Source organism: Rhizobium esperanzae (assembly GCF_014197615.1).
Lineage (GTDB): Bacteria > Pseudomonadota > Alphaproteobacteria > Rhizobiales > Rhizobiaceae > Rhizobium > Rhizobium esperanzae_A.
On sequence record NZ_JACIFY010000026.1, the window covers coordinates 1 to 56,528 of the forward strand.

Consider the following 56,528-nt stretch of genomic DNA (forward strand, 5'->3'; position numbering starts at 1 on the left):
GGCTCTCCCCAAATCAGAGAAAGCCGCTACTGAATCCATCAGCTCAGCAGACGCAATACTTATATGCGATTCCCCTGCCCTTGTGGGGAGGGGTTTGGGGCGGGGTCTTTGCCCGGCGCGGATCGGGTAGAAAAAACTAACGCCGCCCGGAGGCGGCGTTAATGAGCGCGGGATCAGGACCGATCAGAACTCTTCCCAGCTCTGTTCGGCCGCAGCGGCATTGCCACCGAAGGCGCGGGCGACTTTGGCGATTGCCCGGCGGGCGGGCGAGGCGACCGGCCTTTGCGGCTCGTTGCGGACAAGCGCAACGGGTGCCGGCGCATCATCCGACAGTTTGAAGCGGGAGATGAGTTGCACCAGCCCGCCGGCTTCAGCCGAAAGCCTGTGGGTGGCAGCGGAGGTCTCTTCGACCATGGCGGCATTCTGCTGGGTCACCTGATCCATCTGGTTGACGGCGGTGTTGACTTCCTTGAGGCCGGTCGACTGTTCGGTCGCGGCCGTGGCGATCGAATGGATATGATCGTTGATGGCGATGACGCGCGTGCCGATTTCGGCCAGCGCCTCGCCGGTCGCCTGCACCAGCTTGACGCCGACCTGCACCTCGTTGCCCGACTTGGTGATCAGCGCCTTGATGTCCTTGGCGGCCGTTGCCGAACGCTGGGCGAGTTCGCGCACTTCCTGGGCGACCACCGCAAAGCCCTTTCCGGCCTCGCCGGCGCGCGCCGCCTCGACGCCGGCATTCAGCGCCAGCAGGTTGGTCTGGAAGGCGATCTCGTCGATGACGTTGATGATCTGGCTGATTTCGCGCGACGCCTGCTCGATGCGGCCCATGGCCTCGACGGCATTGCCGACGACGACACCCGACGCGCCAGACTTATCCTTGGCTTCGGAGACCATGATGGTGGCTTCGTGCGCCCGCTCGGTGGAGTTCTGGACGACGGCGGTGATTTGATCGAGGGCGGCCGAGGTCTGCTCGAGAGCGGCTGCCTGCTGCTCGGTGCGCTTCGACAGGTCGTCGCTGGCATTGCGCAGCTCGGCGGTGTTGCCGTTCATCGCTTCGGTCGTCTGGCGCACTTCGCGCATCGTCGCCTGCAGGGTGACGAAGGTGTTGTTGACGTTCTGCTGCAGTTCGGCGAAGGCGCCCTGGAAGCTGCCGTTCATCGTCTGGGTGAGGTCGCCCTCGGCAAGGCTGGCGATGACGCGGCGGGTCTCGCCGATGCCGGCATCGACGCTCGACAGCAGCGTGTTGATATTGCCGGCGAACTGGTTGAGGTTGTCGTCCTGATAATCCTTGTCGATGCGGTGGCTGAAATTGCCGGCCGCAGCCGCGGCCACGACGACGGACATGCTCGACTGCAGGTCGTCGCTCTTGGCGCGCATCGCCGCTTCCTGGGCGTTCAGGCGCTTGACGGCGAGGCCGTTCTCCTTGAAGACCGCAACGGCTGCGGCCATCTCGCCGATTTCGTCCTGACGGCCGGCGAAGGGAACCTCGGCTTCGAAATTGCCGTTGGCGACCTCGTTGATCGCCCGGGTGACGCGCTTGATCGGCCGGCTCAGATGGCTGGTGCCGATATAGAAGCCCATGCCGATGCCGACCGAAATGCCGATACCGGTGATGGCAAGGACGAGCATCAGGATCCAGTTGCGGAAGCTCTCGATCTCGGCGTTGACGGCCTCGAGCGCGGCCTTGTCGGTGGCGACGACCGCATCGATCTCCGCCTGGAACGCCTTGCGGTTGGCACGGTTGGCGTCGTTGTTGCCCTGGGCGCTGGCGGCCTCGGGGCCGACCTCGGTGCCGAGGCGGGCCGTTTCGGTGCGGAAGGTGCGGAATTCGGCGGCGCGGGCCACCAGCTTGGCAAACTCGTCTTTCTCGGCTTCGGGAACGAGCGGCGCCCAGCCGGAGATGACCTTGTCGATCTCGTCGAGATCAGCCATCAGGCCCTTGGCGAAGTTCGGCGTATCCTTGATCGTCTTGGCCGCATAGATGCCGCGCGATTCCATCACCACCGCCGTGACGAAGCGGTTGAGACGCTCGCCGGCATAGGCGCGGGCGGCGGCCTCCTCGTAAGCCGTCAGGTTGCGATTGTATTCGTGCATGGCGGACAATGCCGTTGCGCCGATCAGCAGCGCCACCGCGCCCATCACGGAAACCAGCAGATTAATTTTGGCGCGGATCTTCAATGCAATGCCCCCTAGCTACACCAGTGCCTGGAAAGCAAATTCCCAGCCCATGATGCTAGATATCGGCGAAATTTATTAAAGTTCGATTTCCAATGTTTACGATTGTGGCCAGGAAAAATTATCGACGTCGATGGCGATCGCGATGCGAAAGCCCCTGAAATCCAAGCCATCGATCGTGAGCGGCGGCAAAATCACAACCACTCGGGGCAGGTCGAATTTATTAACACCAGAGTGCGAAAATACTTGCCGAAACTGCGACGCAAAGTGAAATCGTCGGGGTTAATTGACTTTACCGGGCTTCATCCGTATAAGCCGCCGCACGTCCGGTCACCCAAGCCTTTCATGGCTCCGTCCGTTCGAAAAACAACGCTCCTTGCAATATGCAAATTCAAGAAGGGCCGCACTCCGCGGTGTTTAAATAAATGAAGCGTACCTACCAACCATCCAAGCTTGTTCGCAAGCGTCGCCACGGCTTCCGTGCGCGCATGTCCACCAAGGGTGGCCGCAAGGTCATCGCCGGCCGCCGCGCGCAGGGCCGCAAGCGTCTTTCGGCTTAAGGCCGGGTTGCCCGGTAAGAGATGGCGGGCGAATTGACGACCAAAGACCAGAAACACACTGTCGGGCGGCTGAAAAGCCGCCCGCAGTTTCTTGCCGTGCGCGAAGGCGAAAAACGCCGCGGCGGCCTCTTCCTGCTCGAAGTCCTCGACCGGAAGGAACCCGACAGCCAAGCCCGCGTCGGTTTCACAGTCACCAAAAAACATGGCAACGCAGTCGAACGGAACCGCATGCGCCGCCGCCTGAAAGAGGCGGTGCGGCTTCATGCGGGGTTTGCAATGCAGCCCGGACACGACTATGTGGTTGTCGCGCGCAGGGACGTGCTTGAAGCGTCCTTCCAGGAATTGGCCGCGGAACTGAAATTTCGCGTGGAAACCAGGCCGAAACACCGGCGCTCCGGAGACGGACGCCCCAGGAACGTATGATGGAAAACAACCGCAATTACTTCATTGCGATCGCTCTCTCGGTGCTGATCGTCCTCGGCTGGCAGTTTCTCTATATGAATCCGCGCATCGAGGCCCAGCGCAAGGCGCAGGAAGCCCAGAAGGCGCAGCAGCAGACCGAACAGGTGCAGCAGCCGGCAGCCGGCGGCGCAACACCGGCCCAGACGAGCGGTGCAGCCCCTTCCGGCCAGGCGGCCGCGACGGCGACGCTTGAGCAGGCGCTGGCAAAAAGCCCGCGTGTCGTCATCGATACCGCTGCCCTTTCCGGCTCGATCAACCTTGCCGGCGCCCGTCTCGACGATCTGAAGCTCAAGGGCTATCACGAGACCGTCGACGATTCGAGCCCGATCATCACGCTGTTCAGCCCGGCCGAAACCAAGGACGGCTATTTCACCGAACTCGGCTATATCGGCAGCGATGCGACGGGCAGCGTTCCCGGCCCCACGACGCTCTGGACGGCGCCCGAGGGCGCCAAGCTCACCGAGAAGACGCCGGTGACGCTGTCCTACACCAACGACAAGGGCCTGACCTTTACCCGGACGATCTCCGTCGACGAACGCTACATGTTCACCGTCGCCGACAAGATCGTCAATTCCGGCCAGGCGCCCGCAGCACTCTCCTCCTACGGCCGCGTCATGCGTTACAACAAGCCGACGACGCCCTCCGTCTACGTGCTGCATGAAGGCTTCATCGGCGTCATCGGCGATGACGGCCTGATCGAAAGCAAATACAGCGCCGTCGAGAAGGAAGCCGTGTCGCCGGCGAAATCCACCGGCGGCTGGCTCGGCATTACCGACAAATACTGGGCCGCGACGATCGTTCCGCCGCAGAGCGCTGCCTATGAGGCGAAATTCTCCTATTTCACCGACGGCCAGCCGCGCTACCAGGCCGATTACAAGGACGATGCCTTCACCGTTGCGCCGGGCCAGTCGATCGAGCTCAAGAACCTGGTCTTCGCCGGTGCCAAGGAAGTGCCTGTGATCGACGGCTATGAAGCCAGCTATTCGATCCCGAAGTTCGACCGGCTGATCGACTGGGGCTGGTTCTATTTCATCACCAAGCCGATGTTCAAGCTGATGGACTTCTTCTTCCGCTACTTCGGCAATTTCGGCGTGGCGATCCTGTGCACCACCATCGTCGTCAAGGCGCTGTTCTTCCCGCTCGCCAGCAAGCAGTATGCCTCGATGGCGAACATGAAGCGCATGCAGCCGAAGATGGAAGAGCTGAAGGCGAAATTCGCCGACGACCGCATGGGGCTGCAGCAGGCGACGATGCAGCTCTACAAGGAAGAGAAGATCAATCCGATCGCCGGCTGCTGGCCGGTGGCGCTGCAGATCCCGATCTTCTTCTCGCTCTACAAGGTGATCTACATCACCATCGAGATGCGGCATGCGCCGTTCTTCGGCTGGATCAAGGACCTTTCGGCTCCCGATCCGACGTCGATCGTCAATCTGTTCGGCCTGCTGCCCTTCCAGGCGCCGACGCTGCTGCATCTCGGCGTCTGGCCGCTGATCATGGGCATCACCATGTTCCTGCAGATGCGCATGAACCCGACGCCGCCCGATCCGACCCAGGCGATGATCTTCAACTGGATGCCGCTGGTGTTCATGTTCATGCTGGCAAGCTTCCCGGCCGGCCTGGTCATCTACTGGGCATGGAACAACACGCTCTCGGTGATCCAGCAGTCGGTGATCATGAAACGCCACGGCGTCAAAGTCGAGCTGTTCGACAATCTCAAGGGCCTGTTCAGGCGAAAAACGGCGCCATCGAAATGATGCTCTCAAGCCCCGCTCCGGCGGGGCTTTTCATTTCCCGGGCAGCCTGCGAAGCGAGGCGCAGGCCGCCTGAAAGCTTGACATCCGCCCGTAAAACCCCGAAGCCGACAGAAGACCGAACCCGGAGATTGCCGAGACCGCATGCCCGAAACCGAAAAGCCGCTCTTCGGCCACCCCTGGATCTTCATCCGCGGCGTCCCGTCGCTCAAATTCCTGCCGCCGGAAGGGCCGCTCGAGGTGGCCTTTGCCGGGCGCTCGAATGTCGGCAAGTCGTCGCTGATCAATGCGCTGGTCGGCCAGAAGGGGCTGGCGCGCACGTCGAACACGCCGGGGCGTACGCAGGAACTCAATTATTTCGTTCCGGACGGCTATTCCGGCGAAGGCGGCGACCTGCCGCCGATGGCAATCGTCGATATGCCCGGCTATGGTTATGCGCAGGCGCCGAAGGAGCTTGTGGAAAATTGGACCAAACTGGTTTTCGACTATCTGCGTGGCCGCGCGACGCTGAAGCGCGTCTATGTGCTGATCGACAGCCGCCACGGCATCAAGAAGAACGACGAGGACGTGCTCGATCTGCTCGACAAGGCGGCCGTCTCCTATCAGATCGTGCTGACCAAGACCGACAAGATCAAGGCTCCGGCCGTGCCGAAACTGCTGGCCGAAACGGCGGAAAGGATCCGCAAACGTCCAGCCGCCTATCCTGGCGTGCTGTCCACTTCGTCTGAAAAGGGCGACGGGATGGATGAATTGCGCCAGGCAATCGCTGAAACCGTCGGCATCGCTCACTGGAAATAGAAGAGGCGCCCCGAAGAGCGCCCCCATAAACCTCTGCCGATACGAATAGATTTACATCTTCGGCAGCAGCACCTTGTCGACGACGTGGATGACGCCGTTCGACTGTTTGACGTCGGCGATCGTCACATGGGAAACGCCGCCGTTTTCGTCGGTCAGGGTGATCTTGCCCATGCTTTCCCTGGCTTTCAGCACGCAGCCGCCGACGGTCTTGATGTCATGTTCGCCGCCGTCCTCCTTGATCATCTTGGCAACGGTCTTGGCCATCGCATCGGCGGCAACGACATGGCAAGTCAGAACCTTGGTAAGCGTCGCCTTGTTTTCCGGCTTCAGCAGCGTTTCGACGGTGCCCTTCGGCAGGGCGGCGAAAGCTTCGTTGGTCGGCGCGAAGACGGTGAAGGGGCCCTTGCCCTCGAGCGTGCCGACGAGGCCGGCTGCCTTGACGGCTGCGACCAGCGTGGTGTGATCCTTGGAATTCACGGCGTTTTCGATGATGTTCTTGCTGTCGAACATCGCCGCCCCGCCGACGATCGGGTTCTTGGCGGCAGCAAAGGCGACGGCGGAGAGCGCAGTGGCGAGCGCAAAACCGCGCAATAGGGATTTGATCATGATTTTCTCCTCACCGGACAGCATCCGCGGGCCTTATGCCTGAGCGTCGTCCGGACATTTCGAACTACGGAGGTTCGCGCCGAAGAGTTTCAGACAGGAGAAAATGATTTTGGCCGGCGCCCAATCATGGCCGCGGCCGATCACGGCCGGCGCAACGGACCGCTGGCGATCACCGGACCGGTTGCCTGGCCGGTGGGCGAACCGCCGAAGGGTTCGAGGCTGACGGCAAGCGTTGCGCCATCGGCGAGATTCTTGCGCTGATCGGCCGGGATGACCAGTTCACCGCTCTCGCCCGGCTGGAAGACGCCGAGCGATTTCGGCACGCCGCTGCCGGGCACCAGCCAGAGTTCCAGCGACTTCTCCTCCGGCTTGCCGGCGGCGACCGGCACGATCTTCAGCCGGCCGCTCTGCAGCTCGTAGGAGGCGAGAAGATTGATGGCATTGTTCTGGCCGGAAAGCGAGGCCACCAGCGGTGCCGGCCCCTGCGGCTGCGGCACCAGGCCGGAGGCAAAGATGACGGCGCTGACGGCGACGACGATGCAGGCAAAACTCAGCGAACGCCAGAAACCCGCCGAATTCCACAGCCCTTGCGAAAAGGATGCGGTTTTTCCGGCATCGCCGAAAAGCCGCGCCTCGATCTGCTTGAAGGTTTCCCGGCTGGGAGCGACGGTTTCATACTCGTCATTGAAGGCGGAAAGGTTGGTTTCCCAGCGGCTGACGATGGCGGCAAAGGGCCGATCGTGGCGCATGCGCTCTTCCACCACCCGCCGGTCCTGCAGCGATAAGACGCCAAGCACATATTCGCCGGCGAGAACCTCGTCGCGGGAGCGGTCTCCCTTGCTTTTGTCGGGCGATGTCATCGTTCCATGCACTCTCTCAGTTTCAAGAGGCTGCGCCTGAGCCAGGTCCGCATCGTGTTCAGCGGGACACCAAACTGATCGGCCAGTTCCTGGTAGCTCAGCCCTTCGACATAAGCCCGTTTCACCGCGACCGCACGATCAGCTTCCAACTCTTCCATGCAGGTGTCAATCCGCCTTCCTTCATCCTTCGTCACCGTCTGCATTTCCGGGTCGGGTGCGGCATCGGCAAGGTCGTAGGCGCCGTCGATTTCGTCGGCGACGGGCTTGCGCGCCCGCAGCGCATCGATCGACCGGTTGCGGGCAATCGCCGAGAGCCATGCCGAGGACGAACCCGTGGCTGCCTGGAAGCTTCGGGCCCTCTGCCAGATGCTGATATAGACTTCCTGCAGGACCTCCTCGGCTTCCGTGCGATCCTTCAAGATACGCAGGCAGATCGCAAAAAGTTTCGGTCCGGTCTGGTTGTAGAGAGCCGTAAAGGCCGTGCGGTCGCCGAGCGCGACGCGGCCGATCAGGTCTGCAATCTCATCGCCTTGCATGCCGTTCCTCATATCATGCTCGCGTATACCGGACGGTCAGGGCCACCGGCTCCGCGCCAGATACGAAAAACTATTGCCCTCTGGATTATTCCCTCTGTCGGAAACTTGCGATAAAAGGCCGCGAACAATTCTGCGGGGTCCCCATGAACGAGTCCGAAAGCGAACTGCAGGCACGGCTTCTGGCCAAGGCGCTGCCTTTCATGCAGCGTTACGAGAACAAGACCATTGTCGTGAAATATGGCGGCCACGCCATGGGCAATCCCGAGCTCGGCAAGGCCTTTGCCAGCGATATCGCGCTTCTGAAGCAATCGGGCGTCAACCCGATCGTCGTTCACGGCGGCGGTCCGCAGATCGGCGCCATGCTGAACAAGATGGGCATCGAATCGAAATTCGAAGGCGGGCTGCGCGTCACCGACCAGAAGACGGTCGAGATCGTCGAGATGGTGCTGGCCGGCTCGATCAACAAGGAGATCGTCGCGCTCATCAACCAGACCGGCGAATGGGCGATCGGCCTTTGCGGCAAGGACGGCAACATGGTCTTCGCCGAAAAGGCGCGCAAGACCGTCAAGGATCCGGATTCCAACATCGAGCGCGTGCTTGATCTCGGCTTCGTCGGCGAAGTGGTCGAAGTCGACCGCACGCTGCTCGACCTGCTCGCCCGCTCCGAGATGATCCCGGTGATCGCGCCCGTCGCGCCCGGCCGCGACGGCGCCACCTACAATATCAACGCCGACACCTTCGCCGGCGCCATTGCCGGGGCGCTCAACGCCACCCGGCTGCTCTTCCTCACCGACGTGCCCGGCGTGCTCGACAAGAACGGCCAGCTGATCAAGGAGCTTTCCGTCGCCGAAGCGCATGCGCTGATCGCCGACGGCACGATCTCCGGCGGCATGATCCCGAAGGTCGAAACCTGCATCGATGCGATCAAGGCCGGCGTCCAGGGCGTCGTGATCCTGAACGGCAAAACCGCCCATTCCGTCCTGCTCGAGATCTTCACCGAGCACGGCATCGGAACGCTGATCGTTCCCTGATCAAGGCTGCGCCCTTCACCGGAACGAAGGGCGCATCTTTCTCACGCAGGCGCACGGGCGCAAATCTGAGCCGCTAGCAAGCTCTCAATCGTCGCGCGCCCTGTTGCAGCTTTGCCATCGGGGACGCAGGCGTCTGCCCGAACTCCCTCTTCCCAGCGTCCCTCATCTGGCGGCCAGGCCAGCATAGGATCTGCCTGACGCTCAAGGTGCCTCCTTCACGCGGGCGCGCGCCTGGCTTTCCTTCTTGATCGGCCGGCCGACCGGGCAGACCTCCTGCACGAAGCCGTTCAGCGTATTGACGAGATTGTTCTCGATCAGAGAATAATGGACGAACTGGCCCTGTTTCTCCCGCCTGATCAACCCCGCCGTTTCGAGGACTGACAGATGCTGCGAAACGGCAGGCTTGGACATGCTGAAGCGGTCGGCGATCTCGCCGGCAGTAAGGCCGGAGGCCGAGAGATAGGCAAGGATCTTCCGGCGCGGTGCACTGGAAAGCGCGTGGAACACCCGCTGGGCAGCGCCGACAGAGCTGCCTCCTGCAATGTCGAAAGTCTCGTCTTCCAAGTCTGGTCTCCGTGCTGCGGCATCATCGCGTCGATGCATCAATGAATTAAGCAATTAATGTATTGCTTAATTATTTTCATTGGCGCAAAGTAATTAGGTAATTGCTTAATTAATGAATTGGCGGGCGATGTTCAAGGACAGAATGCGCCCGACCGGAAGGAGTTTGCCATGAGCAGTATTTCCACCGGACGGATGATCGACGACAGCAGCGATTCATTGAAGGGCCAAGTCGTCTGGGTGCCGGCAAAGTCGATCTGGATCACCGCCATGACCGTGATTGCCGTTATTGGCGGGCCACTGACCTTCAGCTGGAGCGCTTTTGCCGTCTTTATCGTCTTGACTGCGATCACGATCTGCCTCGGTCATTCGGTCGGCATGCACCGGCTGCTGATCCACCGCTCCTTCAACACATCTCTCTGGATCGAGCGCTTGCTCGTCTATCTCGGTACGCTGGTCGGCATGGCCGGTCCCTTCGGCATGATCTACGCGCACGACATTCGCGACTGGGCGCAACGGCAGCGGGACTGCCATGACCTCTATGCCCATCGGAAACCTTTCTTCATGGATGCCTTTTGGCAGATGCATTGCATAGTGGCGCTGGACCATCCGCCACGTTTCGTCCTCGATGATCGCGAGCGACACGACCGCTTCTATCGCCTCCTGGAGGCGACATGGATGGGGCAGCAGATTCCCTTGGCAATCGTGCTTTTCGCGCTCGGTGGGCTGCCGTGTGTGGTCTGGGGTATTGCGGTGCGGATATCGGTCTCGCTGACCGGGCATTGGCTGGTCGGTCATTTCGCACATCGAGCCGGCCATCAGGGCTGGAGTGTCGACGATGTCGCGGTGCAAGGTTATAACCTGCCGCATTTCGGGCTGGTGACCTTCGGCGAGAGCTTCCATGGCAACCATCACGCCTTTCCAGAATCGGCCCGGCTCGGCGTCGAACCGGGGCAAGTGGACCTCGGCTGGCATTTCATCCGACTGCTGGCCGGGCTCGGCCTTGCTTCGGCGATCAAACTTCCACACATGATCGTGCCAAGGCGAGGGTTGAGGCGCGTCGCAGTCTCTGAAGACTGCTGACAACCGGCATCCGCCACAAGGTTCGATGGATACCGCCTGATGTCCGTGGCGGCATCCGGGTTGCGGCAGAAGGAGGCCGGCCCCGTCCTTTGAGGCCCCTGCGGGGGTATACACGGATGAGGATGTCAGAGGATGCCGCGGCTGATCCTCAGCGTGGTCGCAAGCCTCCCCAGCGACGATATTCGCTCCGACAGGTCGCAAAATGCACGATCTAGCCTTGGCAAGGTTTCGAATCGTGCTTTAGGTTGCGGCCCGCAATATAAACGGGTCGAGCAAAAATATGCGCCTTACAGACTGCTATAATTTCCACGATTTCCGGCGCATGGCCAAACGGCGGCTTCCCGGGCCGATCTTCGACTATATCGATGGCGCTGCCGACGACGAGGTGACCTATCGGCGCAACAGCGCGGCCTTCGAGGCTTGCGATCTGGTGCCCGACGTCTTGCGCGGGGTGGCCGAGGTCGACATGTCGGTGACCGTCATGGGGCAGAAGCTGGCGATGCCGGTCTATTGCTCGCCGACGGCGCTGCAGCGGCTTTTCCATCACCAGGGGGAGCGGGCGGTCGCGGCGGCGGCGGGAAAATACGGCACGATGTTCGGCGTCTCCTCGCTCGGCACGATCAGCCTGGAGGAAGCAAGGCAGATCAGCGCCGGGCCGCAGGTCTATCAGTTCTATTTCCACAAGGACCGCGGCCTCAACCACGAGATGATGGCGCGGGCGAAGAATGCCGGCGTACAGGCGATGATGCTGACGGTCGACAGCATCACCGGCGGCAACCGCGAGCGCGACAAGCGCACCGGCTTTGCCATTCCCTTCAAACTCAATCTCGCCGGCATGATGCAGTTTGCGATCAAGCCGTCCTGGGCGATCGACTGGATGACGCATGAGGCGTTCCGGCTGCCGCAGCTCGAAAACCACGTGAAGATGGACGGCGGCGCCCTGTCGATCAGCCGCTACTTCACCGAAATGCTCGACCCCTCCATGTCGTGGAACGACGTGGCCGAGATGGTGCAGGCCTGGGGCGGGCAATTCTGCCTGAAAGGCATCATGTCGGTCGAAGACGCCAAGCGCGCGGTCGAGATCGGCTGCACCGGCATCGTGCTGTCCAATCATGGCGGCCGCCAGCTCGACGGTTCGCGCAGCGCTTTCGACCAGTTGGCCGAGATCGTCGATGCCGTCGGCGACCGGATCGACGTAATGATGGATGGCGGCGTGCAGCGCGGAACGCATGTTCTGAAAGCGCTGTCGCTGGGGGCAAAGGCGGTCGGGCTCGGCCGCTACTATCTCTTCCCGCTTGCCGCCGCCGGACAGCCCGGCGTCGAACGGGCGCTGGAGACGATCCGCACCGAGATCGAACGCGACATGAAGCTGATGGGCTGCACCTCGGTCGACCAGCTGACGCGGCGCAATCTGCGCTTCCGCTCCTGAGCCGAGCAGGATGTCATTCAAGGGCCGCAGCCTTGCATGCGGATGCGGCCCTCTGACATAGCGACGTCAGAGCAGGCTATAAATCGCCGCCGCCTCCTGCTTCAGCTTTTCCATCATCGACCGGTAGGGCCCCGGGCCGTAGCTGATGCGGCCGACACCGAGCTTTGCCAGGGTTTTTACGTCGGGGGCACCTGCCCGCATCATGATATTGACCGGCAGCGACGATGCCGCGCAGATCTTTTCGATCAAGGCGGGCTCGATCAGGCCGGGCACGAAGAAGCCGTTGCCGCCGGCGGCCGCATAGGCCCTGCCCCGCTCGATCGCCGCGTCAACCAGGCCGGCATGTTTGGCAAGATCGCTCTCGGCCAGAAAAAGGTCGGTGCGGGCGTTGATGAAGAAGGGGATATCCCTGCCGTCGGCCATGGCGCGAATGGCGCGGATGCGGGCCGCCTGGCTCTCGACCGGATAGAGCCCCTCGCCGGCGACCACCCGATCTTCGAAATTGATGCCGATGGCGCCGACCTCCACGAGCCTGGCGACATTGGCAGCCGCTCCCTGAGGTTCGGCCGAATAGGCGCCTTCGAAATCGACCGAGAGCGGCAGGTCGACAGCATCGGTGATCGATTTCGCCGTCTCCACCAGCATCGGCATCGGCAGTTTTTCGCCATCGGCAAACCCGTGGGCGGCGGCGACGGACCAGCTTCCCGTCGCAAGCGCCCTGGCGCCGGCATCGGCAACGGCCTTTGCCGTGCCGGCATCCCAGATATTGTAGAGCACGATCGGATCGCCCTTCCGGTGAAGCGCGGCGAATGCCTTGGCCTTTTCAGTCTGGTTCATGCTGTCTCCTCCATCCTTGCTTGCGTGCTGATCTTTTCTTCATGCCGCAGCAGCCATTGCTTGCGCCAGAGCCCGCCGCCGTAACCGGTCAGAGAACCATCGGCGCCGAGGATGCGATGGCAGGGCACGATGATGGCAAACTGGTTGGCGCCGTTGGCGCGGCCGACGGCACGCACCACCTCCGGCCTTTCCATCTCCCTGGCAAGATCGCCATAGGCGCGCGTCTGACCGACAGGGATAGCCATCAGCTTTGCCCAGACATGTTTTTCGAAAGGCGAGCCGCCGAGCGCCAATGGCGTTCTGAAGATGGTGAGCCGTCCCTCGAAATAATCGCAGATCTCCGTCTCGACCTGATCGATCGCCGGGGTGCGGCCGATCGCGACGGAGGAGCGGACGCGCTTCTGCAGCGCTTCGAGTTCGCTCGACAGCGCCTTGCGATCGTGAAATTCGAGAAGATGCAGATGGGTCTTGTCGGCAACCGCGATCATCGGCCCCAGCGGCGTGTCGAACCAATCGGCAAAGAGCAGTTCGCGATTTTGCGAGAGCGCCGGCGCCTTGCCGATGAGCCGCTGGAAGGCCGCCCGGAAACCGCTCGGCGAACCGTATCCGGCATCGAGCTGCGCATCGATGACGCGCGCCCCGTCGGCGAGCTGCCGCGCCGCTTCGCCGAGCCTGATGTATCGGGCGATATCATGAAAGGTCATGCCGAGCGCCCGCTTGAAGGCGCGCCGCACGGTCGAGGGATCATGGCCGCGGCGCACGAGCTCGTCCTCGCTCCAGCGAACCTCCGGCTCGCCGTCGAGCGCGGCAAGCAACAGGTCGACGACCGGCTCCCTGCCCGGCTGCTCCAGCGGCCTGCAGCGCCGGCAGGGGCGGAAGCCGGAATGCATGCAGGCGGCGATCGTCTCGAAGAACAGCGTATTTTCCCGCTTCGGCTTGCGCGCCGGACAGGTCAGACGGCAGAAGATGCCTGTCGTCTTGACGCAAACATAGGCCTGCCCCTCATAATCGGCGCTGCGCGCGATCAGGGCATCATAGAGCGTGTCATCGTCGGGGCGTTCGAAAAGCATGATCGCTTTCTAACATCCCCTGCCTGCCGCGTCCGCCGAAAATCGGGCGTCTATTTTATTCTGCCGCGTCGAGGCTTTTCATATGGCGCTGCGGGCGCAGCATCGACTCCTCCTCGGCGTCCTGCGGCGCGCCCCAGAAAGTCTCGAGCGTCGGGCCATCCTTCAGATGGCGGCGGCGGAAAAGAAATTCGAGAATTTCATGAAACCAGACGCGGCGGCCCATCTGCGTGTACCAGCGCATGGAGTGGCGCTGTTGCCGGTCGCGATGGAAGAGGATGCGCATCAGCGCCTTTGGCCGCGCCTGGACAGCAACCTCTATGAGCTTGACGCAGGCGACGAGCACGACGGGGTTCAGGTGCCGCATCTTCAACACCTGATGCTTGTAATCCCATTTGCGGATATCAGTCTCGATCACCGGCCGGTCGCGGGCGATGCGGAAGAAGGGCGTCCAGCGATGCGGGGTGACGTAAAGTGCCTGGATCTGATCGGGATCATAGGAGAGCAGTTGCCGGAAGCCGCGCCAGAGATCGCTTAACCTTTCCTCTTCGAAGCCGACGACCCAGGTCGCCATGGAGAGGATATCGTGCTGGCGCAGAAGGCGGATTGCCTCTCTGTCGCTTGTTTTGGCTCCGCCCTTCTTGATCAGCGCCAAGGTTGCCTCGTCGGTATTTTCCATGCCGAGCAGCCAGCGCACGACGCCTGCCTTGCGATAGAGATGCAGGATATCTGCGTCGCGGACGATATCATCCGCCCGCGTCGAGCCGACGATCTGCACCGGCACATTCTCGGCGATCATCGCTTCGAGGAACGCCAGCCAGGCCTTCCGCGACGAGGTCGGGTTCTCGTCGGCCAGATTGATCAGTTCCACACCCTGTTCGCGATAAAGCCTGGCGATCTCGCGAGCAAACAGCTCCGGCGAGCGGTGGCGCCAGCGGGTCCAGAAGCCGCGCTGGCCGCAATAATTGCAAAGATGCGGACAGCCGCGGGAGAACTGCATCACGACCGCCCGCTTGCCGCCCCAATAACTATAGTCGGCGTGGTCGATCAGCTCCCAGCCGACGCGATAGGCATCGAGATCGGCGATCGCCTGTGCGGGCTGGGTTGCCTGGATTTTACCATGGCCGTCCCGATAGGCGATGCCCGGAATGCTTGCGAGCGGGCGGCCCGTCGCCAGGCAATCGGCAAGGCGCCGCATCGTTTCTTCGCCTTCGCCGCGCACGAGGATATCGAATGCCTCCGTCTCGGCCAGCACCTCGCGCCAATGGTAAGTGGGAAAGACGCCGCCATAAACGATCCGGATTGCAGGATTGCTGCGCTTGAGAGCCTCCGCAATCACTCTGGCGGTGGGATGGGCCGAGGTCGAGCCGGAATGGCCGATCAGCACCAGATCCGGATGGCTCGCCACCGCTCGGCTGACAATCTCCGCCATCGCCATCGGTCCGAACTCGGCATCGATAAGGCTGACACTGTGACCGTCGTCGATCAGCGGGCCTGCGACCGAGAGAAGGCCGAGCGGCGGAAGGTGATCATCGGGAATACGGCTGCCGATCGCCGTATGCGGCGGATTTATCAGAACGATCTTCATGCGACTTTACCCTTGCGGGTCCCCCTGTGACGCAGGCAGAAAGTCACCAGCGATCAATGGCAATATTCCGCCGAAAACCCCTTAAAGTTGTGAAAATCTGGCGGCTTTTTTGGGGTGACGACGGCAACCGGACCGCCCGAGCAAAAAGCTTTGGTTTCCCGGGGCAGCCATGCCATAAGACCGCCATGACCAAGATCGACCGCACGCCTGATAAAGCCGATTTCGAGCACGTCACAGACTGGGTCTTCGACCTCGACAACACGCTCTATCCCCATCATGTCAATCTCTTCGCACAGATCGACAAGAACATGACCTCCTATGTCGCGACGCTCTTACAGATGGAGCGGGACGAGGCGCGCAAGCTGCAGAAGCAATATTATCTCGAGCACGGCACGACGCTGCAGGGCCTGATGATCCATCACGGCGTCGACCCGAACGACTTCCTCGAAAAGGCGCATGCGATCGACTATTCGGCGCTGATGCCGCAGCCGGAACTCGGTGCAGCGATCAAGGCGTTGCCGGGGCGCAAGTTCATCTTCACCAATGGCAGCGTCAAGCACGCCGAAATGACCGCCGAAGCGCTCGGCATTCTCGAGCACTTCGACGATATTTTCGACATCGTCGCCGCCGACTACGTGCCGAAGCCGGCGCAGGCGACTTACGACAAGTTCACGGCGCTGAAGCGGGTCGAAACCGCCAAGGCCGCCATGTTCGAGGACCTGCCGCGCAATCTGACGGTGCCGAAGGCGCTCGGCATGCAGACCGTGCTATTGGTGCCGCGCAATCTGGAAGACACGGTCGTCGAATGGTGGGAAAAGACCAGCGGCGAAGAGGATCATATCGATTTCGTCACCGACGACCTCGCCGCGTTTCTCGGCCGGATTACCGCTTCGGGCTGAGTAAGCCCCGGCTGGCGGATTACCAAAGTTTCATTCAGCTTACCGATGTTTAACTGGGTCTTTGCGCCCCGTTACCTTAGCTTTCTTCGTGAGGGGACACCTCACGAAAGGCGAATATGATGTACCGCAACAAGCTGATACTGGCAGCGCTTTCCTCCGTCCTCATTTTCGGCGCTGCGGCCGGGGCAGGTTTTGCCGCGCCCGGCGACGGACCGCGTCCGCACGCCGGCAGGGATCATCCAGGCCCGGGCCGCGATGCCTTCCTCGAAATCACCTATGTCCGCATGCTCAAGCAGTTCGACACGAACAAAGATGGAAAGGTCACCAAGGAAGAGGCGAGCGCCGGCCTCGACAAGATTTTCGCTGCGATCGACACCAATAATGACGGCTCGCTGACCCCGGGCGAAATCCAAGCCTACCACAAAACACAGATGCAGGCGATGAGAGACCAGCGCAAGCAGGATGCCGGCGAAGACAAGGATGCCAATACCGCCGCCGCGACGCCTGACGCCAACGACCAGCAGCGGCCGCCGCGCGACGGTCATCACTGGATGCGCCATGGCGGCAACATCATGCGTGCTTCATTGATGATGCACCGGATCGACACCGACCAGAACGGCCAGATTTCCAAACAGGAAGCCGTCGCTGCCTTCGACAAGCTGTTTGCGCGCATGGACCGCAACAAGGACGGCGTCATCTCGATCGACGACATGCCGGACCGGCCGTTCCTGTAAGGCCGGACGAACCATAGCCTACCCTCTTTCCCCGCTCGGCGGGGAAAGAGACCGTCTCGCAATCGAGACCTAAGGCCCCTATTCGCGGTGCTCGTAGAAATCCTGAACGATCTTCCATGCTGCTTCGGCCGTGTCGACGAAGCTGATCAGCTTGACGTCGTCGGGCGCGATCGTGCCGAATTCGGCCAATGCGTCGAAATTGACGATGCTTCTCCAGAAGGTTTCGCCGAAGAGGATCAGCGGCAGGCGCTCCATGCGGCCGGTCTGGATCAGCGTCAGGCATTCGAAGAATTCGTCGAGCGTGCCAAAGCCGCCGGGAAAGACGGCGATCGCCTTGGCGCGTACCATGAAATGCATCTTGCGGATGGCGAAATAATGGAAGTTGAAACTGAGTTCCGGCGTCACATAGGCGTTCGGCGCCTGCTCGTGCGGCAGCACGATGTTGAGGCCGATCGAAGGCGCGCCTTCGTCGGCAGCACCGCGATTGCCGGCCTCCATGACGCCGGGGCCGCCGCCGGTGACGATGACATATTCTTGGAAATTCAAGCTTGCCGAATATTTCGAGCAGAGCCGGGCGAATTTGCGCGCCTCGTCATAATAGACGGAGGCTGCTTCCAGATTGGCGCGCTGGATATCGTTGCGCGCCGCCCAGGCGCTCTGGCCGGGGGCGGGAATGCGGGCGCCGCCGAACATGACGACGGTCGACTTGATGCCGCGTTCGGTCAGCATCATTTCCGGCTTCAACAGTTCCAGCTGCAGGCGGATCGGCCGCAGTTCCTCGCGGCAGAGGAAATCCTCGTCGACATAGGCAAGGCGGTAGGCCGGCGACATCGTCTGCGGCGTCTTCGGCACGGCTTCGGCGCGCTGCCTGTCGGTCGAGCTGCTCTTCAGCGGGTCCCATACGCCATCCTTGCGCCGCGAACCGCCGTTTCGTCCCTTCGCCATGTCGAAATGCCTTTCAGTATTGCCGGCCGTGAGACCGGATATGTCGCTATAACGCCTTGAATCCAGGTGAACTTGCCCGAAAATTCATTCCATTCTACGGGTGCATGCTGTAGAGCAGGACACAATCCTGCCAACCGCAATTCCGGAGACCTTGCCGTCTCCACGATAAAGATCGAAGTTTAAGGAATTCTCATGAGCGCCACCGACCTCGCATCCCTCGAAAAGACCATCGAAGCCGCCTTCGACAATCGCGACAATGTGAACACGTCGACCAAGGGTGAGGTTCGCGATGCCGTCGAAGCAGCACTCGACCTGCTCGATGCCGGCAAGGTCCGTGTGGCGACGCGCGGCGCCGACGGCGCCTGGACGGTCAATCAGTGGCTGAAGAAGGCCGTGCTCTTGTCCTTCCGTCTGAACGACATGGAGGTGGTCAAGGGCGGTTCGGGCAATTCCACCTGGTGGGACAAGGTGCCTTCGAAATTCGAGAACTGGGGCGAGAACCAGTTCCGCGCTGGCGGCTTCCGCGCCGTGCCGAACTGCGTCGTGCGCCGCTCGGCCTATATCGCTCCGAATGCGATCCTGATGCCCTCCTTCGTCAATCTCGGCGCCTATGTCGGCGAGGGCACGATGGTCGATACCTGGGCGACGGTCGGCTCCTGCGCGCAGATCGGCAAGCATGTGCATCTGTCCGGCGGCGTCGGCATCGGCGGCGTGCTGGAGCCGATGCAGGCCGGCCCGACGATCATCGAGGACAATTGCTTCATCGGCGCCCGTTCGGAAGTGGTCGAAGGCTGCATCATCCGTGAAGGCTCGGTGCTCGGCATGGGCGTCTATATCGGCAAGTCGACCAAGATCGTCGACCGCGCCACCGGCGAAGTGAGCTACGGCGAAGTGCCGCCCTATTCCGTCGTCGTCGCCGGCTCGATGCCGTCGGGCAATGCCACCATGGCCAACGGCCAGCCGGCGCCGCATCTCTACTGCGCCGTCATCGTCAAGCGCGTCGATGAAAAGACCCGCTCGAAGACCGGCATCAACGAGCTGCTCAGAGATTGATGACATCGGCAGATTGATCCGGTAAACAGACGGCGTCTTTTGCGCGAGGCGGCGCCGCCTTGCCATGTCTTTGCCATTCCCGCCGGATAGTTCCACTGCCATGACCTCTACCGATCCCGTCGCCAATCTCCAGACGCTGATTCGCTGCCCCTCCGTGACACCTGCGGAGGGCGGCGCACTGTCGGCGCTCGACGCCATGCTGGCGCCGCTTGGCTTTACCGTCGACAGAGTGAGGGCAAGCGAGGAGGGAACACCCGATATCGACAACCTCTATGCCCGCCTCGGCAAAGACGGCCCGCATCTGATGTTTGCCGGCCATACCGATGTCGTGCCGGTCGGCGACGAGGCCGCCTGGACGCATCCGCCCTTTGCCGCCGAGATTTCCAAAGGCGAGCTTTTCGGCCGTGGCGCGGTCGACATGAAGGGCGGCATCGCCTGTTTCGTCGCCGCCGTCGCCCGTCATATCGAGAAAAACGGGCCGCCGGCCGGCTCGATCTCGTTCCTGATCACCGGCGACGAAGAAGGCCCGGCAATCAACGGCACGATCAAGCTCCTGCAATGGGCGGCCGAGCGCGGCGAGCGCTGGGATGCCTGCCTGGTGGGCGAGCCGACCAATCCGGACAGGCTCGGCGACATGATCAAAATCGGCCGGCGGGGCTCGCTGTCGGGCAAGATCACCGTTCACGGCGTCCAGGGCCATGCCGCCTATCCGCATCTTGCCGACAATCCGGTGCGCGGCATGCTGCAGTTGACGCAGGCGCTGATGGACCCGCCCTTCGACGGCGGCACCGACGATTTCCAGCCGTCGAACCTCGAAGTGACCACGGTCGATGTCGGCAATCCGGCGACCAATGTCATTCCGGCCAAGGCCTCGGCAAGCTTCAACATCCGCTTCAACGACAGCTGGACGGCCGAGACGCTTCGCGCCGAAATCCTCCGGCGCCTCGATGCCGCCGCCGGCAACGGCCAGCTGCGGCCCGGCCGCGAGCCGGTGAAATACGATATCGTCTGGGCCGACCGGCCGAGCCATGTCTTCCTGACGCGCAACAATGGGCTGATCGCCTCGCTGTCATCGGCCGTCGAAAGCGTCACCGGCCAGTCGCCGAAGCTTTCGACCACCGGCGGCACATCGGATGCGCGCTTCATCAAGGATTATTGCCCGGTCGTCGAATTCGGCCTCGTCGGCCAGACGATGCACATGGTCGACGAGCGCGTTGCCGTCGCCGATCTGGAGACGCTGACGGCGATCTACGAACTCTTCATCGCCCGCTGGTTCGCCAATGCCGGGCTTTAAGGAAGTCCAGTACTATCTGGCCGGCCTCTGGCTGCTGATCCGGCTGGATCCGCGCGGCTTCCGCTACCTCGACATGTCCGAGCGCGGCGTCAACCGCTCGTTCTGGGCGATTGCCTGGTGCCTGCCGCCGATGGGCATTTCCTGGCTCTGGTGGCGACAGGTCTTTCTGCGGTCGATGCCGCCGGAAGCCGATGTCGGCTTTGCCTTCTATATCAGGCTCGGCTTCGTCGAACTCGCCAACTGGTTCGTGCCGCTGGTCTTTGCCGGGCTGCTGCTGCTTGCCTTCCGCATGGGCGAGCGTTTCGCGCCTGTGGTCGTCAGCGTCAACTGGCTCGGCGTGCCGCTCTCCTATATCAACGGGCTGCTGCTGGCGATGGTGGTCTTCCTTCCCGGCTCCGTCGGCCTCGTCTCGCTGCTGCTGCTTGCCTTCATGCTGGCGCAGGTCTTCGCGCTGGCGCGCATTCTCCGGATGATCTGCCAAGGTCACCCATTGATGGTCGGGGCAATGACGCTGGTGCTGCTGGTGCCATCGATGATCCTTTCGGAATATCTGCAGCACTTCCTCGGCATCTATCCGACCTGATCCATCGCAGCAGCAGAGGCTTTACGACAGATCGTCGTCGTGTTCGTCGATCGGCCTTCGCCGGTCGGGGATCACGTCGGGATAATCCACCTGCATGAAATAGAGCCCGTCGGGCGGCGCCACCGGGCCGCAGGCCTTTCGGTCGCGCGCCTCGAGCGCCGCATCGACATCGTCAGGCGTCCATTTGCCTTCGCCGGCGAGTTTCAGCGTGCCGGCGAAGGAACGGATCTGATTGTGCAGGAAGCTTTGCGCCGTGGCGCGGATCTCGATCAGCTCGCCATTGCGCGTCACATCCAGCCGGTCGAGCGTGCGGACCGGGCTGTTTGCCTGGCAATGGGCGGAGCGGAAGGTGGAGAAATCGTGCCGGCCGACCAGCCTCTGGGCGGCGGCGTGCATGACCTCGTGATCGAGCGCCTTTGGCACCCACCAGGCCTTGCCGGCCTCGATCGCCAGCGGCGCCCGGCGACTGACGATACGGTAGAGGTAGTGGCGCCGCAGGGCGGAGAAGCGGGCATCGAAGAATTCGGGAACGGCCTCGACGTCCAAAATGGCGACACGCGCGCCGGCGAGCCTCAGATGCGCGTTCAAGGCATTCTGCAGCTGATAGGGCGACCAGTCCTTCGAAAGATCGGCATGGATCACCTGCCCCATGGCGTGGACGCCGGAATCGGTGCGCCCGGCGCCGCGGATCGACACCGTCTCGCCGGTCAGAGACAGCACCGCCGCCTCGATGGCGCCCTGTACCGAAGGACCGTTCTCCTGCCGCTGCCAGCCGACATAGGGGCCGCCGTCATATTCGACGGTCATGCGGAAACGCGGCATCAGGAAAGCCTCGTGCCTGCGCCGAGCGGCGTGCCCCGGAGGAAATCGGCCGCCGCCAGCGGCTTGCCGCCGGCCTTCTGCAGCCTGGTCAGCCGCACCGCGCCCGACGCGCAGGCAATGACGAGATCGTCGCTCAGCAATTGCCCGGCCGGCCCCTGCCCTTCAGCCAGCTCCGAGCCCAGCACCTTGACCCGCTCCGGTTTACCGCCGATCACGAGTTCGAACCAGGCGCCCGGAAACGGCGCCAGGCCGCGGATATGGTTGTGCACATCCCTGGCATCCCTTCCGAAATCGATGCGGGCCTCGGCCTTGTCGATCTTGGCGGCATAGAGCACGCCCTCATCCGGTTGCGGCGTCAGCGGCAGGTCGTTCATCTCCAGCTTCACCATGGCCTCTGCCATCGACTTGGCGCCGACCAGCATCAGCCGGTCGTGCAGTTCGCCCGCCGTCATGTTCGGGCCGATCTCGACTTCGCGGGTCAGTGCGACGGCGCCGGTGTCGAGACCCTTGTCCATCTTCATCACCATCATGCCGGTCTTACCGTCACCGGCCATGATCGCCCGCTGGATGGGGGCAGCGCCCCGCCAGCGCGGCAAGAGCGAGGCATGGCCGTTATAGCAGCCGTCGCGAGTGCCGTTCAAAACCGCCTCCGGCAGCAGCAAGCCGTAGGCAACGACGACGGCGACATCGGCATTGAAAGCGGCAAACCGCTCGCGCTCCTGCGGGTCTTTGAAGTTGACCGGGGTGAAGACGGGAAGGCCGAGCAGTTCGGCGGCCTGATGCACCGGCGATTTCTGCAGATCGAGCCCGCGCCGGCCGCCCGGCCGCGGCGGCTGGGTGTAGACCGCAACGATACTGTGGCCGGCATCGACGAGCAGGCGCAGGGTCGGGACCGAGAACTCAGGCGTTCCCATGAAGATGATACGAAGAGACATTCTATCTCGCCAAATTGAGGTTCAGCCGTCTTCAAACGGGTTTATGAGCTTGAGATCAAGCCCTTCGAAATCTCTGGTGTTGCGGGTGGCGAGCGTCGCACCGTTTGCCAGGCAGATGGCGGCAATCATGGCATCCTTCGTTTCCACCGGCCGCCCGGCCTTTCTGCGCGCCGCAGCCAGCAGACCATACCGATTGGCAGCACTGAGCGAAAAACCGAGTATGCGGCCGGCAAATTCAGACTCGATCCGATTGAAGTCGGAAATCAAGGCCGCTTTTCGCCTGCCGTCATCGAGGAGCTCGAGCCCGTAGCGCATTTCGCCGACGGAGATCGTCGTCAGGAAAAGCGTGTCGACGTCGTAAGCGTCCAACCAGTTCAATATCCGCTCGCTATAGGTCCTTCCCTGCAATTCGGAAATCACGTTCGTGTCGAGAACAATCATCTGTCGAAACGTGGCGGTTCGCGGTCGCGTTCGTGGCGAGACGCGGCGATAGCCTCCACTTCGTCATCGCTCAGCCTTTCCACGCCCATCAGCGAGCGCAGGCGCTGTCCCGCGGGAGCTCCCGAGCGCTCCGCCGCAATCTGCCGGCGGATGATTTCAATCGCTTCTTCCGAAAGGCTGCGGCCGTTGCGCTGCGCACTTTCCTGAAGCTGCCGCTTCATTGCATCCGGAACATCGCGAATAAGCAGATCACCCATGCGGCACCTCCATCATGATATCGGTGATATCATAGTGCTTTGCCGGCGCATTTTCAACGCGTCGTCAGATCGCCTTGGATTTCGCCGCCTTGGTGAACTTCTTGATCACCATCTCCCGCTTCAGCCGCGAGATGTAATCGATGAACAGCACGCCGTTCAGATGGTCGATCTCGTGCTGCAGGCAAGTGGCGAGCAGGCCGTCGGCCTCTACCGTCTGTTCCTTGCCGTTGCGGTCGAGATATTTGACCGAGACGACCGCCGGACGCTCGACCTCGGCATAATAATCCGGGATCGACAGGCAGCCTTCCTCGTAAACCGAGCGCTCGCCGGAGGATGTGACGATCTCGGGATTGATGAAGACCTGCGGCTGCTTTTCCTCACCTTCGCGCGACACATCGATCACCAGCATGCGGCGCGGCACGCCGATCTGGATCGCGGCAAGACCGATACCCGGCGCGTCGTACATGGTCTCCAGCATATCGTCGGCCAGACGCTGCAGGTCGGCATCGACCCGCTCGATCGGCTTGGAGAGCTGGCGGAGAAGGGGGTCGGGAAGAATGATGAGTGGCTTGATGGTCATGGCGTTCCCATAACCCATCTTTTCCGACTATGGAATTATCCGGCGGGCGGGGAAGACGCTTTTTTGCATTCCCGCCCGGAATTTCGCCATATTCGCCTCATGCCGCCCGAGGGGCGCGGCGTAGCAAGACATTGATGGCCGCCAGCCTCGTTCACGTTTTGATCTATAAATTGCCATCCCTTCTGTTATGGTTGCGGCATGACCGTCAACTCCGATTCGCTCACCCTGTCTCTTGCCTCGATCAGCCCGGCCACGCTGGCGCTTGCCGGCGGGGCGCTTCTCGCCCTCGGGCTGCTGGTGATCATTCTGCTGCTGCGTGGCGCAAGCCTTCGCCGCGAACAGGCGGAGGAGGCGAGTTTTCGCGCTGGAGAAACCGAGGCGCGCATGGCCGAGCTTCTGAAGATCCAGGCGGAGATGCAGGGCCGCATCGCGGCGATGACCGAAGTCTTCGGCGCGCGCCAGAGTGAGCTCAACCAGGCGATCAGCCAACGCCTCGACGGCATGTCGCAGCGGGTCAACTCGACGATCACCGAGCAGACCAAATCGACGCATGAGAACCTGCAGCGGCTGCAGGAGCGGCTGGCGGTGATCGATGCGGCGCAGAACAATATCCAGACGCTCGCCAGGGATGTCGTCGGCCTGCAGGCCATTCTTTCCAACAAGCAGACGCGCGGCGCCTTCGGCCAGTCCAGGATGGAAACGATCGTCGCCGACGGTCTGCCGATGGGCGCCTATGCCTTCCAGCAGACGCTGTCGAACGGCTCGCGGCCGGACTGCACGATCCGCATGCCGAACGGCGCGCCGCCGCTTGTGATCGACGCGAAATTTCCGCTCGAAGCCTGGAATGCGATCCGCGACGCCGGCAGCCCCGAGGCCGGCAAGATCGCCGGCCAGCAGTTCCGCCGCGACCTGGAGGTCCATATCCGGGACATTGCCGAGAAATATCTGATCCAGGGCGAAACCCAGGAGACGGCCTTTCTCTTCGTGCCATCGGAATCGATCTTCGCCGAGATCCACGAAAATTTCGAGGCCCTGGTGCAGAAGGCGCACCGGGCGCGCATCGTCATCGTCTCGCCGTCGCTGCTGATGCTGTCGATTCAGGTCATCCAGGCCGTGCTCAAGGACCAGCGCATGCGGGCGCAGGCGCATCTGATCCAGGGCGAGGTGGCGATCCTGATGGACGATCTCGGCCGTCTCGACGAGCGGGTGCGCAAGCTGCAGGGCCATTTCGCCATGGCGCAGAAGGATATCGACATGGTGGTCACCTCGGCCGACAAGCTGACCAGGCGCGGCGCCAAGATCGAGGCTCTGGAATTCGAGGCGGGTGGCGAGGCCAAACCTGCCCGCGACAGCGAAGCCGCCGCCAAATCGGTGGAAAGCCGCACCGGCCTTCTCAAACTTCGGGTGGTTGACGAGGAGTGACCGCTTCGGGCAGTGTCGGCCCCGCATCAAATAGCAGGAGCATGATGTCGTCCGCATGCTCCAGAAGACGGGACAGCCTGATGATCACAGTTTTCGGATCCATCAACATGGATCTCATCGCCACCACCGAGCGCCTGCCGAAGCCCGGCGAGACGGTAGCCGGCAACGGTTTTGCCACCGCCGCCGGCGGCAAGGGCGCCAACCAGGCGCTGGCCGCGCGCCGCGCCGGCCGCTACGTGCATATGGCCGGCGCCGTCGGCAAGGATGCCTTCGCCGCCGATGCGCTTGCCCTGCTCGATGAGGCGGGAACCGATCTTTCTCTCGTCAGGCATGTCGACGGCCCGACAGGCACGGCGCTGATCCTGGTCGGCGGCGACGGCGAAAACATGATCGCCGTCGTTCCGGGCGCCAATGGCCTCGTCACATCAGCCGATGCCGAAGCGGCGGTCGCCCGCATGAGCGAAGGCGACATCCTGATGCTGCAGCTCGAAGTGCCGGTGGCCGCCGTCGAACGCGCCCTGTCTGCCGCCCGCGCCAAAGGCGTCACCAGCATTGTCAATCTCGCTCCGCTGATCCCCGATGCGGCCCGCCTCGGCCGGCTTGCCGATATCGTCATTGCCAACGAGACCGAGTTCGAGCGGCTGGCCGGACAGGACGGCATGGATGCGCCGGCGCGCGAGGCTGCCCTTGCCCGCCTGCATGCCGAAACCGGCCAGACGCTGATCGTGACGCTCGGCGGCGACGGCGTCGTCGCCATCCGCGACGGGGCGATCTCAAGAGCTCAGGGGCTCAAGATCGAACCCGTCGATACGGTCGGCGCCGGAGACACTTTCTGCGGCTATTTCGCTGCAAGCCTCGATGACGGCCTCGATTTTGCCTCGGCTTTGCGCCGGGCAGCGGTTGCCGGTTCGCTCGCCTGCCTCAAATCAGGGGCACAGCCTTCGATCCCCCTCAGCGGGGACGTCGCAGGCAGGATATAACTTCCGTCTCTTTGCGAAGCCGCCGGCAGACCCCCTCGATTTTTAGGGAATTCCGGCGGCTTTTCCTTGAGCAGACACTAAAGTTTCATTCAAATTTAACAGATCTCCGGCGATGTTGCTCATGGTCGACGGATAGCCAATTCCTTTGGGCTCCCGCCGATCACCGCAATTCACAGTGCTACAGCGTCCTTTGCGCGTCCGAAAAGACAAGCAGCGCTGTAGGCGGCTGCTCCATGACGGAGCGATGCCTTTGCTCCTGCGCCGGAGAATGCCCGTTCGGCGCATGCTTGCCCGAGGACCCCATGTTCATTTTTCGAATGAAATCGCTTGCGGCGAAACTCATCGTCATCACCGGCGTCGCCATCGCACTTGTTCTCATCGTTTCGAATTTCTTCCTGATCGGCCAGACCCGGGATCGCGTCCAGACGCTGACGATGGATCAGGCCAATCTCGAGGCAAAATCGATCGCCAATGAAATCGCCGCCAATGTCGGCGAACTTGCCAGCGCCGCGCGCACCATGTCCGGCGTCATCGGCCGCGGCCATGAAGGCAAATCGCTCGATCGCAAGGGCATGATCAACGTGCTGAAGGCCAATCTCGAGCAGAATGCCTTCGCCTTCGGCAGCTGGTTCTGCGAGCAGCTCGGCGCGCTCGACGGCAAGACCACCGAGATCGCCAACAATAATGACGAAGGCACCAACAAGAACGGCGCCTTCACGCCCTACTGGTCGAAGACCAAGGACGGCGGCATCCAATATTCGACCTTCGACAATGATTACACCGCCGAATGGTGGAAGCTTGCCGCCGACAGCGGCAAGGGCGCGATCACGACGCCTTACATGGCCGAGGGAACCGATGTCCCGACGCTGCTGACCTCGATCGCCTATCCGGTCATGTCCGGTGGCAAGATGATCGGCGTCGGCGGCGTCGACATCTCGCTGAAGTCGCTGACCGACAAGCTGCAGGCGTTGCATCCTTTCGGCTCCGGTCGCGTGACGCTGCTGTCGCAGGCCGGCAACTGGATCGTCGCGCCGATCCCCGACCTGATGACCAAGCAGTATGACGGCGAAGGCGCCGACGTCGTCAAGTCGGCGCTGTCGAGCAAACAGCCCGGCCTCGTTAGGAACCTGACCTATGACGGTCTCGATCCCTTCGACCGCGTCGTTTATCCCTTCGCGGTTCCCGGCGTCAACGCCACCTGGGTCGTGCTCGTCGACGTGCCGCATACGGCGATCAACGCGCCGGTACGGGACCAGACCTATCTGATGATCGTCACCGGCCTGATCGTGCTCGGCGCGGTGATGCTGGCGCTCTATTTCGCCGTCCGCTCGCTGGTGCAGCGGCCGCTCGGCGGGCTCGTTGCCAGCGTCGAAGCGCTCGGCGACGGCAAATATGACGAACCGGTCGCAGCCCAGGACCGCACCGACGAAATCGGTTCGGTCGCCAAGGCGCTGGAAGGCTTCCGCTTCACGCTCGCCGACAGCCGTCGCCTGGAAGACGAGGCCGCCCGGGAGCGGCAGGCAGCGGAGAACGAGCGCAGCCGTTCGGAAACCGATCGCCAGCAATCGGTGTCGCTGCAGCGTCATATCGTCTCGATCGTCGGCGCCGGCCTTTCCGAACTGTCGCAGGGCAATCTCGGTTACCGCATCACCGACGAATTCCCCGGCGAATACGGCAAGCTGAAGCAGGATTTCAACGCCGCCCTTGCGAGCCTCGAAGAGACCATCAACACGATGAACCTCAGCGTCGCCAATATCGGCTCGGGCACCGGCGAAATCAGCAACAGCGCTTCCGACCTCGCCAAACGCACCGAACAGCAGGCGGCGAGCCTGGAGGAGACGGCGGCTGCGCTGAACGAGCTGACCGCACAGGTCGATTCCAGCGCCGATCATGCCCGCACCGCCGCCGACAACGTCAACCTCGCCTGCCAGGATGCCGAAAAATCCGGCGAAGTGGTGCAGAAGGCGATCGCCTCGATGCAGGGGATCGAGCAGTCCTCGACGGAGGTTTCCCGGATCATCGGCGTCATCGACGAGATCGCCTTCCAGACAAACCTTTTGGCGCTCAATGCCGGTGTTGAAGCCGCCCGCGCCGGCGAGGCTGGCAAGGGCTTTGCCGTCGTCGCCCAGGAGGTGCGTGAACTGGCGCAGCGTTCGGCCAATGCCGCCAAGGAGATCAAAACGCTGATCAACACCTCGGCCGTCCAGGTCAAGGAAGGCGTCGATCTCGTCGGGCGCGCCGGCGGCACACTGCACAAGATCGCCGAACAGGTGATGAGTATCAACGATCTCATCCGGCAGATCTCGGCATCGGCGAGCGAACAGGCCGTCGGCCTGAAGGAAATCAACCAGGCCATGAACCAGATGGACCAGGTGACGCAGCAGAACGCGGCGATGGTCGAGGAAGCGACCGCCGCAAGCGTCGCGCTCAACGACGAGGCACAGACGCTGAAGGCGCTCGCTACCCGCTTCAGGGTCGCAGGCTCAGGCAATGCCGCCGTCCTCGCCTCGGTCGCGCAAAAGATGCGGGCGCCGGCTGCCGCTACCGCTTCGCATCGGGCTGCCGCCCCGCCGATCCGCCGCGCGGCTGCCCCGTCACGCGGTTCGGCCGCCGTGGCCGAGGACAGCTGGGAAGAATTCTGACCGGTCCGGTCCAACCCCTATAAAAGCAAAAGGCGCCCGGGAAATCGGGCGCCTTTTGCGTTCAGGGACGAATATCGTCAGGCGGCGTTCGACGTCTGCTCTTCGTTGAGGAAGGCGTAGATCGCCGAAGCGGAATCGGTGGCGCGCAGCTTGGCGACCAGATCGTGATCGCGCAGCACGCGGGCGATGCGCGACAGGGCCTTGAGATGATCGGCGCCGGCACCTTCCGGCGCCAGCAGCAGGAAGACGAGATCGACCGGCTGGTCGTCCAGGGCCTCGAAATCGACCGGCTGCTCCAGCCGGGCGAAGATGCCGACGATCGAATGGATGTTGACCAGCTTGCCGTGGGGAATGGCGATGCCGTTGCCGACGCCGGTCGAGCCAAGGCGTTCGCGCTGCAGGATGACGTCGAAGATCTCCCGTTCGGAGAGCCCGGTGATCCTGGCGGCTCTTGCGGCCAATTCCTGAAGCAGCTGTTTCTTGGAATTTACTCTGAGGGCGGGAATGATCGCATCCTGATGGAGCAAATCTGCCAATGCCATTTCTTTTTCCTTCTGTCGCCGGGATCAGATGCAAGGAGCGGCGGCGATACCGCCGCTCGGAGCCCTGACCTCAGCCTTTGATATTGGCTGAATCGATCCAGCCAATATTTCCGTCGTGCCGACGGTAAACGATGTTCAAATGTTCCTTGCCGGGGCTGCGGAACAGGAGAAGCGGCTCGTCGGTCATGTCGAGCGCCATCACGGCGGTGGCGACCGACATGGTCTTCAGCTGCTTCGTGCTTTCAGCAACGATCGCCGGAGCGAAATCGTCGGGAATTTCATCCTCGTGGTCAGGCACGGAATCCATGACCGTGTAGGAGACTTCTGCAAAACCGTTCAGATGGTTTCCGGCATGATGGTCCTTCAGCTTGCGCTTATAGCGGCGCAGACGCTTTTCGATGCGCTCCGAAGCGGCGTCAAAAGCAAGCTGGGGATCGGTCGCTTCGCCGGCAGCATGCAGCACCACCCCACTGTCGAGATGAAGCTTGCAATCTGCGGAGAACCGGGAACTTGCCTTCACAACGGTCACCTGGCCGGAATACCCCCCGTCGAAGTATTTCGTGATGGCCATACCAATTTGGTCCTCGATCTTTTGACGGAACGAGTCACCAATTTCCATATGTTTACCGGATACACGCACACTCATGGAGTTTCCCTTCTTCTGGTCGTTTGCGGGTATCAGTTTACGCCAAGCCTCAGGTTCATCCAAGCACTTCGCGCAATCTCAAGCAAGATCGGCGTAGCCCTGCGGTACCCTGGTGCCCTTGAGATGATGGGGATAACTCCGGACGCCGTCTCAGGCATCGATTGCGGCGGGCTTCTAGCCAGCCGCTGCTGAAAAGTCAAGTGGGCGAAGAATTGCTATCGCTAATGCTCGCAAAACGTGCCGCAAATCCCCAGCCGGACGGCACCCGCCACCGACCTCCGGCCAGCATCTCCGTACAACCTCTCTCTTTGGTTGCAATCAGTCCTGCCGGCAGGGGAATTGCGGGATTGCGTTTCGACAGGACCGAAGCCCCCGCCTCAGAAGCCGGCGACTTTGGCGAGCGCCCGCTTCTCGCGGCGGCGCTGAACCGAAGAGGCGATGTTCATGGCCTCCCGGTATTTGGCGACAGTGCGGCGGGCGAGATCGATTCCGCCCTGTTTCAGCATATCGACAATATCGTCGTCGGAGAGCACTGCGTCCGGGCTTTCCTGCATGATCAGCGCCCGGATCTTGTGACGCACGGCCTCGGCCGAATGGCTGTCGCCGCCGGCAACGGCGCTGATCGAGACGGTGAAGAAATATTTGAGCTCGAAGAGGCCGCGCGGCGTCAGCATGTATTTGTTCGAGGTGACGCGGCTGACGGTGGATTCGTGCATCTTGATCGCTTCGGCGACCGTCTTCAGGTTCAGCGGGCGCAGATGATCGACGCCGTTCAGCAGGAAGGCGTCCTGCTGGCGGACGATCTCGCTTGCCACCTTCATGATGGTCTTTGCCCGCTGGTCCAGGCTGCGCGTCAGCCAGTTGGCGCTCTGCAGGCATTCGGAAAGGAAGGCGTGATCCTCGCCGTTCCTGGTCACGCGGGAAAAATAGGACTGGTTGACCAGCACACGCGGCAGCGTATCCGGATTGAGCTCGACCAGCCAGCTACCGTCCGAGGAGGGCCTGACGACCACATCGGGCATGATCGCTTCGGACACACCCGTTTCGAAACCGCTGCCGGGCTTCGGATTGAGCTGGCGAATCTCGCCGAGCATGTCGAGAAGGTCTTCCTCATCGACACCGCAAAGCCGCTTCAGCGTGGCGAAATCGCGCCGCGCCAGCAGTTCGAGGTTTTCGACGAGCGCCTGCATGGCAGGGTCGTATCGGTCCTTCTGCCTGAGCTGGATTGCCAGGCATTCGGCGAGGCTGCGGGCGAAAACCCCCGGCGGATCGAGCGTCTGGAGGGCGGCAAGCACGCGCTCGGCCGCGCTGGGGCTGGTGCCCAGCCGCTCGCCGGTCTCGACCATGTCGGCCTGCAGATAACCGGCATCGTCGAGCTGATCGACGAAATTCTGCGCGATCAGCCGATCGGCGATGTCGGGCAGGACGAAGGGGATCTGCTGGGCGAGATGATCGCGCAGCGACACCTGGCCGGCGACGAAATCGTCGAGATCGTAATCGGCGCCCTCGCCGCCGCTGCCCGGCATCGATTTCCACTGGCCGACGAGTTCCGGCGCATCGAGGCGCTGCGGCGCGCTGTCGTCGGGAAAGACATTGGTATAGTTGGCGTCGAGCTCGTCGCTCAGCCGGCTGGTGCTGGCGCTGCCGCCATTGTCGTACCAGTCGCTGGAGAGCGCCTCGGTGCGGTTGTCGTCACCGTCGTCCGAGCCGGCGTCCTCGGGTGAACGAGCATAAGGCTCGTCTTCGGCTTCGCCGCGTTCAGAGCCCGCTTCGCCGTCATTCGACGGAAATTCGAGCAGCGGGTTCTTCTCGACTTCCTGGGCGATGAACTGGGTGAGTTCGACATGCGTCATCTGCAGCAACTGGATGGATTGCATCAGTTGCGGTGTCATCACCAGGGATTGGTTCTGGCGCAGGAAAAGACTGGCTGACAGTGCCATGACGGACGCGAAACTCCCTCGATTCCTCCGGGAAACCGCGTCCGATCAAGGCTTCAGGCCGCGGAAATCCAACTGGCCCAAAAATTGCTTTTTTATCTCATTTGGTCAAGCGGAACTATGCCGCAAGGTGAATTTCCGCCGGGTCGGAGCATTGCGCCCGACAAAGTGAACGGTTTGCGGACGACACCGTGCTCTATTTTAGGCCGGGCCGTCCTGAATTCATCCGGATCCAGAGACAGATTTACAGGCTGAAATTGTCGCCGAGATAGAGCCGGCGCACTTCCGGATTGTTGACGATGTCGTTGGCCCGGCCATGGGTGAGCACTTCACCGGCATGGATGATGTAGGCGCGGTCGATCAGACCCAGCGTCTCGCGCACATTGTGGTCGGTGATGAGGACGCCGATGCCGCGCGCCGTCAGGTGGTGAACGAGATTCTGAATGTCGGCGACCGAGATCGGGTCGACGCCGGCGAAGGGCTCGTCGAGCAGCATGAAGGTCGGGTCGGTCGCCAGCGCACGGGCGATTTCAAGGCGGCGGCGCTCACCGCCCGACAGGGCGACGGCGGCACTCTTGCGCAGCTTCTGGATATGGAACTCCTCCAGCAGCTCGTTGAGCTTCTGCTCGCGCTCGGCCTTGTCCTTGACATGCACTTCGAGAACGGCGCGGATATTCTCTTCCACAGTCAGGCCGCGGAAGATCGACGCTTCCTGCGGCAGATAACCGACGCCGAGGCGCGAGCGGCGGTACATCGGCATGGACGTGACTTCGTTGCCGTCGATCTCGATCGTGCCTTCATCCACCGGCACGAGGCCGGTGATCATGTAAAAACAGGTGGTCTTGCCGGCGCCGTTCGGGCCGAGCAGGCCGACGGCCTCGCCCCGGCGCACCACCAGGGAGACACCGTTGACGACGCGCCGCGTCGCATAGGTCTTCGTCAGACCGCGGGCGATCAGCGTTCCCTGATAACGAGTCTTGTCGGCGGCGCCTGAAGCTTGCGGCTCAGGCTTGCCGAACATGGTGGATAGCGATGATAATTTCACGTGGGAGGCCGGCTTTTCAGTTCTGCTTCTGCTGCTGTGCATTCGGCTGCGATTTCGGATCGAGCTGAATCTGGACACGCCCGCCGCAGCTTTCAAGCTCTGCCTGACCGGTCTGCATGTGAACGGTCAGTTTGCAGCCGGTAAAGACGTTCGGCCCGTCCGACAGAATAACCTTGTTGCCCTGATCCGCCGTGAGGACGAAGGTCTGCGAGGCCATGTCGAAAGCGCCGTCGTCGGCCGTCGCCGTCTGCGTGCCTGAGGTCAGGTAGACCTTGTCGGTCACCAGGATCTTGTCGATATCGGCGCTTCCCGAGGCCAGCGAACCCGACTGCTGCGGCTTCGCTGCGGGCTGGGCTGCGGGTTGTGCCCCGTCAGCGGCCTGCTTTGCTGCCTTGTCCTTGTAATAGACGGTCATCTTGCCGGACTGCATCGTCGTCGTCCCCTGGACGACCTTGACCTTGCCGGTGAACAGCGCGGTGTGCTCCTGGTCGTGGATCTCGAGCTTGTCGCTTTCGATCTGGATCGGCTGGTCGTTGGAAAGCTTCATGCCCGACATCGTGGTCGCCTGCTGCGCGCCCGCGCCAGTGGCCGTCAGAATAAGGGCAAATGCGCCGGCAATGAACGCCATGCCGGTCTTGCAAGTGGAAATGCGACAATCTTTTGTCATGAATGACCCGGCTGGTTAAGTGCCCTGTTTATGGATGGCGGATGGATCGACATTCATGCGAACATTTCCCTCGAATGTGATCACCCGCCCCTTATCGGTTATCTCCATCGTCTGCGCAAGAATGGAGGCATTATCCTTGGTGATGGTGACGGGGTCGTCGCTACGCATGTTTCCGCCCTTGATGTCGAGCTGGGCGGACTGGAATTTTGCATTGAGGCCACTGCTCAGCACCAGGCTGAAGGGGGCCGTCATATGCAGATTGTCGGTGGCGCGATTGTAATCGGCGGTCGAGGCGACGACACGGGCAATCAGCCCGTCATTCATCGGCACGGCGGCCTTGATGGTTTCGAGCGTGATGAAATTCGGATTGCGGATATCCTGCAACGCCCGTTCGGCCAGCATCGAATAGTTGATGCCATCGGAATTGCGGCCCGATATGGCCGGCTTCTCCATCACGACCTTGCCGTTCTCGATCTTGGCGCCTTCGAGTTTGATGTTCTCCGGCAGATATATCTTGACCAAGGCAACCGCCGTGAGGGCGGCCGCGATGATGAGGGCGGCCAGCGGCAGCAAGATCTTCAGCCGCCGCACGCGGGCGGAATGGAACAACGCATCGCCATAGGCGCTCTTGCCGGACTCGGCATAGGCGGCATGTCCGTTGTTCTTCAGGGTATCGAGCATAGGCCTCGTCCATGTGCGGTGATCGCCGCGCCTTCAGAACAAAGCCGGCCGCCAATCACAGTTCGTTTCGCATTATTACATTGGCTTGCCAATATGGAATTTTTTCTGCAACAAGCAACAAAACGGAAAAACATCAAAAATGGCATTCGTACAAGCCGCTGCCATTTCATCGGATCCATCGGCGGCATGCCGAAGCCGGTGCCAGCGCTGGAGGTTTCAATGGACAGTTCGATGATTGCGGATCGGCGGCGGCTGCGCCGCAAACTCTGGTTCTGGCGCCTGGCCGCGGTGGCCCTCGTCGTGGCGCTTGGTTTCGCCTTCTACAGCTTCGCCGTCGGCGATGGAAAGACCGCCCGCCCGCATATCGCCCATGTGACGATATCAGGGCTGATCGTCGATGACGACGAGCTTCTGGAACGGCTGAAGAAAGTCGAGACCAGCGACCAGGTGAAGGCCGTGGTGATTTCGATCTCCTCGCCCGGTGGCACGACCTATGGCGGCGAAAAAATCTTCAAGGCGATCCGTGCGATATCGGCGAAGAAACCAGTCGTCTCCGACGTGCGCACCCTTGCCGCCTCCGCCGGCTACATGATCGCCACGGCAGGCGATACGATCATTGCCGGCGACAGCTCGATCACCGGCTCGATCGGCGTCATCTTCCAGTATCCGCAGATCCAGCCGTTGCTCGACAAGGTCGGCGTCTCGCTGCAGGAGATCAAGTCCTCGCCGCTGAAGGCCGAGCCCTCGCCCTTCCACGAAGCGAGCGAGGAGGCCAAGGCGATGATCCGCAACATGGTCGTCGACAGCTATAACTGGTTCGTCGACCTGGTCGCCGACCGCCGCAAGCTGCCGCGCGACGAGGTGCTGAAACTGGCCGACGGCACGATCTATACCGGCCGCCAGGCGCTGAAGGTGAAGCTCGTCGATACGATCGGCGGCGAGCCGGAAATCCGGGCCTATCTCAAATCGCGCGGCGTCGACGCCGACCTGCCGATGGTGGACTGGGACAAGAAGAGCAATACGCCGTTTCTGCTCGCAGGGGCTGTTTCGCGGCTGATTACGATCTTCGGTTATGACGATCTGTTGAAAGGCCAGGATATCAATGGAATCCTGCCCCCAAAGTTGCTTCTTGACGGGCTGCTTTCAGTTTGGCAGGTTGGCCACGATTGATAAGAAATCAATAATTTAAGGGGGCGAACGTGATCAAGTCCGAATTGGTGCAGATTGTTGCGGCGCGCAACCCGCATCTCTATCATCGCGACGTCGAGAATATCGTCAACGCGGTTCTCGACGAGATCACGGATGCACTAGCCGCGGGCAACCGCGTCGAATTGCGCGGCTTCGGCGCGTTTTCAGTCAAGAACCGCCCTTCCCGTTCCGGCCGCAACCCGCGCACCGGCGATACCGTCTTCGTCGAGGAAAAGTGGGTTCCCTTCTTCAAGACCGGCAAGGAACTGCGCGAGCGGCTGAACCCCGGCCAGGCCGACGAAGAGGATTGAGCCGCCTGCGGCGAAACCGCACTTGAACTCGATCGCCGTTTTCCTATTCTGCTAGTCTGTCGGCCCGAAAATCGGAATCGATTTTCGGGCCGATATGTTGATATAAAACGCCGACGCATGGAGACCTCCAATGGCCAAGAAGATCGTCAACCTGTTGATTCTGTTGCCGCTCGGCGTCATCCTCATCGTCTTCTGCGTCGCCAACCGGCAAAGCGTCACGCTCGCCTTCAATCCGTTCCGGCCCGACGATCAGGTGCTTGCGGTTTCCGCGCCCTTCTTCGTCTTCCTGTTCATCGCCCTGATCGCAGGCATGCTGATCGGCTCCGCCGCCACCTGGTTCAGCCAGGGCAAACACCGCAAACGCGCCCGCACCGAAGCCAAGGAAGCGATCCGCTGGCAGGGCGAGGCCGACCGCCACAAGAGCCGCGCCGAGGAAATCGCCGGGCATTTGCCGGCACGATAACCGGCGCGATATTTCGCGACCGATCACGGCGGAAGAAAGCTCAGTTCCTCATAGTCGCCCTCCGGCGACGCGCCGTTGCCGGTGACGAGGAAACCGTGGGCGAGGTAGAAGGCCTTCGCCCGGCGGTTCCTCACCAGGCATTTCAGCCGGTATGGGTGCTGCGGCCATTCCGGCAGCGCCCGCAGCAGCGCCGTCCCGGCGCCGCGCCCCTGGAACTCCGGCCTTATATAAAGCATGTGAATGAAATCATCGGCCGGCCAGAGCGACAGGAAGCCGGCGATGCTGCCGTTTTCATGCTCGCAGACGAAGACCGTCTCGCCATTGGTGTGGGCGGCGAAATCCTCGCGGTAGAACTTGCCGGGATCGACCCAGACGAATGTTTGACGGCGCACGGAAAGATAAATCTCCGCGAGCACGTCCTGGTCTTCCGCCCGCGGCGGCCTGATTGTCCACGTCATGACGTCGATTTAACCCAAGCCCCACCCCCGCGCCAAGTCCGAAGCCCATGCGTTGGCCGCGATCAACCGGCCATCTTCGCGACGACGGCGGCGTTGAAATCGGAAAAGAACCCTTCGGCGAGCCGCTGCGAGGTCGAATCGAGCAGGCGGGCGCCGAACTGCGCGAGCCTGCCGCCGAGTTCGGCCTTTGCCCGATAATGCAGGATGGTCGCGCCGCCGCTTGGCTCGAGCACGATATCGGCGCTGCCCTTGGCGAAGCCGGCAAGGCCACCCTTGCCTTCGGCCGACAGCGTATAGCTCTTCGGCGCGTCGACATTGGAGAGCGTCAGCAACCCATGGAAGGTGGCCGACAGCAGGCTGAACCTGACCTTGATCGTCGCCTCGAAAATATCGGGCGCCAGCCGCTCTATGCTCTCGCAGCCGGGGATGCAGCCGCGCATGATCTCGGGATCGTTGAGTGCTGCCCAGACGACGTCCCGCGGCGCGGCGATGTGTTCTTCGCCGGTAAAATCCATTCGATGGCCCCATCTCCGATTCGCTCACCTTATCCAGCGGGGAGCCTATTTGCCACGCCGGAAAGGAATGATATCTGGCGTTCGAAGCAAGGAGCCGGCGATGGACGACGACGTGAAGCCCTGGAGCGTGACGGCAAGCCGCATCACCTATGAGGACCGCTGGATTCGGCTGCGGAGCGACGATTGCATCACCGCCGATGGGATCGTCGTCGCGCCCTTCCATGTGCTCGACTATCCCGATTGGATCAACGTCGTCCCCGTCATGCCCGACGGGCGGGTGCTGCTGACGCGGGAATACCGGCACGGCCGCGGCGAGATCGTGCTCGGCCTCGTCTCCGGTGGCGTCGAGCCCGGAGATACCGACGCTGGCGATATCGACACCGGCGATACGGGGTTGGCGGCAGCACGGCGCGAATTGCGGGAAGAGACCGGCTATGAGGCCTCGACCTTCGTCAGACTGCTGACCTCCTATCCGAATGCCGCCAGCCAGAGCAACATGGTGACGAGCTGGCTGGCGCTCGGCCTCAACAGAGCCGGCGAACCGCGTTTCGACCCCGGCGAGAAGGTCGGGCTGCTGTTTGCCGATCTTGCCGCCGTCCTCGGTGACATCAAGTCCGGCGCGGTCATCATGCAATCGATGCATGTCGCCGCCCTTTATGCGGCCGAAAGCTGGCTTCGTGGACGGGCGACCGAAGGCTTGAAATAGCAGCCACGCCGGGACAAGCTGTGCTCTCGCCCCAAGCCCGGTCGACGCGCAGTTGATCCGATACGGTTTTCTGGGCTACTGCATATTCAAAGGGCGCTGCAAAGCATGCAGCCGCTCGTGAAGACACCCCGACAGACACGCGGAAAAACACGTTGAAACAGAGAGAACGCCGGCCGGGCCAGAAGAAGACGTCGGGTCCTTCCGGTGAAAGCCGCAGGGACGACCGGGCCGCCCGGCCGCCGAAGCCGGTCGTCCGGCCGGCAGTCAGCCGCGAGACGGCGCGCGAGGCTGCTCTACCTGCCGCCATCGAGCGTCCGCTGATGACACGCAGCGGCGAGCGTCCGGCCGAGCGCGTGCCGGTCATTCTCGAATCGCTCGGGGCCGGCGACTTCCACCTGATCGACAGCGGCAACGGCGAAAAGCTGGAGCAATACGGCCCCTACCGCATCATCCGCCCGGAGGCCCAGGCGCTGTGGCGGCCGTCGCTGCCGGCCCATGTCTGGGAAAAGGTCGACGCCGTCTTCACCGGCGACACCGACGAGGAAGGCACCGGCCGCTGGCGCTTCCCGAAGGAGGCGCTCGGCGAGACCTGGCCGCTCAATCTGCTCGGCGTCGATTTCCTCGGCCGTTTCACCTCCTTCCGCCATGTCGGCGTTTTCCCGGAGCAGATCGTGCACTGGAGCTGGATGAAGGATCAGGTCGAAAAGGCCGGCCGGCCGCTGAAGGTGCTGAATCTTTTCGGCTATACCGGCGTCGCCTCGCTGGTTGCCGCAGCCGCCGGCGCCGAAGTCACCCATGTCGACGCCTCGAAGAAGGCGATCGGCTGGGCGCGGGAAAACCAGGCGCTCGGGCGCATGGAGAAGCTGCCGATCCGCTGGATCTGCGAGGATGCGATGAAATTCATCCTGCGCGAGGAACGCCGCGGCAGCCAGTACGACATCATCCTCACCGATCCGCCGAAATTCGGCCGTGGCCCGAACGGCGAAGTCTGGCATCTCTTCGAGCATCTTCCCCTGATGCTCGATGTCTGCCGCGAGATCCTGTCGCCGAAGGCGGTGGGCCTGGTGCTGACGGCCTATTCGATCCGCGCCAGCTTCTATTCGATCCATGAACTGATGCGCGAGACGATGCGCGGCGCCGGCGGCGCGGTCGAATCCGGCGAGCTGGTCATTCGCGAGGCGGGCCTCGACGGCAAGACGCAGGGCCGCGCGCTTTCCACCTCCCTCTTTTCCCGCTGGGTGCCGAAATGAGCAAGGACTTCCACGATCACGGACCGCGCAGGGTCGGGCAGGTGAAGGAGGTGACCTCGCTTGCCAATCCGATCATCAAGGACATCAAGGCGCTGACCAACAAGAAGTCGCGGGAGGAAAGCGGAACATTCCTCGCCGAAGGACTGAAGCTTGTCATCGATGCGATCGAGCTCGGCTGGACCATCCGCACGCTGGTCTATGCCAAGGCCGCCAAGGGCAAGCCGCTGGTCGAGCAGATGGCGGCAAGGACCGTCGCCGCGGGCGGGCTGGTGCTTGAAGTCAGCGAAAAGGTCATCGCCTCGATCACCCGCCGCGACAATCCGCAAATGGTCGTCGGCATCTTCGAGCAGCGCTGGAAACCGCTGAAGGACATCAGGCCGAGGGATGGCGAGACCTGGGTAGCGCTCGACCGGGTGCGCGATCCCGGCAATCTCGGCACCATCATCCGCACGGCGGACGCGGCGGGCGCCTCGGGCGTCATTCTGGTCGGAGAGGCGACCGATCCCTTCTCGCTCGAAACGGTCAGGGCCACCATGGGCTCGGTCTTTGCCGTTCCCGTCGCGCGGGCGACGCCGGAGGAATTCATCGCCTGGCGGAAATCGGCCGGCGTTTCCATCGTCGCGACCCATCTTGCCGGCGCGGTCGATTACCGCACGATCGACTACCGGAAAAAGCCCGTCGTGCTCCTGATGGGCAACGAGCAGTCCGGCCTGCCCGATCAGCTGGCCAGGGAGGCGGACGCACTTGCCCGCATTCCCCAGCAGGGCCGCGCCGATTCCCTGAACCTTGCCGTCGCCACCGCCGTCATGCTTTTCGAGGCGCGCCGCCACCTCCTCTCACTTGCCGAGGGCAAATGACCGAACAGACGCCTGCCCGCCCTGCGCTGTTTTCGCGCCCGGCGCCGATCCTCTTCTTCATCATCGTCGCCGTTCTGATCGACCAGGTCGTCAAGATCGCCGTCGATCACACCCTGCCGCTGCAAGAGGCCGTGCCGGTTATTCCGATGCTGGCGCTCTACCGCACCTATAATCTCGGCGTCGCCTTTTCGATGCTGTCAGGCATGGACGGCTGGTTCATCGTCGGCATGCGGCTCGTCATCGTCGCCTTCGTCGTCTGGCTGTGGTACCGCACGGCGAAAGACCGCTGGCTTGCCCATCTCGGCTACGCGCTGATCATCGCCGGCGCGATCGGCAATCTCGTCGACCGCTTCGCCTATGGACACGTCATCGATTACATCCTGTTCCACACCGAAAGCTGGTCCTTCGCTGTCTTCAATCTCGCCGACAGCTTCATCACCATCGGCGCCGGCTGCGTCATTCTCGACGAGCTGCTGCTGCCGAAAAAGGCCGGCCGCTAAAATCTTATCGAATTCCTGAAGGCATTCGGAAGAGGCCTCATGTTAGCCAGATAGCATGCAAAGTCTGGGGCAATTGCAGGAAACATTGTCCGCCGCCTTCGGCGGACCCGCCGCCAAGCCGCATGAAGAGCGGATGGGGGGCCTCTCCCTGCGGCCCGGCGCATCGGCGCCCGAGGCAGCCGACGATCGCACGATGGGGCCGCCTGCAGCGACACGGCGTCTGCTGTTCTATTGGCTTGGCGGCGCCGGCCTGCTTGCCGCGATGATGCTGACACTGCTTGCCCATGCCGGCGATCAGCTGCTGCTGTCGGGCGGGCTCGTCGTTCTCGGCCTTGCCGTCATCGCTAGCTATGCCGTGCTGATGGTTCGGCGGCGCAGAGCCCCGCGCGACGGCAAACGCCTGCCGGACTGGAACGATGGCGCCAAGCTGTTTGCCGATGTGCACGACGTGCTCGGCGACATCACCGTCAGCCGCAGCATGGACCGGCGCATCATCTCCGCCAACGACACGTTTCGCCGCCTGACCGGGCGGCTGCACCCGGAGGGACGCAGCTGCGAGGAGATCGGGCTGGCCTTCCGCCCCGGGCCGATACCGCATTGCTACGACGTCGAGATTTCGACGCCGGACGGCCAGCGCATCTTTCTCTGGCGCGACGTCGTCACCCGCGATCCGGCAAACGGCCGCCTGCTGCTGCAGAGCGTGGCGCGAGATGTGACCGACGAGCGGCTGATCGCCCAGGGCCGCGAGGAGGCCCGCCAGAAGGCCGAATATAACAGCGCCGCCAAATCCAGGCTGCTTGCCACCGTCAGCCATGAGGTGCGCACGCCGCTTTCCGGCATCCTCGGCATGACGCATCTGCTCGCCGAGACGCGGCTGACGCAGGAGCAGCAGGATTATCTGGCGAATATCCGCCAGTCCGGCCACGCGCTGACGCAGCTGGTCGAGGATCTGCTCGATTTCTCCACCATCGAGGTCGGCCGCTTCGCGCTGCATCCGCGCTCGGAATCGCTGCGCAAGCTCTTGGAAAGCGTCGTCGAGATGCTCGCTCACCGGGCGCATGAAAAAGGCATCGAGATCGGCGCCACGGTGTCATCCGATGTGCCGGAAAATATGAGCTTCGATCCGGCGCGGCTGCGCCAGGTTCTCTTCAACGTCATCGGCAACGCCGTGAAGTTCACCCAGGTCGGCGGCGTTTTCATTCGCGTGTCGCTCGATGCGGACAACCTGTCGATCACCGTCACCGATAGCGGTCCCGGCATGACGGCGGAGGAGCAGGCGCGCGTCTTCGGCGAGTTCGAGCAGGGCGGGAGCGTTGCCGACAAGAGCAGCGGCACCGGGCTCGGCCTTGCGATCTCCGCCCGGATCATCCGCGAATTCAACGGCACGCTGACGGTAGCCGGCGAAAAGGGCAGAGGCAGCGAATTCACCATCCGCTTCCCTGTCGATATCGGAAGCGAGCGCCCCGATAGGCGCAATACGCTGCTTGCCGGCAACAGCGTCGTGCTTCTGGCGCCGGCAGGCGCGGCGCGCGCCGCCATCGCCGAGACGATCACCGCACTCGGCGGCCTCTGCCATCTCGTCGCCGACGGCGAAAGCGCGCGGGCAACGCTGCTCGGCTTGGCAAACGGCGGACAGCGGCCGACCGATATTATCATCGACCATCGCATGTCGGCGGAATTTTCCGCTCATCTGGCCGATCGCGCCGAAATCGCGGCGCTTGGCCTGCGCAAGGTCCTGCTCGTCAATCCGGAAGAGCGCAGCGCCCATCCGCTCGATCTCTTCGATGCCTGGCTGATCCGGCCGCTGCGCGAACAATCGCTGATCGACGTGCTGCGCGGGCGTATGCGCGGCATGGAGAAACGCGACGCACTGAACGACAACCAGCCGGGCTTCGGCCTTTCGGTGGCGGAGACAATGGCGACCACAAGCGGGCTCAACATCCTGCTTGGCGAGGACGATCCGATCAATGCCATGCTGGTGCGCGTCGTCCTGGAAAAGGGCGGGCATAAGGTGCGCCATGTCGAGGATTTCGAGGCGCTGCTCGATTGCGCCTTGTGCGAGGCGAATGCCCGGCCCGACATCATCATCAGCGACCTGTCGATGCCCGGTGGCAACGGTATCGACATGCTGGGACGCCTGCGCGGCCATGAAAGGCGGCTCGATCTTACCTCGGTGCCGGTGATCGTGCTGACCGCCGACAAGACCGACGACTCACGCCGCCAGGTCCTGCTGAACGGCGCCAACCGCGTCATGGTCAAGCCGGTCGACCCGCTGCGGCTGCTGACCGAAGTTCAGGCCGTCGCCGCACTTTCTGCCCGCCGGGCAGAGGCGCGATAACGTTCCGCGGGACCGGCCCGCTTCTTGCGCCGGGAAATTCAATATGTCACTTTCCTGTCGCAGAGAAGTGTTTTATGGCGTCGATAAGCCGGCAACGGGAGAATCGTCATGTCCGCCATCGACATCCTGAATCGTGACACCACCGCGGAGGCTGTACGGCCCTCGACGGCGGCTGCGCAGAAGGACGGCGATATCCTCGGCCGCATCGGCAATCTGGAAACCCGCCTTGCCCGCACGGCGCGCGAGATCGATGCCGCCCAGGCCGTGCGTTACCGGGTTTTCGTCGACGAAATGAAGGCGCAGCTACCGCTGGATGCCATGCGCCGCCAGCGGGATGTCGATGCCTATGACGCTTTCTGCGACCATCTTCTCGTTCTCGACCGCTCGATCGAGGGCGATCCGGAAGACCAGATCGTCGGCACCTACCGGCTGTTGCGCCAGGATGTCGCCATCGCCAATGGCGGTTTTTACTCGGCTTCCGAATTCGAAATCGAGAGCCTGATCGCCAAACATCCGGACAAGCGCTTCATGGAACTCGGCCGTTCCTGCGTGCTGCCGGAATACCGCACCAAGCGCACCGTCGAGCTTCTGTGGCAGGGCAACTGGGCCTATGCGCTGAAGCATGGCGTCAGCGCCATGTTCGGCTGCGCCTCGTTCCCCGGCGTCTATCTCGAAAGCCATGCGCTGGCGCTGTCTTTCCTCTACCACACTGTGCTGGCGAAGAACGAATGGGCCGTCGGGGCTCTGCCGGATCTCGCCCGCAACATGGATCTGATGCCGGTCGAGGCCATCAACCCGAAGCGGGCGCTGATGGCCCTGCCGCCGCTCATCAAGGGTTATCTCAGACTCGGCGCGATGGTCGGCTCCAGCGCCGTCGTCGATCATGCCTTCAACACTACCGACGTGCTGATCGTGCTGCCGATCTCCAGCATCTCCGACCGTTACCTGAATTATTACGGCGCCGACGCCGGCCGCTTCGCGAGCTGACGCATGTCGCCGGCGGTGGGCTCATCCACCGGATCGCCTCCTCGTGTCCGATGGGTTCTCCCCATACGCCGCCCGGTAGAGTGCCGAAAAGCGGCCGAAGTGAAAGAACCCCCACTTCAGGCAGATGTCGCGCAACGGCTGCCGGTTCAAAGGATCGCGGAGATCCTCCCGGGCAGCATGCAGGCGGAGTGATCTCAGATAGGCTGCCGGCGTCGCTCCCTTGAAGTCACGAAAACCGACTTCAAGGGAGCGAATGGAAACGCCCGCCGCCTCCGCGACGCTCTGCATCGTCAATGGCTGGGCGATGTTCGCATACATGAAATCAATGGCTCGACGGACATGCCTCGGCGCTATCAGATGGATTTTGTTGTCGAGCAGATGCGACAGCCGGTTGGGAATGAGCCGCACCACGAGATCGGCAAGTGCCTGGGTCAGGTTCGACATAGCGATTGGCGAGTGAAGCAGCGGCCCGTTGTTGCGCATGCCGAGGATGATCGTTTGCACCAGATTGCCGAACAACTGTCCCGCTGCCGTCGAAAAATCAATGACGGGCACCAGTTCCATTGCCCCGATCAGAGGCCTCTCGAATATGGCGGCGACGGCCTGAGCCAGGATTGTCCAGTTCAGACTGAGCGTGTCCGACCGGTGAGGCGCTGCCCCTATGGAAACCCAGTCCGACTCGAGATTGTTCATCAACAGCAGCCGCCCGGGCGTCGCTTCGACCACTGTGCGACCAAACCCGACATTGAGAACACCTGTGCGCGGAACGACGATTGCCAGAGTTTCCGGCGTTCCGTGCGCCGTTCTTGCACCCCAGTCGCCGGTATCCTGGTTGCTGACCAGCGACAGCCCTTCATCACCCCAAAAGCCGACCTTCCAGTCGAGCGGTTTCTCCCGGCCAGTGCGCCACGCGTCGAGCGAACCAAACCCCTTGGTCAGGGCCTCGACCATATCGTCGAAAGTCGGCCCCTGAAATCGGGCGATGAAATTGTGGGATGCGTCTTCTGCCATGGAAACCAACCCGGTGATGAAATATTAAACAATCGAGCAGCGAAACCGTCAATTGCCCGTCACTCTTTCAAGTCCGGGCGGACAATTCATGCCGCGTAAGAGATTATTGTATCAAAAGTATGACTTATGGACAGCGGTCTGAACGTCCTGAGGCGCGCGAGCTGAAAGCTGTAAAATAAATCCATAAAAACCAGTGCCCGGCCGACGCGCTGTCGGCCGGGCACTGAATGCCGCCCCTAATGTGAGCAGGGTGAGGTTTACGAGCCGCCATAGGCAGCGATCGCCGCCATATTGACGATGTCGCTATCCTTGGCGCCCATCGAGGTGATCTGCACCGGCTTGTCGAGGCCGACGAGGATCGGGCCGATGACCGTGGAGCCGCCGAGCTCCTGCAGCATCTTCGTCGAGATCGAGGCCGAGTGGAAGGCCGGCATGACAAGCACATTGGCCGGGCCGGAGAGGCGGCAGAAGGGATATTGCTCCATCACCTTGCGGTTCAGGGCGACATCGGCGGCCATCTCGCCGTCATATTCGAAATCGACGCGGCGCCTGTCGAGAATCTTCACCGCCTCGCGCACCCGCTCGGAGCGTTCGCCCGAGGGATGGCCGAAGGTGGAATAGGCAAGCATGGCGACACGCGGCGGATACCCCATGCGCCTTGCGAGACCGGCTGCCTCCTCGGCGATATCGGCAAGCTGCTCGGCCGTCGGCATGTCGTGCACTGCCGTATCGGCAACGAAGACGGTGCGGCCGCGGCAAAGCGCCAGGGATACGCCGATGACGCGGTGGCCGGGCTTCTCGTCGATGCAGCGGCGCACATCCTCGAGCGCCGTCGAATAGTTGCGGGTGATGCCCGTCACCATGCCGTCGGCATCGCCGAGCGCCACCATGGTGGCGGCGAAATGGTTGCGGTCGTTGTGGATCAGCCGCTGGGCGTCGCGGTGCAGATAACCCTGCCGCTGCAGCCTGGCATAGAGATAATCGATATAGGCCTCGACCCGAGTCGAGATACGGGCATTGACGATTTCAAGGCCCGGGCGACTGAGATCGATGCCGGCGCGCTCGGCCGTCGCCCGGATCAGATCCTCGCGGCCGAGCAGGATGGCGGTGCCGAGCTGCTGGTTGGCGTAGGAGAGGGCTGCGCGCAGGACCTGTTCTTCCTCGGCTTCGGCAAAGACGATCCGCTTCGGGCGGCGGCGAACGCGCTCGTAGAGGCTGGCGAGCGTCGAGGCGATCGGATCGCGGCGCGCCGAAAGCTCGCGGGCGTAACCCGCCATATCGGTAATCGCCTTGCGGGCGACGCCGCTCTCGATCGCCGCTTCCGCAACCGCGACCGGGATTGCCGAGATCAGCCGCGGATCGAAAGGAACGGGAATGATGTATTGTGCGCCGAAGCGCGGCCGGTTGCCCTGGTAGGCGGCGACCACGTCATCCGGCACGTCCTCGCGGGCGAGGTTTGCCAGCGCCTTGACGGCGGCGATCTTCATCGCATCGTTGATGGTGGAAGCACGGACATCGAGCGCGCCGCGGAAGATATAGGGAAAGCCGAGGACGTTGTTGACCTGGTTCGGATAGTCCGAACGGCCGGTCGCCATGATGGCGTCGTCGCGGATGCGGGCAACCTCCTCCGGGGTGATCTCCGGATCAGGATTGGCCATCGCGAAGATGATCGGCCGGTCCGCCATCGAGCGGATCATCTCGGCCGAGAAAGCGCCCTTCTGCGACAGGCCGAAAATGACGTCGGCGCCCACCATCGCCTCTTCCAGCGTGCGCGTGTCGGTCTTGGCCGCATGCGCCGATTTCCACTGGTTCATGCCCTCGGTGCGGCCCTGGTAGATGACCCCCTTGGTGTCGCAGAGGATGATATTCTCCGGCGCAAAGCCCATCGCCTTGATGAGTTCGACGCAGGCGATCGCCGCGGCACCCGCGCCGTTGCAGACGAGCTTCGTCGTCTTCAGGTCGCGGCCGGTCAGCTCCAGCGCGTTGATCAGGCCGGCAGCGGCGATGATCGCCGTTCCATGCTGGTCGTCATGGAAGACCGGGATGTCCATCAGTTCGCGAAGCCGGCTTTCGATGACGAAACAATCCGGCGCCTTGATATCCTCGAGGTTGATGCCGCCGAAGGAAGGACCGAGGAAGCGCACGCAGTTGATGAACTCGTCGACATTTTCGGTATCGATTTCGAGGTCGATGGAATCGACGTCGGCGAAGCGCTTGAACAGCACCGACTTGCCTTCCATAACAGGCTTGGAGGCCAAGGCGCCGAGATTGCCGAGCCCGAGAATGGCCGTGCCGTTCGATATGACGGCGACCATGTTGCCGCGGGCGGTATAGTCGTAGGCCGTCTGCGGATCGGCGGCGATCGCCTTGACCGGAACGGCCACCCCCGGCGAATAGGCAAGCGACAGGTCGCGTTGCGTCGCCATCGGTTTGGTCGGGACGACTTCCAGCTTGCCGGGCCGGCCCATGGCGTGAAAATCAAGCGCCTCCTGGTCGGTCACAGAGGTCACCGGCCGGTCCTTCTTATCGATATCGGGCATAAATCCTCCAACGTCCTGTGGGCGACGCTTTGCTCTTCCTCAAATGCTGTTGTCATCTATAGCGGTGCGCGGATAGGGTTGGCACCTGTTTTTTTGGGAAAAACTGCACCTCCGTGAACGCACGAATAGACACAGAGAATGAAGCCTTTTCGGCTGCCGAGCTCGCCACGGCGGAAAGCCGTGCCTCGGCGACGCCGATGATGGAGCAATATATCGAGATCAAGGCGAACAATCCGGGTTCGCTGCTCTTCTATCGCATGGGTGACTTCTACGAGCTGTTCTTCGAAGATGCGCTCGAAGCCTCACGTGCGCTCGGCATCACGCTGACGAAGCGCGGCCAGCACATGGGCCAGGATATCCCGATGTGCGGCGTGCCGGTGCATGCGGCCGACGACTATCTGCAGAAACTGATTTCACTCGGCTTCCGGGTCGCCGTCTGCGAGCAGATCGAGGATCCGGCCGAAGCGAAGAAACGCGGCGGCAAATCCGTCGTCAAGCGCGACGTCGTCCGCCTGGTCACGCCAGGCACGATCACCGAGGAAAAACTGCTTTCGCCCTCGGAATCCAACTATCTGATGGCTCTGACCCGCATTCGCGGCGCGGCCGAACCCTTGCTGGCGCTCGCCTGGATCGATATTTCCACCGGCGTCTTCCGGCTGGCCGAGACCGAGGCCTCGCGGCTGCTTGCCGATATCCTGCGCATCGATCCGCGCGAACTCATCCTGCCCGACACGATCTTCCACGATCCGGAGCTCAAGCCGGTCTTCGACGTGCTCGGCCGCACCGCGGTGCCGCAGCCGGCCGTGCTCTTCGACAGCGCCAGCGCCGAAGGCCGGATTGCGCGTTATTTCGGCGTCACCACACTCGACGGCTTCGGTACTTTTTCCCGCGCCGAGCTGGCGGCGGCGGCGGCGGCCGTCGCCTATGTCGAAAAGACCCAGATCGCCGAGCGGCCGCCGCTTGGCAAGCCCGAGCGGGAAAGTGCGGCGTCGACGCTGTTCATCGACCCGGCCACGCGCGCCAATCTGGAACTGGCCCGCACGCTGTCGGGTGATCGCAACGGCTCGCTGCTGAAGGCGATCGACCGCACCATCACCGGCGGCGGCGCACGGCTTCTCGCCGAGCGGCTGATGTCGCCGCTGACCGATCCTGCCCGCATCAATGCCCGGCTCGATTCGATCGGCTTCCTGATCGACGAACCCCTGCTCTGCGGTAATCTGCGCGATACGCTGAAACATGTGCCCGACATGCCGCGGGCCCTGTCGCGCCTGGCGCTCGATCGCGGCGGCCCGCGCGATCTCTGGGCGATCCGCCAGGGCCTGCAAGCGGCCGGCGGACTTGCCGATCTGCTCGCAGGCGCGATGCTGCCGGAAGAACTTGGCCAGGCGCTGTCCGGGCTGCAGGCCCTTCCGGCGGGCCTGGAAAAGCTGCTGGCCGAGACGCTCGCCGACGAATTGCCGCTCTTGAAGCGCGACGGCGGCTTCCTGCGCGACGGCGCCAGCGCCGAACTCGACGAAGTCAGGGCGCTGCGCGACCAGTCGCGCCGGGTGATCGCCGGGCTGCAACTGCAATATGCCGAGGAGACCGGCATCCGGTCGCTGAAGATCAAGCACAACAACATCCTCGGCTATTTCATCGAGGTCACCGCCGGCAATGCCTCGCCGATGACCGACACGGCGGAAGCAAAGGCGCGCTTCATCCACCGCCAGACGATGGCGAGCGCGATGCGCTTCACCACCACCGAGCTTGCCGATCTCGAAAGCCGCATCGCCAACGCCGCCGATCGGGCGCTGACGATCGAGCTTGCCGCTTTCGACAGGATGACGGCGGCCGTGGTTGCGGAAGCCGAAGCGATCAAATCGGGCGCGCGGGCGCTTGCCGTCATCGACGTCGCCGCCAGCCTGGCGCTGCTCGCCGAAGAGCAGGCCTATTGCCGCCCGCAGGTCGACGGTTCGAAGATGTTTGCGATCGAAGGCGGACGCCATCCGGTCGTCGAACAGGCGCTGCGGCGGCAGGCCGGCGGCCCCTTCGTCGCCAACAATTGCGACCTGTCGCCGAAAGCAGGCGACAAGGACGGCGCGATCTGGCTGCTGACCGGGCCGAATATGGGCGGTAAGTCGACCTTCCTGCGGCAGAACGCGCTGATCGCGATCCTGGCGCAGATGGGCGCCTTCGTGCCGGCGGCATCGGCCCATATCGGCATTGTCGATCGGCTTTTCTCGCGCGTCGGCGCTTCCGACGACCTGGCGCGCGGGCGCTCCACCTTCATGGTCGAAATGGTCGAAACCGCGGCGATCCTCAATCAGGCGAGCGACCGCTCGCTCGTCATTCTCGATGAAATCGGCCGCGGCACCGCCACTTTCGACGGCCTGTCGATCGCCTGGGCCTCCGTCGAACACCTGCATGAGGGCAACCGCTGCCGTGGCCTGTTCGCCACGCATTTCCATGAGCTGACCGTGCTGTCGGAAAAGCTTGGCCGGCTATCGAACGCGACGATGCGCGTCAAGGAATGGGACGGCGACGTCATTTTCCTGCATGAGGTCGGGCCGGGTGCGGCGGACCGCTCCTACGGTATCCAGGTCGCGAGGCTTGCCGGGCTTCCGGCCTCGGTCGTGACACGGGCCCGCGACGTGCTTACCCGGCTGGAGGATGCCGACCGCAAGAACCCGGCGAGCCAGCTGATCGACGACCTGCCGCTCTTCCAGGTGGCGGTGCGGCGCGAGGACACCGCCCGCGGCCCCTCCAAGGTCGAGGAGGCGCTGAAGGCGATGAGCCTCGACGACATGACGCCGCGCGAGGCAATGGACGCGCTTTACGACCTCAAGAAGAAACTGAAATAGGGGCGAAACCGATGTTCATGGAAAAACTGGTTCGCGAAACCGAGCGTCTCTCGCTCATCTGCTCCATGCTCGACACGATGCGGCGCGCCGACGAGGATCGCAATGCGCGCGGCTGGACCTCGCCGATCGGCATGCTGAAAATCACCCGCTGCTGCGCGATGATCTCGGAGCTCGCCACGTCGATCGCCAAGGCGGGCTACCGCGAATGCGACAGACAGTCGCTCGAGGAGATCATGAGCGAGACGCGGCAGGTGCTGTATTTGCTGAATGCGCGGGCTGCCAGCTGAGCTTTTCGGGAAAGCTGTTGCGCGGCTTACCAACACCATTTCGCCAAATTTAAAGGTTCTTGCAGTATGAGAGCCCGTGTCAATCGCCGGGCAAAGGGATTATAGCGCATGCAGACGAAACATGAGGCGAGCCCGGATCAGGCCGCCCGGCATGAACAGGGAACCGCCCCGGCGACAGCGATGCGCAACCTCGATTTCTCCGACATCCTCGACGTCGAACTGCTGCAGAAGCAGTGCGACGCCATCGCCGAGGCCAACCGCAACCGGCCCGACGTCCTGCGCGCCGACCTGCTGGCCGTCCTGAAAAAGGCCAGCACGGAAGGCCGGCAGAAGGCGAGGGCCGCACTATTGGCCGACGGCGGCGGGCTGAACTGCGCCTACCGGATTTCCTGGCTGCAGGACCAGATCATCACCGTCCTCTATCATTTCGCCACCGCCCATATCTTTCCGCAGCAGAAGGACAAATTCGCGGTCACCGCCGTCGGAGGCTACGGCCGCGACACGCTGGCGCCGGGCTCCGATATCGACCTGCTCTTCCTCTTCCTGCCGAAGCCGGCGGACGAGACGCACAAGGCGGTCGAATTCATGCTCTATGTGCTCTGGGACATGGGCTTCAAGGTCGGCCACGCCACCCGCACGGTGGAGGAATGCATCGCGCTTTCCAAATCCGACATGACGATCCGCACCGCCATCCTGGAGATGCGCTACATCTGCGGCCTGCAGCGGCTGGAAACCCAGCTCGAGACCCGCTTCGACAAGGAAATCGTCACCGGCACCGGCCCGGAATTCATCGCCGCCAAGCTTGCCGAGCGCGACGAGCGCCACCGCAAGGCGGGCGACACGCGCTATCTGGTCGAGCCGAACGTCAAGGAAGGCAAGGGCGGGCTTCGCGACCTGCACACGCTGTTCTGGATCTCGAAATATTATTATCACGTGCGCGATCAGGCGGAGCTGGTCAAGCTCGGCGTGCTGTCGAAACACGAATACCGTCTGCTTGAGAAAGCCGATGATTTCCTCTGGGCGGTGCGCTGCCACATGCACTTCCTCACAGGCAAGGCCGAGGAGCGCCTGTCCTTCGACATCCAGCGCGAGATCGCCGAAGCCTTCGGCTATCACACCCGCCCGGGCCTTTCGGCCGTCGAGCGCTTCATGAAGCATTATTTCCTCGTCGCCAAGGATGTCGGCGATCTTACCCGCATCCTCTGCGCCGCGCTCGAAGACCAGCAGGCCAAATCGATCCCGGGCCTTACCGGCGTCATCAGCCGCTTCACCCACCGCAATCGGAAGATCGCCGGCAGCGTCGAATTCGTCGAGGATCGCGGCCGCATCGCGCTGGCCGATCCCGAGGTGTTCAAGCGCGATCCGGTCAGCATCCTCCGGCTCTTCCACGTCGCCGACATCAACGGGCTGGAATTCCATCCGGACGCGCTGAAACGCGTCACCCGCTCGCTTTCCCTGATCGACAACAGGCTCAGGGAAAACGACGAGGCGAACCGGCTGTTCATGTCGATCCTGACGTCGAAACGCGATCCAGCGCTCATCCTGCGCCGGATGAACGAGGCCGGCGTGCTCGGCCGCTTCATTCCCGAATTCGGCAAGATCGTCGCGATGATGCAGTTCAACATGTATCACCACTATACGGTCGACGAACATCTGATCCGTACCGTCGACGTTCTCTCCGAGATCGACAAGTCACGCTCGGAGGATCTGCATCCGCTCGCCAACAAGCTGATATCCAATATCGAGGACCGCGAAGCGCTTTATGTCGCCGTTCTCCTGCACGATATCGCCAAGGGCCGGCTGGAGGATCACTCGATCGCCGGCGCCCGCGTCGCCCGCAAGCTCTGCGCCCGCTTCGGGCTGTCGCAGAAGCAGACGGAGATCGTCGTCTGGCTGATCGAGGAACATCTGACCATGTCGATGGTGGCGCAGACCCGCGACCTCACCGACCGCAAGACGATCACCGACTTCGCCGACCGCGTGCAATCGCTCGACCGGCTGAAGATGCTGCTGATCCTGACGATCTGCGATATCCGCGCCGTCGGTCCGGGCGTGTGGAACGGCTGGAAAGGCCAGCTTCTGCGCACGCTCTATTACGAAACCGAGCTGCTGCTCGCCGGCGGCTTTTCGGAGGTTTCCCGCAAGGAGCGCGCCAATGCCGCCGCCGAGGCGCTGCACGCCGCCCTTGCCGATTGGAGCCAGAAGGACCGCAATACCTATACCAAGCTGCACTACCAGCCCTATCTGCTGTCCGTGCCGCTGGAAGACCAGATCCGCCATGCCCACTTCATCCGCCAGGCCGACAAGGCGGGCCAGGCGCTCGCCACCATGGTGCGGACCGACAGTTTCCACGCCATCACCGAAATCACCGTGCTGTCGCCCGACCATCCGAGGCTGCTTGCCGTCATCGCCGGCGCCTGTGCGGCGGCCGGGGCCAATATCGTCGATGCGCAGATCTTCACGACATCGGACGGGCGGGCGCTCGACACCATCCATGTCAGCCGCGAATTTGCCGACGATGCCGACGAGCTGCGCCGGGCCGGCACGATCGGCCGGATGATCGAGGACGTGCTGTCCGGCCGCAAGCGCCTGCCCGAGGTCATCGCCACGCGCACGCGCAATCGCAAGAAAAGCAAGGCCTTCGTCATTCCGCCGTCGGTCAACATCACCAACAGCCTGTCGAACAAGTTCACCGTCATCGAGGTCGAATGCCTCGACCGGCCGGGGCTCCTGTCGGAGATCACCGCCGTGCTTTCCGATCTATCGCTCGACATCCAGTCGGCCCGCATCACCACCTTCGGCGAGAAGGTGATCGACACCTTCTACGTCACCGATCTTGTCGGACAGAAGATCTCGGGCGATAGCAAGCGCGCCAATATCACCGCCCGGATGAAGGCCGTCATGGCCGAGGAGGAGGACGAGCTGCGCGAGCGCATGCCCTCCGGCATCATCGCGCCGGCCGCCACAGCCCGGACATCGCCTTCAGCCGAAAAGAAAGCCGATTCTTCCGCATGAGCCCCACACGCATGAGCCGATCCGCATGAGCCTCGTCAAGAAATTCGCCACCGTCGGCGGCGCCACCCTCGGCAGCCGTCTCTTCGGCTTCGCCCGCGAAACGCTGATGGCGGCGGCGCTCGGCACCGGGCCGATGGCCGACGTCTTCTACGCCGCCTTCCGCTTTCCGAACCTCTTCCGCCGGCTGTTTGCCGAGGGCGCCTTCAACGCCGCCTTCGTGCCGCTCTTTGCCAAGGAGATCGAGGCGAACGGCACGGATGGCGCCAAGCGCTTTTCGGAAGAGGTCTTCGGCGTCTTGTTTTCGGTGCTGCTGCTCATCACCATCGTGATGGAGCTTGCCATGCCGCTCCTGGTGCGCTTCGTCATCGCGCCTGGCTTTGCCGACGATCCGGAGAAATTCTCGATCACCATCCGCATGGCGGCGGTGATGTTTCCCTATCTGATGTGCATGTCGCTGACGGCAATGATGAGCGGCATGCTGAATTCGCTGCATCATTTCTTCGCCGCGGCCATCGCGCCTGTGTTCCTCAACGTGGTGATGATCGGGGCGCTGTTTTATGCGCTCTATACCGGCGCCGATCCGCTGACGACCGCCTGGTATCTCTCCTGGGGCGTTCTTGCCGCCGGCGTCCTGCAGCTCGCCGTCGTCTATATCGGCGTGCTTGCCGCCGGCATGAGCATCGGTTTCCGCTTCCCGAAGATGACCCCGAACGTCAAGCGGCTGCTGATCCTGGCGGTGCCGGCCGCCGTGACCGGCGGCATCACCCAGATCAACCAGCTGATCGGCCAGGCAATCGCCTCGTCCCGCGACGGCGCCATCGCAGCGCTGCAATATGCCGACCGCATCTATCAGCTGCCGCTCGGCGTCGTCGGTGTCGCCGTCGGCGTGGTGCTGCTGCCGGAGCTTGCCCGGGCGCTAAAGGGCGGCAACCTGCGCGAAGCCGGAAACCTGCAGAACCGCTCGATCGAATTCGTGCTGTTCCTGACCATCCCCGCCGCCTTCGCGCTGTGGATCCTGTCGGACGAGATCATCCGCGTGCTCTACGAACGCGGCGCCTTCCATCAGGAAAACACCGCCGTCGTCGGCGCGATCCTGGCGATCTACGGCATCGGCCTGCCGGCCTTCGTGCTGATCAAGGCACTGCAGCCGGGCTTCTACGCCCGCGAGGATACCAAGACGCCGATGCGCTTTTCGGCGATCGCGGTGGCGACCAACTGCGCCACGGCGCTCACCCTCTTCCCCTATATGGGCGCGCCCGGCATCGCCGTTGCCGAAGCCACGGCCGGCTGGATCAGCACCGTGCTACTGTTCACCACGCTTTTGCGCCGCGGCCACCTGACATGGGAATGGGCACTGGCAAAGCGCGCCGCCCTCTTGATCGTCGCCGCGGCGGTGATGGGCGCGGCCATCGTCTTCCTCAAGCAGTATTTTGCGCCCTGGCTTGCATCAGGCGCGCCACTTCTGACCAAGATCGGCACGCTCGGACTGCTGATTGCGATTTCCATGCTGGTCTATTTCGCCGCCGCCTTCCTGATCGGCGGGGCGGATCTCGGTATGATAAGGCGCAATTTGAATCGCAAGCCGGTGAAGACGGAAGGGTGAGGCCGGGGGTTGTCGATACCGGCCTCGAACGAGGTCGAGCCACAGATGAATACCCCTCCCCTTATGGGAGAGGATACAAAATCAAGATCTTAGCCGAAGGCTAAGTCTTAGATTTTGTTGGTGAGGGGGCAGCAACGTTAGCGAGGGACGATTTTCGTTGCCTTTTCTGCCAAGCTCCGCAACAAAACCCCATGTCAGCCCGGAGCCGCCCATGACGATCCAGTCGCTTTTCCTCGTCACTCTCGTCGTCGACGACTACGACCGCGCCAAGGCATTTTATTGTGGTGACCTCGGTTTCGATTGCCTGCAGGACGAGCCGCAGCCGGAGGGCAAGCGCTGGGTGGTGGTGAAGCCTCGCGGGGGTGATGGCGCGGCCTTTCTGCTGGCGCAGGCGGCAGATGCGGCGCAGCGGGCGGCGATCGGCCATCAGACGGGTGGCCGCGTCGGCTTCTTTTTGAAGACCGACGATTTTGCCCGCGACCATACCGCAATGCTCGCCGCCGGCGTGCGCTTTCTGGAGCAGCCGAGGCATGAGGTTTACGGCACGGTCGCAGTCTTTGCCGATCCTTATGGCAACAGCTTCGATCTGATCGAGCATGCCGCAGCCTGAACCCCTTGATTGCAACCGATTGCCCGTGCATAAGCCGCCGCGTTGACAACATCGGCGAAAAGCCCTGCTGCAATGCAGCAAACTGAAGCTGTGGGCCCTCCACCAGCCTATTGAGGACGACATGAGCGAATTCAAGAAACTCGTATTCTCCGGCGTGCAGCCGACCGGCAATCTGCATCTCGGCAATTATCTCGGCGCGATCCGCCGCTTCGTGGCGCTGCAGGACGGCAATGACTGCATCTATTGCGTCGTCGACATGCATGCGCTCACCGCCCAGCTCGTGCATGAGGACATGCCGAGCCAGACGCGCTCGATCGCCGCCGCCTTCATCGCCGCCGGCATCGACCCGGAAAAACATATCGTCTTCAACCAGTCGGCCGTGCCGCAGCATGCCGAACTTGCCTGGATCTTCAACTGCGTCGCCCGCATCGGCTGGATGAACCGCATGACGCAGTTCAAGGACAAGGCCGGCAAGGACCGCGAGCAGGCCTCGCTCGGTCTCTACGCCTATCCGAGCCTGATGGCCGCCGACATTCTCGTCTATCGCGCCACCCATGTGCCGGTCGGAGAGGACCAGAAACAGCATCTGGAGCTTGC

54 protein-coding genes (1 of these 54 running past the window's edge) are annotated in these 56,528 nt (G+C 62.7%); 30 read left to right on the forward strand and 24 right to left on the reverse strand.

All coding sequences use genetic code 11. The annotated features are described in order from the left end of the window. Positions 1-183: 183 nt before the first annotated feature. Positions 184-2,181, reverse strand: coding sequence for a methyl-accepting chemotaxis protein (locus GGD57_RS26555; protein WP_184473164.1), 1,998 nt, complete (start codon positions 2,179-2,181; stop codon positions 184-186). 422 nt (positions 2,182-2,603) lie between these two features. Between GGD57_RS26555 and rpmH the strand changes: the two genes are divergently transcribed. From rpmH to yihA, 4 genes are all read left to right on the forward strand, one after another. Beyond that, positions 2,604-2,738, forward strand: coding sequence for a 50S ribosomal protein L34 (gene rpmH / locus GGD57_RS26560; protein ID WP_003570740.1), 135 nt, complete (start codon positions 2,604-2,606; stop codon positions 2,736-2,738). A gap of 21 nt (positions 2,739-2,759) precedes the next feature. Beyond that, positions 2,760-3,161, forward strand: coding sequence for a ribonuclease P protein component (gene rnpA, locus GGD57_RS26565; protein WP_097615110.1), 402 nt, complete (start codon positions 2,760-2,762; stop codon positions 3,159-3,161). Next, on the forward strand, positions 3,161-4,954 hold the full coding sequence (gene yidC, locus GGD57_RS26570) for a membrane protein insertase YidC (RefSeq protein WP_184473210.1): 1,794 nt from the start codon (positions 3,161-3,163) through the stop codon (positions 4,952-4,954). Before rnpA ends, yidC begins: the two co-directional genes overlap by 1 nt. 141 nt (positions 4,955-5,095) lie before the next feature. Continuing rightward, the gene (yihA, locus tag GGD57_RS26575; RefSeq protein ID WP_184473165.1) at positions 5,096-5,749 is read left to right on the forward strand and encodes a ribosome biogenesis GTP-binding protein YihA/YsxC; all 654 of its coding nucleotides are present in this window, start codon (positions 5,096-5,098) and stop codon (positions 5,747-5,749) included. Between the two features lie 51 nt (positions 5,750-5,800). On the opposite strand, the gene GGD57_RS26580 is transcribed toward yihA, so the two are convergent. From GGD57_RS26580 to GGD57_RS26590, 3 genes are all read right to left on the reverse strand, one after another. Further along, a complete protein-coding gene (locus tag GGD57_RS26580) occupies positions 5,801-6,355 on the reverse strand; it encodes a fasciclin domain-containing protein (protein WP_184473166.1) in 555 nt (184 codons plus the stop codon). Positions 6,356-6,495: 140 nt separating this feature from the next. Further along, complete coding sequence (locus GGD57_RS26585) at positions 6,496-7,215, reverse strand: anti-sigma factor (RefSeq protein WP_184473167.1); 720 nt, start codon at positions 7,213-7,215, stop codon at positions 6,496-6,498. Next, positions 7,212-7,751 carry a sigma-70 family RNA polymerase sigma factor gene (locus GGD57_RS26590; RefSeq protein ID WP_184473168.1) on the reverse strand — a complete coding sequence of 180 codons (540 nt, stop codon included), beginning with the start codon at positions 7,749-7,751 and terminating at the stop codon, positions 7,212-7,214. Before GGD57_RS26590 ends, GGD57_RS26585 begins: the two co-directional genes overlap by 4 nt. 143 nt (positions 7,752-7,894) lie before the next feature. On the opposite strand from GGD57_RS26590, the gene argB reads away from it, so the two are divergent. Continuing rightward, positions 7,895-8,782: an acetylglutamate kinase gene (gene argB / locus GGD57_RS26595; RefSeq protein WP_010065789.1), complete on the forward strand. Its 888-nt coding sequence runs from the start codon at positions 7,895-7,897 to the stop codon at positions 8,780-8,782. 201 nt (positions 8,783-8,983) lie between these two features. Here the strand turns inward: argB and GGD57_RS26600 are convergent, their stop codons facing one another. Further along, positions 8,984-9,346 (reverse strand): metalloregulator ArsR/SmtB family transcription factor, encoded by a 363-nt coding sequence (locus tag GGD57_RS26600; protein ID WP_184473169.1) that lies wholly within the window; start codon positions 9,344-9,346, stop codon positions 8,984-8,986. 168 nt (positions 9,347-9,514) lie between these two features. Between GGD57_RS26600 and GGD57_RS26605 the strand changes: the two genes are divergently transcribed. Both GGD57_RS26605 and GGD57_RS26610 read left to right on the forward strand, forming a co-directional pair. Further along, positions 9,515-10,426, forward strand: coding sequence for an acyl-CoA desaturase (locus tag GGD57_RS26605; RefSeq protein ID WP_184473170.1), 912 nt, complete (start codon positions 9,515-9,517; stop codon positions 10,424-10,426). Between the two features lie 280 nt (positions 10,427-10,706). Further along, a complete protein-coding gene (locus GGD57_RS26610) occupies positions 10,707-11,855 on the forward strand; it encodes an alpha-hydroxy acid oxidase (RefSeq protein ID WP_184473171.1) in 1,149 nt (382 codons plus the stop codon). Positions 11,856-11,921: 66 nt separating this feature from the next. Here the strand turns inward: GGD57_RS26610 and GGD57_RS26615 are convergent, their stop codons facing one another. From GGD57_RS26615 to bchE, 3 genes are read right to left on the reverse strand one after another with little or no spacing between them, the layout of a single operon-like run. Continuing rightward, entirely contained in the window at positions 11,922-12,692 is a 771-nt protein-coding gene (locus GGD57_RS26615; protein WP_184473172.1) for an isocitrate lyase/PEP mutase family protein, read from the reverse strand. Further along, the gene (locus tag GGD57_RS26620) at positions 12,689-13,762 is read right to left on the reverse strand and encodes a bifunctional transcriptional activator/DNA repair enzyme AdaA (RefSeq protein ID WP_184473173.1); all 1,074 of its coding nucleotides are present in this window, start codon (positions 13,760-13,762) and stop codon (positions 12,689-12,691) included. The genes GGD57_RS26615 and GGD57_RS26620 overlap by 4 nt, the downstream gene beginning before the upstream one ends. Before the next feature lie 55 nt (positions 13,763-13,817). Next, on the reverse strand, positions 13,818-15,347 hold the full coding sequence (bchE, locus tag GGD57_RS26625) for a magnesium-protoporphyrin IX monomethyl ester anaerobic oxidative cyclase (RefSeq protein WP_184473174.1): 1,530 nt from the start codon (positions 15,345-15,347) through the stop codon (positions 13,818-13,820). 185 nt (positions 15,348-15,532) lie between these two features. Here bchE and GGD57_RS26630 point away from each other — a divergent pair, with 185 nt between their 5' ends. Both GGD57_RS26630 and GGD57_RS26635 read left to right on the forward strand, forming a co-directional pair. Beyond that, positions 15,533-16,246: a pyrimidine 5'-nucleotidase gene (locus GGD57_RS26630; RefSeq protein ID WP_184473175.1), complete on the forward strand. Its 714-nt coding sequence runs from the start codon at positions 15,533-15,535 to the stop codon at positions 16,244-16,246. Between the two features lie 119 nt (positions 16,247-16,365). Further along, a complete protein-coding gene (locus GGD57_RS26635) occupies positions 16,366-16,980 on the forward strand; it encodes an EF-hand domain-containing protein (RefSeq protein WP_184473211.1) in 615 nt (204 codons plus the stop codon). 78 nt (positions 16,981-17,058) lie between these two features. Here the strand turns inward: GGD57_RS26635 and GGD57_RS26640 are convergent, their stop codons facing one another. Further along, the gene (locus GGD57_RS26640) at positions 17,059-17,925 is read right to left on the reverse strand and encodes an LOG family protein (RefSeq protein ID WP_184473176.1); all 867 of its coding nucleotides are present in this window, start codon (positions 17,923-17,925) and stop codon (positions 17,059-17,061) included. A 192-nt stretch (positions 17,926-18,117) separates the two neighbouring features. Here GGD57_RS26640 and dapD point away from each other — a divergent pair, with 192 nt between their 5' ends. From dapD to GGD57_RS26655, 3 genes are all read left to right on the forward strand, one after another. After that, positions 18,118-18,978, forward strand: a complete 861-nt coding sequence (gene dapD / locus GGD57_RS26645; RefSeq protein WP_184473177.1) for a 2,3,4,5-tetrahydropyridine-2,6-dicarboxylate N-succinyltransferase — start codon at positions 18,118-18,120, stop codon at positions 18,976-18,978. 100 nt (positions 18,979-19,078) lie between these two features. Then, positions 19,079-20,272, forward strand: a complete 1,194-nt coding sequence (gene dapE, locus GGD57_RS26650) for a succinyl-diaminopimelate desuccinylase (RefSeq protein ID WP_184473178.1) — start codon at positions 19,079-19,081, stop codon at positions 20,270-20,272. Further along, on the forward strand, positions 20,259-20,855 hold the full coding sequence (locus GGD57_RS26655) for a hypothetical protein (protein WP_184473179.1): 597 nt from the start codon (positions 20,259-20,261) through the stop codon (positions 20,853-20,855). The genes dapE and GGD57_RS26655 overlap by 14 nt, the downstream gene beginning before the upstream one ends. A gap of 21 nt (positions 20,856-20,876) precedes the next feature. Here GGD57_RS26655 and truA read toward each other — a convergent pair whose 3' ends face one another. The 5 genes from truA to def all read right to left on the reverse strand — a co-directional run bounded on the left by truA (position 20,877) and on the right by def (position 23,890). After that, complete coding sequence (truA, locus tag GGD57_RS26660; protein ID WP_184473180.1) at positions 20,877-21,677, reverse strand: tRNA pseudouridine(38-40) synthase TruA; 801 nt, start codon at positions 21,675-21,677, stop codon at positions 20,877-20,879. Continuing rightward, positions 21,677-22,612, reverse strand: a complete 936-nt coding sequence (gene fmt / locus GGD57_RS26665; RefSeq protein WP_184473181.1) for a methionyl-tRNA formyltransferase — start codon at positions 22,610-22,612, stop codon at positions 21,677-21,679. Before fmt ends, truA begins: the two co-directional genes overlap by 1 nt. Before the next feature lie 21 nt (positions 22,613-22,633). Beyond that, the gene (locus tag GGD57_RS26670) at positions 22,634-23,053 is read right to left on the reverse strand and encodes a type II toxin-antitoxin system VapC family toxin (protein WP_184473182.1); all 420 of its coding nucleotides are present in this window, start codon (positions 23,051-23,053) and stop codon (positions 22,634-22,636) included. Next, a complete protein-coding gene (locus tag GGD57_RS26675; RefSeq protein WP_184473183.1) occupies positions 23,050-23,310 on the reverse strand; it encodes a FitA-like ribbon-helix-helix domain-containing protein in 261 nt (86 codons plus the stop codon). Before GGD57_RS26675 ends, GGD57_RS26670 begins: the two co-directional genes overlap by 4 nt. Positions 23,311-23,374: 64 nt before the next feature. Beyond that, on the reverse strand, positions 23,375-23,890 hold the full coding sequence (gene def, locus GGD57_RS26680; protein ID WP_184473184.1) for a peptide deformylase: 516 nt from the start codon (positions 23,888-23,890) through the stop codon (positions 23,375-23,377). Between the two features lie 198 nt (positions 23,891-24,088). Here def and GGD57_RS26685 point away from each other — a divergent pair, with 198 nt between their 5' ends. The 3 genes from GGD57_RS26685 to GGD57_RS26695 all read left to right on the forward strand — a co-directional run bounded on the left by GGD57_RS26685 (position 24,089) and on the right by GGD57_RS26695 (position 28,934). After that, a complete protein-coding gene (locus GGD57_RS26685; protein WP_184473185.1) occupies positions 24,089-25,312 on the forward strand; it encodes a DNA recombination protein RmuC in 1,224 nt (407 codons plus the stop codon). An 80-nt stretch (positions 25,313-25,392) separates the two neighbouring features. After that, positions 25,393-26,292 (forward strand): ribokinase, encoded by a 900-nt coding sequence (locus tag GGD57_RS26690; protein ID WP_184473186.1) that lies wholly within the window; start codon positions 25,393-25,395, stop codon positions 26,290-26,292. Positions 26,293-26,594: 302 nt separating this feature from the next. Then, on the forward strand, positions 26,595-28,934 hold the full coding sequence (locus GGD57_RS26695) for a methyl-accepting chemotaxis protein (protein WP_184473187.1): 2,340 nt from the start codon (positions 26,595-26,597) through the stop codon (positions 28,932-28,934). 77 nt (positions 28,935-29,011) lie between these two features. Here the strand turns inward: GGD57_RS26695 and ptsN are convergent, their stop codons facing one another. The 6 genes from ptsN to lptC all read right to left on the reverse strand — a co-directional run bounded on the left by ptsN (position 29,012) and on the right by lptC (position 34,452). Continuing rightward, positions 29,012-29,476, reverse strand: coding sequence for a PTS IIA-like nitrogen regulatory protein PtsN (ptsN, locus tag GGD57_RS26700; protein ID WP_003570770.1), 465 nt, complete (start codon positions 29,474-29,476; stop codon positions 29,012-29,014). A gap of 70 nt (positions 29,477-29,546) precedes the next feature. Next, positions 29,547-30,122 (reverse strand): ribosome hibernation-promoting factor, HPF/YfiA family, encoded by a 576-nt coding sequence (gene hpf, locus GGD57_RS26705; protein ID WP_085735887.1) that lies wholly within the window; start codon positions 30,120-30,122, stop codon positions 29,547-29,549. 377 nt (positions 30,123-30,499) lie between these two features. Then, positions 30,500-32,062, reverse strand: coding sequence for an RNA polymerase factor sigma-54 (gene rpoN / locus GGD57_RS26710; protein WP_184473188.1), 1,563 nt, complete (start codon positions 32,060-32,062; stop codon positions 30,500-30,502). Between the two features lie 241 nt (positions 32,063-32,303). Further along, entirely contained in the window at positions 32,304-33,080 is a 777-nt protein-coding gene (lptB, locus tag GGD57_RS26715) for an LPS export ABC transporter ATP-binding protein (RefSeq protein WP_085735883.1), read from the reverse strand. Positions 33,081-33,120: 40 nt separating this feature from the next. After that, positions 33,121-33,771, reverse strand: coding sequence for an LptA/OstA family protein (locus GGD57_RS26720; protein ID WP_085735882.1), 651 nt, complete (start codon positions 33,769-33,771; stop codon positions 33,121-33,123). Between the two features lie 15 nt (positions 33,772-33,786). Further along, on the reverse strand, positions 33,787-34,452 hold the full coding sequence (gene lptC, locus GGD57_RS26725; RefSeq protein ID WP_184473189.1) for an LPS export ABC transporter periplasmic protein LptC: 666 nt from the start codon (positions 34,450-34,452) through the stop codon (positions 33,787-33,789). Between the two features lie 219 nt (positions 34,453-34,671). Here lptC and sppA point away from each other — a divergent pair, with 219 nt between their 5' ends. From sppA to GGD57_RS26740, 3 genes are all read left to right on the forward strand, one after another. Beyond that, a complete protein-coding gene (gene sppA / locus GGD57_RS26730) occupies positions 34,672-35,622 on the forward strand; it encodes a signal peptide peptidase SppA (RefSeq protein ID WP_184473190.1) in 951 nt (316 codons plus the stop codon). Between the two features lie 29 nt (positions 35,623-35,651). Beyond that, entirely contained in the window at positions 35,652-35,951 is a 300-nt protein-coding gene (locus GGD57_RS26735; protein WP_003544934.1) for an integration host factor subunit beta, read from the forward strand. A 130-nt stretch (positions 35,952-36,081) separates the two neighbouring features. Next, positions 36,082-36,414, forward strand: coding sequence for a LapA family protein (locus tag GGD57_RS26740; protein WP_184473191.1), 333 nt, complete (start codon positions 36,082-36,084; stop codon positions 36,412-36,414). 23 nt (positions 36,415-36,437) lie between these two features. On the opposite strand, the gene GGD57_RS26745 is transcribed toward GGD57_RS26740, so the two are convergent. Together GGD57_RS26745 and GGD57_RS26750 are read right to left on the reverse strand one after the other, a co-directional pair. Next, positions 36,438-36,872: a GNAT family N-acetyltransferase gene (locus tag GGD57_RS26745; RefSeq protein WP_184473192.1), complete on the reverse strand. Its 435-nt coding sequence runs from the start codon at positions 36,870-36,872 to the stop codon at positions 36,438-36,440. 62 nt (positions 36,873-36,934) lie between these two features. Then, positions 36,935-37,387: an SRPBCC family protein gene (locus GGD57_RS26750; RefSeq protein WP_184473193.1), complete on the reverse strand. Its 453-nt coding sequence runs from the start codon at positions 37,385-37,387 to the stop codon at positions 36,935-36,937. Positions 37,388-37,487: 100 nt separating this feature from the next. Here GGD57_RS26750 and GGD57_RS26755 point away from each other — a divergent pair, with 100 nt between their 5' ends. The 6 genes from GGD57_RS26755 to GGD57_RS26780 all read left to right on the forward strand — a co-directional run bounded on the left by GGD57_RS26755 (position 37,488) and on the right by GGD57_RS26780 (position 44,025). Continuing rightward, positions 37,488-38,093: an NUDIX hydrolase gene (locus GGD57_RS26755; protein ID WP_432443404.1), complete on the forward strand. Its 606-nt coding sequence runs from the start codon at positions 37,488-37,490 to the stop codon at positions 38,091-38,093. A gap of 152 nt (positions 38,094-38,245) precedes the next feature. Continuing rightward, complete coding sequence (locus tag GGD57_RS26760) at positions 38,246-39,343, forward strand: class I SAM-dependent methyltransferase (protein WP_184473195.1); 1,098 nt, start codon at positions 38,246-38,248, stop codon at positions 39,341-39,343. Continuing rightward, on the forward strand, positions 39,340-40,200 hold the full coding sequence (locus GGD57_RS26765) for a TrmH family RNA methyltransferase (protein ID WP_184473196.1): 861 nt from the start codon (positions 39,340-39,342) through the stop codon (positions 40,198-40,200). The genes GGD57_RS26760 and GGD57_RS26765 overlap by 4 nt, the downstream gene beginning before the upstream one ends. Next, the gene (gene lspA, locus GGD57_RS26770; protein WP_184473197.1) at positions 40,197-40,700 is read left to right on the forward strand and encodes a signal peptidase II; all 504 of its coding nucleotides are present in this window, start codon (positions 40,197-40,199) and stop codon (positions 40,698-40,700) included. Before GGD57_RS26765 ends, lspA begins: the two co-directional genes overlap by 4 nt. Positions 40,701-40,755: 55 nt before the next feature. Then, positions 40,756-43,038, forward strand: coding sequence for a PAS domain-containing hybrid sensor histidine kinase/response regulator (locus GGD57_RS26775; RefSeq protein WP_184473198.1), 2,283 nt, complete (start codon positions 40,756-40,758; stop codon positions 43,036-43,038). A 108-nt stretch (positions 43,039-43,146) separates the two neighbouring features. Beyond that, positions 43,147-44,025, forward strand: coding sequence for a GNAT family N-acetyltransferase (locus GGD57_RS26780; protein WP_184473199.1), 879 nt, complete (start codon positions 43,147-43,149; stop codon positions 44,023-44,025). Between the two features lie 21 nt (positions 44,026-44,046). Here the strand turns inward: GGD57_RS26780 and GGD57_RS26785 are convergent, their stop codons facing one another. Together GGD57_RS26785 and GGD57_RS26790 are read right to left on the reverse strand one after the other, a co-directional pair. Next, a complete protein-coding gene (locus tag GGD57_RS26785; RefSeq protein ID WP_184473200.1) occupies positions 44,047-45,036 on the reverse strand; it encodes a helix-turn-helix transcriptional regulator in 990 nt (329 codons plus the stop codon). Positions 45,037-45,293: 257 nt separating this feature from the next. Further along, a complete protein-coding gene (locus GGD57_RS26790) occupies positions 45,294-47,576 on the reverse strand; it encodes an NADP-dependent malic enzyme (protein WP_184473201.1) in 2,283 nt (760 codons plus the stop codon). A gap of 113 nt (positions 47,577-47,689) precedes the next feature. Here GGD57_RS26790 and mutS point away from each other — a divergent pair, with 113 nt between their 5' ends. The 6 genes from mutS to trpS form a co-directional block, all read left to right on the forward strand. After that, positions 47,690-50,416, forward strand: a complete 2,727-nt coding sequence (gene mutS, locus GGD57_RS26795) for a DNA mismatch repair protein MutS (RefSeq protein ID WP_184473202.1) — start codon at positions 47,690-47,692, stop codon at positions 50,414-50,416. 11 nt (positions 50,417-50,427) lie between these two features. After that, positions 50,428-50,703 (forward strand): hypothetical protein, encoded by a 276-nt coding sequence (locus tag GGD57_RS26800; protein ID WP_085735861.1) that lies wholly within the window; start codon positions 50,428-50,430, stop codon positions 50,701-50,703. 108 nt (positions 50,704-50,811) lie between these two features. Beyond that, positions 50,812-53,718 carry a [protein-PII] uridylyltransferase gene (locus GGD57_RS26805; protein WP_184473203.1) on the forward strand — a complete coding sequence of 969 codons (2,907 nt, stop codon included), beginning with the start codon at positions 50,812-50,814 and terminating at the stop codon, positions 53,716-53,718. A gap of 25 nt (positions 53,719-53,743) precedes the next feature. Next, positions 53,744-55,321: a murein biosynthesis integral membrane protein MurJ gene (gene murJ, locus GGD57_RS26810; protein ID WP_184473204.1), complete on the forward strand. Its 1,578-nt coding sequence runs from the start codon at positions 53,744-53,746 to the stop codon at positions 55,319-55,321. Positions 55,322-55,532: 211 nt separating this feature from the next. After that, entirely contained in the window at positions 55,533-55,931 is a 399-nt protein-coding gene (locus GGD57_RS26815) for a VOC family protein (RefSeq protein ID WP_184473205.1), read from the forward strand. A 121-nt stretch (positions 55,932-56,052) separates the two neighbouring features. Further along, positions 56,053-56,528 carry the start of a tryptophan--tRNA ligase gene (gene trpS, locus GGD57_RS26820; protein WP_184473206.1) on the forward strand. 589 nt of this gene lie beyond the right edge of the window, so 476 of the gene's 1,065 nt are visible here — the first part of the coding sequence; it begins with the start codon at positions 56,053-56,055; the stop codon falls past the right edge of the window.

Excerpts from the sequence above, each read along its gene's own strand:
- rpmH (WP_003570740.1), top strand. The coding sequence starts at position 2,604 with ATGAAGCGTACCTACCAACCATCCAAGCTTGTTCGCAAGCGTCGCCAC.
- rnpA (WP_097615110.1), top strand. The coding sequence starts at position 2,760 with ATGGCGGGCGAATTGACGACCAAAGACCAGAAACACACTGTCGGGCGG.
- yidC (WP_184473210.1), top strand. The coding sequence starts at position 3,161 with ATGGAAAACAACCGCAATTACTTCATTGCGATCGCTCTCTCGGTGCTG.
- yihA (WP_184473165.1), top strand. The coding sequence starts at position 5,096 with ATGCCCGAAACCGAAAAGCCGCTCTTCGGCCACCCCTGGATCTTCATC.
- GGD57_RS26580 (WP_184473166.1), bottom strand. The coding sequence starts at position 6,355 with ATGATCAAATCCCTATTGCGCGGTTTTGCGCTCGCCACTGCGCTCTCC.
- GGD57_RS26585 (WP_184473167.1), bottom strand. The coding sequence starts at position 7,215 with ATGACATCGCCCGACAAAAGCAAGGGAGACCGCTCCCGCGACGAGGTT.
- GGD57_RS26590 (WP_184473168.1), bottom strand. The coding sequence starts at position 7,751 with ATGCAAGGCGATGAGATTGCAGACCTGATCGGCCGCGTCGCGCTCGGC.
- argB (WP_010065789.1), top strand. The coding sequence starts at position 7,895 with ATGAACGAGTCCGAAAGCGAACTGCAGGCACGGCTTCTGGCCAAGGCG.
- GGD57_RS26605 (WP_184473170.1), top strand. The coding sequence starts at position 9,515 with ATGAGCAGTATTTCCACCGGACGGATGATCGACGACAGCAGCGATTCA.
- GGD57_RS26610 (WP_184473171.1), top strand. The coding sequence starts at position 10,707 with ATGCGCCTTACAGACTGCTATAATTTCCACGATTTCCGGCGCATGGCC.
- GGD57_RS26615 (WP_184473172.1), bottom strand. The coding sequence starts at position 12,692 with ATGAACCAGACTGAAAAGGCCAAGGCATTCGCCGCGCTTCACCGGAAG.
- GGD57_RS26620 (WP_184473173.1), bottom strand. The coding sequence starts at position 13,762 with ATGCTTTTCGAACGCCCCGACGATGACACGCTCTATGATGCCCTGATC.
- bchE (WP_184473174.1), bottom strand. The coding sequence starts at position 15,347 with ATGAAGATCGTTCTGATAAATCCGCCGCATACGGCGATCGGCAGCCGT.
- GGD57_RS26630 (WP_184473175.1), top strand. The coding sequence starts at position 15,533 with ATGACCAAGATCGACCGCACGCCTGATAAAGCCGATTTCGAGCACGTC.
- GGD57_RS26635 (WP_184473211.1), top strand. The coding sequence starts at position 16,366 with ATGTACCGCAACAAGCTGATACTGGCAGCGCTTTCCTCCGTCCTCATT.
- GGD57_RS26640 (WP_184473176.1), bottom strand. The coding sequence starts at position 17,925 with ATGGCGAAGGGACGAAACGGCGGTTCGCGGCGCAAGGATGGCGTATGG.
- dapD (WP_184473177.1), top strand. The coding sequence starts at position 18,118 with ATGAGCGCCACCGACCTCGCATCCCTCGAAAAGACCATCGAAGCCGCC.
- dapE (WP_184473178.1), top strand. The coding sequence starts at position 19,079 with ATGACCTCTACCGATCCCGTCGCCAATCTCCAGACGCTGATTCGCTGC.
- GGD57_RS26655 (WP_184473179.1), top strand. The coding sequence starts at position 20,259 with ATGCCGGGCTTTAAGGAAGTCCAGTACTATCTGGCCGGCCTCTGGCTG.
- truA (WP_184473180.1), bottom strand. The coding sequence starts at position 21,677 with ATGCCGCGTTTCCGCATGACCGTCGAATATGACGGCGGCCCCTATGTC.
- fmt (WP_184473181.1), bottom strand. The coding sequence starts at position 22,612 with ATGTCTCTTCGTATCATCTTCATGGGAACGCCTGAGTTCTCGGTCCCG.
- GGD57_RS26670 (WP_184473182.1), bottom strand. The coding sequence starts at position 23,053 with ATGATTGTTCTCGACACGAACGTGATTTCCGAATTGCAGGGAAGGACC.
- GGD57_RS26675 (WP_184473183.1), bottom strand. The coding sequence starts at position 23,310 with ATGGGTGATCTGCTTATTCGCGATGTTCCGGATGCAATGAAGCGGCAG.
- def (WP_184473184.1), bottom strand. The coding sequence starts at position 23,890 with ATGACCATCAAGCCACTCATCATTCTTCCCGACCCCCTTCTCCGCCAG.
- GGD57_RS26685 (WP_184473185.1), top strand. The coding sequence starts at position 24,089 with ATGACCGTCAACTCCGATTCGCTCACCCTGTCTCTTGCCTCGATCAGC.
- GGD57_RS26690 (WP_184473186.1), top strand. The coding sequence starts at position 25,393 with ATGATCACAGTTTTCGGATCCATCAACATGGATCTCATCGCCACCACC.
- GGD57_RS26695 (WP_184473187.1), top strand. The coding sequence starts at position 26,595 with ATGTTCATTTTTCGAATGAAATCGCTTGCGGCGAAACTCATCGTCATC.
- ptsN (WP_003570770.1), bottom strand. The coding sequence starts at position 29,476 with ATGGCATTGGCAGATTTGCTCCATCAGGATGCGATCATTCCCGCCCTC.
- hpf (WP_085735887.1), bottom strand. The coding sequence starts at position 30,122 with ATGAGTGTGCGTGTATCCGGTAAACATATGGAAATTGGTGACTCGTTC.
- rpoN (WP_184473188.1), bottom strand. The coding sequence starts at position 32,062 with ATGGCACTGTCAGCCAGTCTTTTCCTGCGCCAGAACCAATCCCTGGTG.
- lptB (WP_085735883.1), bottom strand. The coding sequence starts at position 33,080 with ATGTTCGGCAAGCCTGAGCCGCAAGCTTCAGGCGCCGCCGACAAGACT.
- GGD57_RS26720 (WP_085735882.1), bottom strand. The coding sequence starts at position 33,771 with ATGACAAAAGATTGTCGCATTTCCACTTGCAAGACCGGCATGGCGTTC.
- lptC (WP_184473189.1), bottom strand. The coding sequence starts at position 34,452 with ATGCTCGATACCCTGAAGAACAACGGACATGCCGCCTATGCCGAGTCC.
- sppA (WP_184473190.1), top strand. The coding sequence starts at position 34,672 with ATGGACAGTTCGATGATTGCGGATCGGCGGCGGCTGCGCCGCAAACTC.
- GGD57_RS26740 (WP_184473191.1), top strand. The coding sequence starts at position 36,082 with ATGGCCAAGAAGATCGTCAACCTGTTGATTCTGTTGCCGCTCGGCGTC.
- GGD57_RS26745 (WP_184473192.1), bottom strand. The coding sequence starts at position 36,872 with ATGACGTGGACAATCAGGCCGCCGCGGGCGGAAGACCAGGACGTGCTC.
- GGD57_RS26750 (WP_184473193.1), bottom strand. The coding sequence starts at position 37,387 with ATGGATTTTACCGGCGAAGAACACATCGCCGCGCCGCGGGACGTCGTC.
- GGD57_RS26755 (WP_432443404.1), top strand. The coding sequence starts at position 37,488 with ATGGACGACGACGTGAAGCCCTGGAGCGTGACGGCAAGCCGCATCACC.
- GGD57_RS26765 (WP_184473196.1), top strand. The coding sequence starts at position 39,340 with ATGAGCAAGGACTTCCACGATCACGGACCGCGCAGGGTCGGGCAGGTG.
- lspA (WP_184473197.1), top strand. The coding sequence starts at position 40,197 with ATGACCGAACAGACGCCTGCCCGCCCTGCGCTGTTTTCGCGCCCGGCG.
- GGD57_RS26775 (WP_184473198.1), top strand. The coding sequence starts at position 40,756 with ATGCAAAGTCTGGGGCAATTGCAGGAAACATTGTCCGCCGCCTTCGGC.
- GGD57_RS26780 (WP_184473199.1), top strand. The coding sequence starts at position 43,147 with ATGTCCGCCATCGACATCCTGAATCGTGACACCACCGCGGAGGCTGTA.
- GGD57_RS26785 (WP_184473200.1), bottom strand. The coding sequence starts at position 45,036 with ATGGCAGAAGACGCATCCCACAATTTCATCGCCCGATTTCAGGGGCCG.
- GGD57_RS26790 (WP_184473201.1), bottom strand. The coding sequence starts at position 47,576 with ATGCCCGATATCGATAAGAAGGACCGGCCGGTGACCTCTGTGACCGAC.
- GGD57_RS26800 (WP_085735861.1), top strand. The coding sequence starts at position 50,428 with ATGTTCATGGAAAAACTGGTTCGCGAAACCGAGCGTCTCTCGCTCATC.
- GGD57_RS26805 (WP_184473203.1), top strand. The coding sequence starts at position 50,812 with ATGCAGACGAAACATGAGGCGAGCCCGGATCAGGCCGCCCGGCATGAA.
- murJ (WP_184473204.1), top strand. The coding sequence starts at position 53,744 with ATGAGCCTCGTCAAGAAATTCGCCACCGTCGGCGGCGCCACCCTCGGC.
- GGD57_RS26815 (WP_184473205.1), top strand. The coding sequence starts at position 55,533 with ATGACGATCCAGTCGCTTTTCCTCGTCACTCTCGTCGTCGACGACTAC.